This window comes from Paraburkholderia phosphatilytica, from assembly GCF_003443895.1.
Taxonomy (GTDB): Bacteria; Pseudomonadota; Gammaproteobacteria; order Burkholderiales; family Burkholderiaceae; genus Paraburkholderia; species Paraburkholderia phosphatilytica.
On the sequence record NZ_QQOA01000013.1, the window covers coordinates 113,868 to 171,538 of the forward strand.

The window sequence follows — 57,671 nt, forward strand, 5'->3', positions numbered from 1 at the left end:
GTTCACGGGCCAGTCGTCGCGCAGCGGCTCGCCGCGCGCGAGAATCTTTTCGACGACGATGTACGGCTCGCCTTCGCGCAGTTCGCGCAGCCGCTGCCGCAGCCGCTGGCAATACTCGCGCGGTTCCGCCAGGCCATCGACATGATCGACCCGCAGGCCGTCGATCACGCCTTCGGCATAGAGGCGAAACACCAGTGCATGCGCCGCTTCGAACACCTCGGGCCGCTCGACCCGCACGCCGGCAAGCGACGTGATGTCGAAGAAGCGCCGCCAGTTCACTTCGTCCGATGCCGTGCGCCACCACGCGAGGCGGAAGTGCTGCCGTTCGAGCAGCCGGTGCAGCCGGTCGCGCGTCACCGGTTCGTTCGGCGAATACGCTTCCAGCACGAATTCGATCGCGGACGCGCCTTGCTGCGCGACGAAGTCCCGCAGCTTCGTTTTCGCTTCGGCGGCGCGCGCGTGGTCGGCAGGCTGCGTCGTCAGCTCGCGGAAATGCGCGGCGAGCGCGCTCAGGTCGGCGCGATCCGCGGACATCAGGACTGCGTGATAGTCGGTCGGACAGATCGGGCACACGTGCTCGCCGTACTCGATCTGGAAGCGCCCGAGCGCGGCGTCGAACTTCAGGCCGATGCCGCCCGCTTCGAGCTCGTTGCCATACGGGCCGCCCAGCACCGGCACCAGCACCTTGCCGCGCATCGCCGGGTCGGGCGAATGCCAGTCCACGTCGAAATGCCGCGCATACGCGCTGTGACGCCCCCATTCGAGGATGTCGAGCCACCACGCGTTGTGCGCGCCGCCGACGCCCATGTGATTCGGCACGATGTCGACGACGAGACCCATGCCGAGCGCGTGCAGCTTGTCGGTGAGGCGCCGCAGTCCGGCTTCGCCGCCGCACTCGGCGCTGACCTGGCTGTAGTCGACCGTGTCGTAGCCGTGCAGCGAGCCGGGTTGCGCGGTCGTGACCGGCGATGCGTACAGGTGGCTGATGCCGAGCCGCGCGAAGTAGTCGGCGTGCCTGAGCGCGTCGTCGTAAGTGAAGCCCTTGTGGAACTGGAGCCGGAGCGTGGAGCGCGGGACATTCATGGCGTGTCGGGATGTGAGGAGGCCTCGCGCCAGGCCGGATGCGACGCGAGGCGCGCCTTGTCGACGGCCTGCAGGCGGCCGCGGAAGGCGTCGTCGGTGAACAGCGCGTCGACGGTGAGCGGCAGCCGGCGCCGCCAGTTCGGATGTTCGTCGATCGAGCCGGGCAGATTGGGCTGCTCGTCGAGCGCGAGCAGGTCTTCGAGCGGATAGGTGACGAGCGGCTCCGGCGTGGCCGCCACGTAGGCGAGCGCTTCGCGCACCGGCGGTTCGCTGGCCGCGGGCGGCGGCGCGTCGTGCGGCGCGATGCCCGCGTGCTGGAACGCCGACCACAGCGCGCGACGGTCCTCCGCGCGCTCCGCATGCGCGAGCGCGACCGGATCGCGGCCGTCGGCACGCGCCGAGGTCTGGCCGATGCGGTTGCGCCATTCGATGTCTTCGCCGCTCCACCAGCCGGCGATGGTCGGCAGATCGTGCGTCGTCGTCGTGCCGACCGCGTTCGGGTCCCAGCGCGACGGCGGCAGGAAGCCGCGCCCATGCGCGCCCCATTCCTGCTCGAACCACAGCACGCGGATGCCCGCGAGTCCGTGATCGGTCAGCTTCTCGCGAAAGCCATGCGGCACGGTGCCGAGGTCTTCGCCGATCACCACCGCCTTGTGCCGCCACGATTCGAGCGCGATCAGCCGCAGCTGGTCTTCGAGCGGATAGCGCAGATACGCGCCGTGTTTCGCGGGCTCGCCTTCGGGCACGAGCCACAGGCGGCGCAGCCCGAGAATGTGATCGATGCGGATGCCGCCTGCGTGCGCGAACGCGGCGCGCAGCATGTCGATGAACGCGACGAAGCCTTGCGTGCGCATCGCGCGCGGCGAGAACGTGGTGAGCCCCCACGACTGGCCCGCCTGGTTGAAGATGTCCGGCGGCGCGCCGACCGACACGCCTTGCAGCATGTCGTCCGGCCACGACCACGCGTGACTGCCCGCGCTGTCGCATCCCACCGCGAGATCGGCGATCAGGCCGATCGCCATGCCGGCGTCGCGCGCGGCGTGCTGCGCGTGCGCGAGCCCCTTCGCGGCGAGCCATTGCAGGAACAGATGGAAGTCCACCTCGTGCCGGTGCGTGGCGGCGAACGCATCGACTTCGGCGCCACGCGGATTGCGAAGCGCTTCGGGCCAGCGCCGCCAGTAGCCTTCGCCGGTCTGCGCGAGCTGCACCGCGTGCAGCGCTTCGAAGCGCGCGTGATCTTCGAGCGAACGGTTGCCGCGTGTGCAGAACGCATCGAAATCGCGCGCGAGCGGCGACTGCGACGGACGATCATGCGCGCAGAAGCGTTCGAACAGTTCGCGCAGCACCGCGAGCTTCAGCGGCACCGCTTGCGGGTAGTCGATCAGCGGCAGCGCTTCAAGGCGCTGCCACGCATCGTGCGCCTGCGCGTCATGAAGCGCGGCCTGCGCGACTTCGCTGCCGAACACTGCGGCCGGATCGATATGCGTGACGTTCAGCCATAAGCGCGACGACGGCCCGTACGGACTGAAGCGCTGCGGCTGCGCGCTGAACATCGCGTGCGTCGGGCTCACGGCCACCGCATGCGCGCCGCGCTTCGCGCTCTCGATCGCGAGCTCTGCAAGCGCGCTGTAGTCGCCAATGCCGCCATCACCGCGTCGGCGCAAACCGTACAGCTGCGCGGCGACGCCCCACATCGGCCGGGTGGTGCCGCCATGCATCGACTGCCACGCGTCCGCTGCCGTATGGCAGCGCGACGGCGCGACCGCGAGCGTCACGCTTTGATCGTTGATCGTGAGCGTGTGATAACCGGGCTCGCCGATCGGCGCGAGCAGCGCGGTCTCGCCCTTCGGCGCGGTGAAACGTCCGTCGATGATCTCGCCGTTTTCGAGTTCGATCCGATACCGGCTGCCCGACTTCACGGTGGTCGGCGGCAGCGCGATGCCGCGCTCGCATTCCGCGGTCATCAGCGGCGGCAGCTTGCGGCCCGACAGTTCGGCGTCGAGCGCGGCCGCGCTCTGGCGGATCTGCGCGGCGGTGCTGCACGGCAGACCGATGCGGTCGAGCAGCACCGCGAGCGTCTCGTCCGGCACGCGCTGCGTCGTGCCGTGCGCGTCCTGCCATTCGACTTCGAAGCCCGCGCGGGCCGCGAGGTGTTCGAGCGGTTCGCCGGATTTTCTGGTGGAGTTCACGCGAGCGGCTCCCGTTGAACGATCACGCGCGTGTCGTGATGCGCGGCGTAGTCATGGATGTCGCCTGTCAGCCAGGCGACGCACGACCGTGCCGGCAGCCGTCGCTCGCCGTCGATGCGATCGCGCGCGCGCGGCGGCGTCTCGAAAATCAGCTTGCCGTCCGGTGTGCTCGCGAACGGCACGTCGTCCTCGCCGAGGTTCAGCGCGATCGCGAGCGTCTCGCCGTCGCCCAGCCGCCAGCGCGCGAGTACGGCTTTCGACGCGTTTCCGGTGGCGTCTTCGATCACCTCGGCGCCGAGCGCTTTCGTGTGCTGCAGACGCGGGCCGATCAGCTTCGAGCGCACCGCGAGCGCGGCCTGATAGAAGTGGAACCACTCCACGCGCTCCGCCGTTTTCGCCGCGCCGTTGCGAGGCGGCATCGACGCGGCGAACGTCTGCGGATGGCTCGGGTCGGGAATGGTCGCGCGCTGGTTTGCGTCGGCGAACGCGGAGAACTTCGCGAACTCGCGGCGGCGTCCTTCGCGCACCGCTTTGGCGAGATCGCCCTCGTAGTCGGTGAAGAACATGAACGGCCGGTCGGAGCCGTATTCCTCGTCCATGAAGAGCAGCGGCACCTGCGGCGACAGCAGCAACAGCGCGGTGGCCGCGCGCAGCGCGTCGGCGTCGCAGAGCGTGCGCAGCCGTTCGCCGAATGCGCGGTTGCCGACCTGATCGTGGTTCTGCAGGAACATCACGAACGAAGCCGGCGGCAAGTGATCGCTCGGTTCGCCGCGCGGGTTGCCGTCATGGATCGGCGACGCTTCGCCCTGATACGCGAAGCCTTCGCCGAGCACGCGCGCGAGATGCTGGATCGGCTGATGCTCATACGCGTGGTAGTAGCCTTCGTGCTCGCCGGTGAGCAGCACGTGCAGCGCGTTGTGCGCGTCATCGTTCCATTGCGCATCGAAATGTTCGTCGAGCAGGCTCGCGCTGTTGTGCTCGTTCTCCAGCACGAGATGCACGTGCCGGCCATGCTGCACTTTCGCGCGGATGTGATCGGCGAGCTCCTTCAGCCACTCGTGATTGCCGATTGCGTGCACGGCGTCGAAACGCAGGCCGTCGAAGCGGTACTCGTTGAGCCAGAACAGCGCGTTGTCGGTGAAGAAGTCGCGCACTTCCGGACGATCGAAATCGATCGCCATGCCCCACGGCGTATGCGCATCGCGAAAGAACGGCTTCGCGTAGGTCGGCAGGTAGTTGCCCTCGGGGCCGAAGTGGTTGTACACGACATCGAGCATCACGGAGAGGCCGAGCCCATGCGCGGTATCGATCAGCGCTTTCAACTCGTCGGGGCGGCCGTACGACGAATCGGGCGCATACGGTAGCACGCCGTCATAGCCCCAATTGTGCTTACCGGAAAAATCGCTCAGTGGCATCAGCTCAATCGTCGTGACGCCAAGCTCCGCGAGTGTTTTTAGATGCGTAACGACTCCGGCATAGCCGCCCATCGCGCCCACGTGCAGCTCGTACAGCACGGTTTCTTCCCACGGCCGGCCATGCCAGTGCGTGTGGGTCCATTCGAATGCGCGCGGATCCACGACCTCGCTCGGACCTTCGACGTCGTCCGGCTGGAAGCGCGACGCGGGGTCCGGCACTTCGAGCTTGTCGTCGATCCGGTAGCGGTACAGCGTGCCCGCGCCGCAGTCTGCGGTCGCTTCGAACCAGCCGTTGCCGGTGGACTCCATCGGGACGATGCCGCGATCGGCGCCGGTGCCGAGCATCACCGAGACGGCCGATGCCGACGGCGCCCACAGCCGGAAGCGCGTGCGCGACGCATGGCCGGCGCCGCGCAGCAGATGCGCGCCGAACGGCAGGCAGTGCGCGTAGTGATGCGTATGAGGATCAATCGGGCTTATCGACATGATTCATCTCCAGCCGACCAGCGAACCGGTCGTGCAAACCGTGTGTCGCTGACGGCATATGCGTAGCGGATCACGGCGTCATGCATGTGGCAGACCGCCTGCGGGCAGCGACATCGTGTTGCCGTTGTCGGGCGACAGGGTGCCCGGGTCCGGCGGCAACGCGGTCAGGAGGCGCTTGCCATGCTGTGCGCCGGCCATCCAGCCGGTCTGCCAGTCGGTGTCGCCGACCGGCTGCGTGGCCAGCACGACGAGACCATGGGCGCCGATGTCCAGCTCCGGCGTGGTCAACGGCTGCGGCGGCGCTTCCGGCGCGGCGCTATCCACCAGCATGTGCCATTCCAGGTGCGGCGCGGGCGGTGCAAAGCGCACCGTTTCCGCGGAGCCGTTCAGCATCAACAACAATACTTCCGTTTCGCCATTGAGTCCCGGACCCGCGCGCCGCAGCGTGAACGCGCGCTTCTGCGGGTCCTGCCACGCTTCGATCGTCAGCGGGTCGCCGTGCTCGTCGAACCAGCCGACGTCGTAAAGCCCCGGCAGCACTTCGCGGTCGCCGAACAGGAAGCGGGTCTCGCGCAGCAGCGGATGCGCCTTGCGCAGCGCGATCATCCGCGCGAAGAAATCGGTCATGCGGCGGCCGCGGTCCGTGTCTTCCAGCGCCCAGTCGATCCACGAGATCTCGTTGTCCTGGCAGTACGCGTTGTTGTTGCCCTGCTGCGTGCGGCCGAGTTCGTCGCCGGCGGTGAGCATCGGCGTGCCGAGCGAGACCAGCATCGTCGCGATCATCGAGCGCGCGACGCGGTGCCTTGTCTCCAGGATCGCCGGGTCGTCGGACGAACCTTCGATGCCCCAGTTCGCGCTGCAGTTCTCGTTGTGGCCGTCGTTGTTGCCTTCGTTGTTCGCCTCGTTGTGCTTGCCTGCGTACGCGGTCAGGTCCGCGAGCGTGAAGCCGTCGTGCGACGTGACGAAGTTGATCGACGCCCACGGCCGCCGCGAACGGCGGTTGAACAGGTCCGCGGAACCGGTGAGGCGCGCGGCGAGGTCGGGGCGCATGCCTTCGTCGCCGCGCCAGTAGCGGCGCACGCAGTCGCGAAAGCGGTCGTTCCATTCGGCGAAGCCGGGCGGATGATTGCCGAGCTGATAGCCGCCCGGGCCGATGTCCCACGGCTCCGAGATCAGCTTGCGTTGAGCCAGCACCGGGTCCTGACGCAGCGCGTCGAAAAAGCCCGAACCCGGATCGAAGCCGTTCGGCTCGCGCCCGAGCGTGACGCCGAGATCGAAACGGAAGCCGTCGATGTTGAACGACGTCGCCCAGTAGCGCAGCGAATCCATCACCATCTGCAGCACGCGCGGATGCGACAGGTTCAGCGTGTTGCCGCAGCCGGTGTCGTTGATGTGATGGCGCGCGTCGCCGGGGATCAGCCGGTAGTAGCTCGCGTTGTCGAGACCGCGCCACGATACGGTCGGTCCGAGCTCGTTGCCTTCGCAGGTGTGGTTGTACACGACGTCGAGCAGCACCTCGATGCCGGCCGCATGCAGCGCGCGCACCGCGATGCGCACCTCGTCGAGCTGATGCGTCATCAGATACGACGGCTCCGGCGCGAAGTACGCGGCGGTGTTGTAGCCCCAGTAGTTGCGCAGCCCGCGCTCCACCAGAAAGCGGTCGTTCAGGAAGGCGTGCACCGGCAGCAGTTCCACCGCGGTCACGCCGAGCCGCTGCAGATGCTCGATGAAGCGCGGCGACGCGAGCGCGGCGAAGGTGCCGCGCTCGTTGCCGCGCAGATCGTCGCGCTGCATCGTCGCGCCGCGCAGGTGCGTTTCGTAGACGATGGTCTCGCCCCACGGCACGTCGGGCCGCACGTCGTGCGACCAGTCCACAGCCTCGTCGACCACGACGCACTTCGGCATGGCCGGCGCCGAGTCGCGACGATCGATCGACAGGTCGAGCCGGTTCGAATGCACGCGGTGCGCGAAGAGCGCATCGGACCAGCGGAAATGGCCGACGAGCCGCTTCGCATACGGATCGATCAGCAGCTTGTGCGGATTGAAGCGGTGGCCGTGATGCGGCTGATACGGCCCGTGCGCGCGATAGCCGTACACGGTGCCCGGGTGCGCATTCGGCAGATAGCCGTGCCACACCTCGTCGGTGCATTCGGGCAGGTCGAGCCGCGTGAGTTCCTTGCGGCCGGTCGCGTCGAAGAGGCACAGCTCGATACGCTGCGCGTGTCCGGAAAACACGGCGAAGTTGATGCCGAGTCCATCCCAGCTCGCGCCGAGCGGATACGGCGAGCCCGGCTGCAGCCGGGCGGGCCATGCGTTGGACATAATCCCCGTTCCCCTTTCTGGCGTATTGTCATCGTCGGTGCGGAGCGGCGCGCGGGCCATGACGAGACGGTGTCATCAGCGGTCGGCGCGCAGCACGATCGTCGCGAGCGGCGGCAGTACCAGCGAAACCGACTGCGGCTTGCCGTGGCTTTGCACGTCCTCGCTCACGACGAGTCCACCATTGCCCATGTTCGAGCCGCCATACACGCCGGCGTCGGTATTCAGGACTTCGAGCCATCGGCCGTGATGCGTGACGCCGAGCCGGTAGCCGCTGCGCGGCACCGGCGTCATGTTGCAGACCGTCACCACTTCGCGCCCCGCGCCGTCCATCCGGCGGTACGCGAACACGCTGTTGCCGCTGTCGTCGCCGACGAGCCATTCGAAGCCGCCCGGTTCGCTGTCCAGCCGGTAGAGCGCGGGTTCGTCGCGATACAGCGTGTTCAGGTCGTGCACGAGTTTCTGCACGCCGCGATGGAATGGTTCGTCGAGCAGATGCCAGTGCGGCGAGCCGTCGTGATTGAACTCCGCCATCTGACCGAACTCGCCGCCCATGAAGAGCAGCTTCTTGCCCGGGTGCGTCCACATGAAGCCGAAGTACGCGCGCAGGTTCGCGAAGCGTTGCCACGGGTCGCCCGGCATCTTGCCGAGCAGCGACCCCTTGCCGTGCACCACCTCGTCGTGCGAAAGCGGCAGCACGAAGCGCTCCGAGTACGCGTAGACCATCCCGAACGTCATGTTGTGATGGTGATACTGGCGGTAGACCGGGTCTTCATGCATGTAGTGCAGCGTGTCGTGCATCCAGCCCATGTTCCACTTGAACTGGAAGCCGAGCCCGCCGTTGTCCAATGGTGCCGTGACGCCGGGCCACGCGGTGGATTCCTCCGCGATGGTGATCGCGCCGTGCACGTCGGGCATGTGCTGGACTTCGTGATTCAGACGCTTCAGGAACGCGATCGATTCGAGATTCTCGCGGCCGCCGTAGATGTTCGGCACCCACTCGCCAGCCGCGCGCGAATAGTCGCGGTACAGCATCGATGCGACGGCGTCGACGCGCAGCGCGTCGACGTGATACCTCGACAGCCACGCGAGCGCCGACGCGACCAGGAACGCGCTGACCTCGTTGCGGCCGAGGTTGTAGATCATCGTGTTCCAGTCCTGGTGATAGCCCTCGCGCGGATCGGCGTGCTCGTAGAGCGGCGTGCCGTCGAACTGCACGAGCCCGTGCGCGTCGTTCGGAAAGTGCGCGGGCACCCAGTCGAGAATCACGCCGATGCCTTCCTCGTGCGCGCGGTTCACGAACGCCGCGAACTGCTGCGGCGTACCGAAACGCGCGGACGGCGCGAACTGCGACAGCGGTTGATAGCCCCACGAGCCGCCGAACGGATGTTCCGCGACCGGCAGAAATTCGACGTGCGTGAAGCCCATGTTCTTCACGTACGGAATCAGCCGCTCCGCGAGTTCTTCCCAGTCGAGCCCGCGCTGTCCTTCTTCGGCAACGCGCAGCCACGACTCCGCATGCACTTCGTAGATCGAGATCGGCGCCTGCGCGGTCTGCTTGTCTCCGCGCGATGTCATCCAGTCGGCGTCGCCCCAGCGGAAGCCCGCAATTGCATCGTAGTCCGCAACGATCGATGCGGTGGCGGGCGGCTTCTCCGTCTGGAACGCGCAGGGGTCGGCCTTCAGCGGAATCGGGTGGCCGTCGCGCGTCAGCATCTCGTACTTGTAGCGCGTGCCCGCGCCGATGCGCGGAATGAACAGCTCCCACACGCCCGCCTGATGGCGCAGCCGCATCGGATGCCGGCGGCCGTCCCACGCGTTGAAGTCGCCGACCACGGAAACGCGCCGCGCATTCGGCGCCCACACGGCGAAGCGCACGCCCGGAATGCCGTCGATCGTGACGGGCCGCGAGCCGAGCGCTTCATTCACCGCATACGGGTCGCCCCATGACAGGCGTTGCAGCACGTCGTCCGACAGGATCGGAGCGAATGAAAAGGTGTCCTCGATTTCCTGATCGACGCCGTGCCAGTCGATCACGAGCCGGTACGGCACGGCTTCGTCGACGCTGCCGGCGAACAGGCCGCCGTGCCGGATCTCGCTCAGCTGGCCCAGCACGCGGCCGTCATGACGCGCGACGACCTGCACGCCGCGCGCATTCGGCAGCAGCGCGCGTACGACGGTGCCGCTCGCGGTGTCATGCATGCCAAGCAGCGAGAACGGATCGGGATGGCGCGCTTCGGCGAGCGCGTCCATTTCGAGCGGATGCAGACCGATGGCTGGATCATGCTCACTCATAGTCGCCCTCGGAGGGATAGTCGGAAGGGGATTGCGGATTGCTCTCGCCGGTTTCGGCGGGCGCTCCTGTGTCGCCGAGCAGACGGCTCGCGAGCGCGGCGAGTCCGCGTACCGGCAGGCCGATCCACGTCGGCCGGTTGGCCGCTTCGTAGCGGACCTCGTACGCGGCCTTCTCGATCAGGAACAGATCGAGCAGCGCGGCTTCCGATTCCGGCGCGACGAGCGGCTGCGGCGAGCTTTCCGCGGCTGCGCGGTACTCGTTCAGGAAGCGGATCGCGCCATAGCCACGGAAGCGCTCGAACAGCGCGCGCTTGCGGTCCGCGGTCTGCTGCGGCGCCGATTCCGTGGTGGACTGCGCGGCCGCGCTCGCGTACGACAGCGAGCGCAGCAGCCCGGCCACGTCGCGCAGCGGGCTCTGCTTGCGGCGGCGCGCTTCGAGCGGCCGCGCGGGCTCGCCTTCGAAGTCGATCAGATACGCGTCGCCCTGCGCGACCAGCACCTGGCCCAGATGGAAGTCGCCATGGACGCGGATGCACAGCGCGCCCGCGCTGGTCGGCACGAGCTTCGCGACGGCTTCGGTCAACGCCGCGCGGCGGTCGAGCAGGCTCTGCGCGAGATCGCGCGTGTCGCCCGTGAGTTCGGCGATGTTGTTCGCGAGCACGTCGAGCGCGCTGGCGAGCATCGTCTGCGTATCGTCGATCCACGTCTGGATCTGCTCGGGCTTCGCCGCTTCAGGGGCGAACGCCGGGTCGTCGGTGGGTTGCGCGAGCGCGGCGTGCAGTTCGCCGAGCCGCCTGCCGATCGCGCCGATCAGCTGGCAGTAGCCTTCGTGCGCGTCCTCGGCGTCCTGCTCGCGGTGCGCGGTGGTTTCTTCGGTATCGAACGACAGCGCGAGTTCGTCCACCGCGCGGCGCAGGTAGTCGAGCGCCCAGTTCCAGGCGTCGCCCTGGTTGTCGATGAAGCCCTGCATGATCGCGAGCATGTGCGGCACGCCGTCCGGATCGACACGCACCACTTCGCCGAAGAGCGGCGCGGTGTTCGCGTAGCCGATCTTCGTCAGATAGCGGCTCATTTCCGCTTCCGGATGGATGCCGGGCAGCACGCGCCGCACCAGCTTCAGCACCGCGACGTCGGCGATCACGAGCGAGCTGTTGCTCTGCTCGGCCGCGAGCCAGCGGATCGGCGGACGGTCGCCGAGCTCCGCGAGTTCTTCGATGCGGCTGGTCGGGATGAACTTGATCTCGCTCTTCTGCACGGTTGGCACGCTGCTGCTCGCGCGCAACATGCGCAGCACGCCGTGGCCGAACTGCGGCAGCGCGAACGCGTCCGTCAGATGGCCGACCGTCCGGCCGCGCCGCACCCGTCCGAGCGCGAGCTGCATGTAGAGCGGCGTGGTCGTATCGGCGCCCCACGTGATGCCGAGCGGCAGTACGTAGCGCTCGGTGTGATCGCCCACATCGGCCTCGATCTCGGTGAACGCGAAGCCTGCGTCGGGCATCGTCGTCAACGCGGCGAGGCGCACCGCCTTCAGCTTCTGGTCCTTCGACGCGAACCAGCGGCGCCGCTTCAGATACGACGGCAGCACTTCGGATTCGAGCAGACGCACGTTGTCCGGCGTCGGCCCGACCTGGCCTTCGCGCATCACGAGCGTGATGAACTCCGGCAACTGCTGCGAAGTGGGCTGCGCCCACGCGGGGCGCTGATCGCCTTCGCACAGCAGAAACCACAGAAAGCCGTACGGCGGGAAGGTCAGCAGATACGGCAGCTGGCCGATCGCGGGGAATACGGAGTCCGCGGTCATCTCGATCGGCACCCAGCCGTTGAATTCGGACAGATCGAGCTCGACCGCCTGCGGCGCGCGCGACAGATTCGCGACGCACAGGATTGGCGCTTCGCCCGGCGCTTCGCGCACGTACGCGAGGATCTTGCGATTCTCCGGACGCAGGAAGCGGATGCTGCCGCGGCCGAACGCCTGGCGCGCGCGGCGCGTCGATAGCATGCGGCGGGTCCAGTTCAGCAGCGAATGCGGGTCGCGCGCCTGCGCTTCGACATTGATCGCATCGAAGCCGTACAGCGAGCCCATCACCGGCGGCGCGACGAGCTGTTCGGGATCGGCGCGCGAGAAGCCGCCGTTGCGGTCCGACGACCATTGCATCGGCGTGCGCACGCCGTCGCGGTCGCCGAGGTGAATGTTGTCGCCCATGCCGAGCTCGTCGCCGTAGTAGATCACCGGCGTGCCAGGCATCGACAGCAGCAGCGAGTTGATCAGCTCGATGCGCCGGCGGTCGCGCTCCATCAGCGGCGCGAGGCGGCGACGAATGCCCAGGTTCAGGCGCGCGCGACGGTCGCTCGCGTAGGTGTTCCACAGATAGTCGCGCTCGGAGTCCGTGACCATCTCGAGCGTCAGCTCGTCGTGATTGCGCAGGAAGATCGCCCACTGGCACGACGCCGCGAGATCCGGCGTCTGCTTCATGATGTCGAGAATCGGGAAGCGGTCCTCGCTCGCGATCGACATGTAGATGCGCGGCATCAGCGGGAAGTGGAACGCCATATGGCATTCGTCTTCGCTGCCGAAGTATTCCTGCACGTCTTCCGGCCACTGGTTCGCTTCGGCGAGCAGCATCCGGTTCGGGTATTCGGCGTCGATGGTCGCACGGATCTTCTTCAGGATCGCGTGCGTTTCGGGCAGGTTCTCGTTGTTCGTGCCTTCGCGTTCCACGAGGTACGGCACCGCGTCGAGCCGCAGCCCGTCGATGCCCATGTCGAGCCAGAAGCGCATCACCTGTAGCACTTCCTTCAGCACCGTCGGGTTGTCGAAGTTCAGGTCCGGCTGGTGCGAGTAGAAGCGGTGCCAGTAATACGCGCCGGCAACGGGATCGTGCGTCCAGTTGGACGGCTCGGAGTCGATGAAGATGATGCGGGTCTGCTCGTACTTCTTGTCCGTATCGGACCACACGTAGAAGTTGCGATGATTCGAGCCGGGCTTCGCGCGGCGCGCGCGCTGGAACCACGGGTGCTGGTCCGACGTGTGGTTGATCACCAGCTCGGTGATCACGCGGATACCGCGCGCGTGCGCCGCCTGGATGAGGCGCTTCACGTCGCTCAGGTTGCCGTAGTCCGGATGCACGTTGCGATAGTCGGCGATGTCGTAGCCGTCGTCGCGGCGCGGCGATGGATAGAACGGCAGCAGCCAGATCGCGTTGACGCCCAGCTCGGCGATGTAGTCGAGCTTCGCGAGCAGGCCGGGGAAGTCGCCGACGCCGTCGTTGTTCGCGTCGAAGAACGACTTCACGTGCACCTGGTAGATGATCGCGTCCTTGTACCAGAGCGGATCGTCGGGCAGCGGCGCGGGTTTGCGGCTGCGGCGGGGCCGCAGCTTGTGCATTGCACGGCCTTCGTCATCGATCACGTTCGCTTCCGAAGTTTCGTCTCGTTTCATTTCGCACCCTTCTTCGGTGGGTCGAAGCCGGCCTCGAAGTCGATGGCCGGATCCTGCTGCGTGTCAACCGCATCGGACGCCGCGTGCTCGTTCCAGTCCGGTTCCGGACGCGGCAGGCCGCCTGCGGGCGCAATGCGCCAGATCGCGAACGGCGTGCGGCCCGGATCGAGCCGCACGTGCTGCCAGCGGCCTTGCCATTCGAAACGCGTGCCGTTCATCTGGTCGATCACTTCGAGGTTCGCGTGATCGTGCAGATGCCAATGGTCGAATGTCGCGCGCGACAGTTCGATGTCCGCGCCCTGTTCGTTGTACGGATCGAGATTGATCGCGACGACGATCACGTTGTCGCGCGATGGCGTCGCCTTCTCGAACACCAGAATGCCGTCGTTGTGCGCCGGCAGGAAGGTGATCTCGAGATGCGTATGCAGCGCCGGATTCGCGCGGCGGATCCGGTTCAGCGCGGTGATGTCGGCGACGATGTTGCCGGGCCGGTGCCAGTCCCACGCGCGCAACTGGTACTTCTCGGAGTCGAGGTATTCCTCGCTGTTCGGCAGCGCGGCGGCTTCGCACAATTCGAAGCCGCTATACACGCCCCACAGGCCCGACAGCGTCGCGGCGAGCGCGGCGCGGATCAGGAAGCCGGTGCGTCCTTGCCGCTGCAGATGACGCGGGTTGATGTCCGGCGTGTTGACGAAGAAGTTCGGCCGGTAAGTGTCGCGGGCGTCGGTCTGCGTCAGCTCCGTCATGTACTCGATGAAGTCGCGCTTCGATTCGCGCCACGTGAAATACGTGTACGACTGCGAGAAGCCGATCTTGCCGAGCCGGTTCATCATGCGCGGCCGCGTGAACGCTTCGGCGAGGAAGATCACGTCGGGGAAGCGCGCGCGCACGTCGCCGATCATCCATTCCCAGAACGGCAGCGGCTTGGTGTGCGGATTGTCGACGCGGAAGATCTTCACGCCCGCGTCGATCCAGAACAGGATCACGTCGCGCAGCGCGAGCCACAGTTCGGGCTTTGCATCGTGCGCATAGAAGTCCGGGTTCACGATGTCCTGGTACTTCTTCGGCGGATTTTCCGCGTAGCGCAGCGTGCCGTCGGGACGCCACGCGAACCACGTCGGGTGCTGCTTGAGCCACGGGTGGTCGGGCGAGCACTGGATCGCGAAGTCGAGCGCGATTTCGAGGCCGTGCGCGTGTGCGGCGGCGAGCATCTGTTTGAAGTCGTCGAGCGTGCCGAGCTGCGGATGCGTCGCGTCATGGCCGCCTTCCGTGCCGCCGATCGCATACGGGCTGCCGACGTCACCCGGGTTCGCGGTCAGCGTGTTGTTGCGGCCTTTGCGGTTCGCAACGCCGATCGGGTGGATCGGCGGGAAGTACAGCACGTCGAAGCCCATCTCGCGAATGCGTGGCAGCTTGCCCGTGACATCGCGGAACGTGCCGTGGCGCGATTCGTCGTCGCTCATCGAGCGCGGGAAGATCTCGTACCAGCTCGCGAAGCGCGCGGCCGTACGGTCCGCGTCAATCTTGTAGATCACCGGATCGTGCACGAGGAACGGACGATGCCGCGCGGCGGCGATCGCTTTTTCCGTGGCGGGTGCGAACAGCAGTTCGCGTCGCGCGTCGTAGTCGCCTTTCTTGAAGTCGACAGCGATGCGCTCCAGCGCGGCCTTGTCGGGCCGATCGGCGTTGTCCGCGGTGCCGGCTTCCGCGAGGATCAGCGCGAACAGATGATTTGCTTCCTCGAACTCGAGCTCGACCGTCTGGCCGGCGTTCAGCTTCTTGTGCACGTGCTCCGCGAGCGACGCGAAATCGTCGCGCCACGCGATCACGGTGAATTCGTAGCGCCCGACGCGATCGAGCGGCACGCGCGCATGCCACAAATCGAGGCCTGCGGGCTGTGCGGGTCGCATCGGCACTTCGTGCCATGCGGTTTCGTCGGCGGCGCGCCAGATCACCGCGGCGGCGATCTTGTCGTGGCCTTCGGCGAAGATCGCGGCCGTCACGTCGACGCGTTCGCCCACCACGCGCTTCACCGCGAAGCGCCCATGGTCCGACTGAGGCGTCACGCTTTCGATGGCCACGCGCGGCGCGGCGATCGCGTCCATCACGCTCTTCGTGCCGCTGGTCTTGCTGTTGGGCTTGTCGATGGGCGGCGCGAGGCTGATCGGCGCTTCGGACGAGGCGTTGAAGAGCCGGCATTGGCCAGGCGCCAGCGAGAACGGCCGCAGGCCGCGCGGTCCGGTCTCGGACTTGCGGTCGAGCGGCACGAAGCGCGTGAAGTTGCCGGGCACCGCGTCGAGGAAGGCTTCCGGATCTACGCGCACCGGGCTCACGAGGTCGGGGTTGATCAGCGCGAGCACCGCCTGGTTCGAATCGCGCAGATCGCTCGCGTCGCCGCGCAGCAGCGCCGCGACGGCCGCGCCGGGAGCGCTCAGCGACCGCAGTTCGCCGACCGTGTTCAGCGTCCAGTTGTCGCGCGACAGCAGGTTCACGCGCGCGACGTCTTCGCCCAGGTCGAAGCGGCCCGCGTTCTTCAGCTCGGTGAGCGTGGTCTTCTGGCCTTGCGTGTGCGACAGCGCTTCGGGCACGCCGTATTCGAAGCCGAGCGGCATCAGCCAGCCGGTGCCGATCGCGGCGGACGCGAACAGCGCGCGCCGATACGCGCGTTCGACGGCGGCGGAATCGTGTGCGTTCGGCAGGTCCGCGACGAGACGCGTGCCGTACGGCGCTTCGGGAAACGCGAGCGGCGCGCCGATGCGGGTGAGGAGCGCGTACTCCTCGGTCATCCACGCCGAGCGGAAGTCCCACCAGCGCATCGACGTGAACACGTTGTCGAAGCCCGCATGTTCGAGCGACGCGATCGCGTCGCTCGTGAGACCGGGCGTGGCCGCGATGAAACGCACCGACGGGTGCGCGCCGCGTAGCGCCGCGCCGAGCTGGCGCCACGCGCTCGCGGGCACGCGGTGCGGCGAATCGAAACGAAAGCCGGCGATGCCCGCGTTCGCGAGACCGAGCAGCGTCTGCGTCCACCATTCGACGAGCGCGCCGCGCGACGCTTCGTCGGTGAAGTTCGCGTAGCCGACGTTGTCTTCGCGATGCACGTGGCGCGGATCGAGCCGCGCCTCTTCCGATTCGAACGGATGGAACCACTCGGGATGCGACGTGAAGAGCGTGCCGTCGGCCGCGACGCGGTCGATCGCGTTGTCGAGCAGCAGCGACAGGCCCTGCGCGCGCGCCCTGGCGGCCAGCGCGTGCAGCGCCTCGTTGGCGGACTGGCCGGTATCGAACGCGGGATGCAGGAGGCCGTGGTCGGCGACGAGCTGTGCATGCCCGACGTGGCCGGGCTGGAACGCGTCGCCGATCAGCACGTGGTCGAAGCCGAGCGAGGCGGCGTGCTCGAACCAGGGTTCCCAGGCTGCGAGCGGCCCGGCGACAGGCGCGTGAATGAAATAGATCCGCGGCGCGTATGCGTGGGGAGGTTCCATCGGTCGTTTCCAGATAGGTCCTGCTGCGAGGTGGATGCACGTCTGTGCGATCACATCGCCCGTTGGGCTTCCAGAGCCGGGGGTGCCGCCGCTCATGCTCACGGCACGCGCGTACTGGTCAATGTAGTGCAAAGATCGACCGTCCGCGCGGTCGGGTGTTGCGGACTGACGGCGAACGGAAGCGGCGCCGGCCGGTGACGGGATCGCTGTGAACCGGTGGAGGCGCGCGCAGATAGAGTGCGGTGGGAGCAAACCCTATGCCAAGGTGCAGGCAGCTGAACGTTTGCGACGCGGGCGGGCGGCGCACCGGGGGCGTCGGCTGCCGTCCGCGGAAACGGAGATCGCAACGCGTGTAAATCGGCGACGCGACGACGCGGATTTACACGGGCAGCGGCCGCGCGGTGGGTGAGCAGAGGCGTGGCGCGTGCATCACCGCATCGCCCATCGTCATGCGCGCGTCATGAAAATCGCTCGACGTGGAAGCGCCGACGCGCGGCAAGCATCATGACGATAAGGGGTTCACGAACCCAGCAACCCCGCCGCGATGTTCACGCACAGGCCGAGCACGGTCGCGTTGAAGTAGAACGACAGCACCGACTGCGCGAGTGCCGCGCGCCGGATCGGCGACGAGCGCAGTTCGACGTCGGACGTCTGCGAGGCGACCGCGATCGTGAACGAGAAGTACAGGAAGTCCCAGTAGTCGGGATCGAGATCCTGGTCCGGGAACACCAGCGCTGGCGGGTTGGTGTTGAAGTACAGCCGCGCGTAGTGCAGCGTGAAGATGGTCGGAATCAGGAACCACGCACCGAACAGCGTCGCGCCCGTCAACAGATAGTGCAGCAGCAGCGTCGTGCCGTGCGCGTTCTTGACCTGCGCGAGCTCGAGCACGATCGCGGCGACGCTCGCCACCGTCGCCATGCAGATCACGAACAGCACGACGCCCGCGTTCTCGTCGTCGCGCACCGCGATCTCGCGCACGCGCTGATGATGCGCGCGCGCCATGTGCAGCCACAGCAGCACGAGGTAACTCCACACCGCGCAGTCCCACGCGACGAGACCGCGCGCGACCAGCGAGAGATGCGCTTCGATCAGCAGACCGGCGACGATGCCGATCACGAGCGCCACGATCATGCGTGGCCGGTTGCGCAGAGCCTGAGGAAGAAGCGTCATCGGTATGTGTTAGAAGTGTGATTGAGCTATAGTCTTTCGCATCGGCCTTCCACCGGGCTTTCAGCCGAAAGCCGGATGGCAGGTTGGCAGGTTGACCGCCGCTCACGATAACGGCTGAGCGCCGACAGACACAACCACAGCGACAACCATAGATCGCCTTCAAAGGCGGCACAGACCAGGTTTGGGGCGGACAGCCGGCACGCGCGAGGGCGCGGCCGCTGGACCGTAGCCGGTAGAACACGATCACACCATCTGGAGTCCCCATGACAGATGTTCCCGAACAGGGGCCGCGCGACGCGGTCACGCTTTCGGTCTCTCGCAGGGCGATGCTCGTCGGCGCATGTGCTTCCGCCGCCGCGCTCGCGTTCACTTCGGCCGGCCGTTCCGGCTCACCGTTTGCTCTTCCGCTCGCGTTCGGCGATACGCCTGCTCCCGGCAACTACGACGCGTTCGTCGTGCTGTCGCAGCATCTGACCGGCCGCGCGAGATTCGATCCGGTGCTCGGCAAGCGCATCTTCGCGGCGCTCTCGAAGGCGGACAGCCAGTTCACGCAGAACATCGTCGCGCTCAACGGCTGGATCCAGAGCCACGGCGGCGTGCCGTCCGATACGGTCACGCAGGCCTTGCAGACCGATCAGCCCAATCTCGTACCGACGGTCGTCGCGGTGATGCGCGCGTGGTATCTCGGCCTGGTCGGTGCGTCGCCGAAGATCGAGGTGCTCGCCTACGAACGCGCGCTGATGTTCGACCCGGTGAAAGACGTGCTGACGATTCCGTCGTACTGCCGCGACGTGCCGTTCTACTGGACGCAGAAGCCCGCTTCCTGAACGCGCGCGCGGCCCGGCGCTTCTCGCGGCGCCGGTTGCGTTTCGGCCGCGGCGCACGCGCCCGGCCACCCACAACACACGAATAAGCCAGCAGTACAAGAGGGCATGCAATCATGGCAAATGCAACTTCTGCCGACATCGTCGTCGTCGGTTCGGGCGTGGCGGGCGGTCTCGTCGCGCACCAGATGGCGCTTGCCGGCGCATCGGTGATCCTGCTCGAAGCCGGGCCGCGCATTCCGCGCTGGCAGATCGTCGAAAACTTCCGCAACTCGCCCGCGAAGGCCGACTTCGCGACGCCGTACCCGTCCACGCCGTACGCGCCGCATCCCGAATACGCGCCGCCGAACGGCTACCTGATCCAGAAGGGCGACTACCCGTACAACTCGCAGTATGTGCGGCTCGTGGGCGGCACCACGTGGCATTGGGCTGCGGCCGCGTGGCGTCTGCTGCCGTCGGACTTCAAGCTGCACACGACGTACGGCGTGGGCCGCGACTGGCCTTACCCGTACGAGGCGCTCGAGCCGTGGTATTACGCGGCCGAGGTGCAGCTCGGCGTGTCGGGCCCGGACAGCGCAGTCGATCTCGGCTCGCCGCGCTCGAAGGCTTATCCGATGAGCCAGCTGCCGCTGTCCTATATGGACCAGCGCTTCAGCGACGTGCTCAACGGCCAGGGCTTCAAGGTGGTGCCCGAGCCCGTCGCGCGCAACAGCCGTCCATACGATGCGCGCCCCACGTGTTGCGGCAACAACAATTGCATGCCGATCTGCCCGATCGCAGCGATGTACAACGGCGTCGTGCACGCGGAGAAAGCGGAGCAGGCGGGCGCGAAGCTGATCGCGCAGGCGGTGGTGTACAGGATCGAGGCGGACGACAAAGGCCTCATCACCGCGGTTCACTACAAGGACCCGAACGGCAACAGCACGCGCGTGACGGGCAAGCTGTTCGTGCTCGCGGCGAACGGCATCGAAACGCCGAAGCTGATGCTGATGTCGACGAGCGACAAGTTTCCGCATGGCGTAGGCAATCGCTCCGATCAGGTGGGCCGCAACCTGATGGACCATCCGGGCACCGGCGTGACCTTCCTCGCGAACGAAACGCTGTGGCCGGGACGCGGGCCGATGGAGATGACGTCGATCGTGAATTTCCGCGACGGCGCATTCCGTTCCGACTACGCGGCGAAGAAGCTGCACCTGAACAACGGCGTGCCGACGATGTCGGTCACCGCGGCGCTGCTGAAGAACGGCGTGACGGGCGCGGAACTCGACCGGCAGATCCGCGACCGCGCGTCGCGCTACGTCAACATCAACAGCTTCCACGAGCATCTGCCCGAGCCGCAGAACCGCGTCGTGCCGTCGGCGGATCATAAGGATTCGCTCGGCATTCCGCAGCCGGAAATCTACTACTCGATCAACGACTACGTGAAGAAGAGCGCCGCCAACACGCGCGAGCTGTATGCGCAGATCGCGAACCTGCTGGGCGGCACCGAAGTCGCGTTCGACGATACGTTCGCGCCCAACAACCACATCATGGGCACGACGATCATGGGCAGCGATGCGTCGAGCTCGGTCGTCGATCCGGATTGCCGCACGCACGATCACCAGAACCTGTTCATCGCGAGCAGCGGCGTGATGCCGACCGCCGCGTCGGTGAACTGCACGCTGACGATCGCCGCGCTGTCGCTGAAGCTGGCCGACAAGCTGAAGCGCGAAATCTGACCCACCGACGGAGAGCCACCATGACGAAACAGACGTCTCGCGTGCACCCGTCCGGACTGGGCGGCACCTTGCCATCGGGCACGCGGCGCAGGATCCGCATCGCGACGCTCGCTGCGATGTTCTCGCTGTTCGCGCTGTATCTGGCGTGGCACGAGGCGCACGACATCCGCATCGATCGCGACGATGCGCCGTTTGCCACGTCGGCGCTCGCGGAGAATGCGACGGGCGGGAACGGCGACGGTAGCGGCGACAACCTGACCGTGCTGCCGCCCGCTGCGGCGGTGAGCAGCAGCGACCTCGTGAAGCGCGGCGAGTATCTCGCGCGCGCCGGCGATTGCGTGGCCTGCCACACCGCCGACAAGAGCCGGCCATTCGCGGGCGGCCTGCCGATCAACACGCCGTTCGGCACGATCTACACGCCGAACATCACGCCCGATCCCGACACCGGCATCGGCCAGTGGAGCGACAGCGACTTCATGCGCGCGATGCACGAGGGCGTCGGCAAGAGCGGCGAGCGTCTCTATCCGGCGTTTCCGTACACCGAGTACACGCGCGTGACGGACCAGGATGTGCTCGCGATCCGCGCGTATCTGAACACGCTTGCGCCGATCCACTACACGCCGCCGCGCAACGAGCTGCGCTTTCCGTTCAACCTGCGCTGGCTGATGGGCATCTGGAATCTGTTCAACTTCACCGAAGGGCGCTTCGTGCCCGACCCGAAGCAGAGCGCGCAATGGAATCGCGGCGCGTACCTCGTGCAGGGTCTCGCGCACTGCGAGGAGTGCCATACGCCGCGCAACCTGCTGCAGGGGTTGAAGACGAGCGACCGCTTCTCCGGCGCGGTGCAGGCCGGCTGGCACGCGTTCAACATCACGCCGGACCGTAACAGCGGCATCGGCAGCTGGAGCCAGGACGACATCGAGCGTTATCTGTCGACGGGCGCGGTGGCGGGGCGCGCGAACGCGGCCGGGCCGATGGGGCAGGTCGTCGAGGACAGCACGCAGTACCTGACGGGCGAGGACCTGCAGTCGATCGCGATCTATCTGCGCTCGGTGCCGCCCGTTGCCGGCGGCGAGCAGCGTCCGCGCGACCAGTACGGCGCGCCCGCGGCCGACGTGACCACGCTGCGCGGCACCGAGGTGACCGGCGTCAACGGCGCGCAGCTGTTCTCCGGCAACTGCGCGAGCTGCCATAACTGGACCGGCGCGGGCGTCGGCGCGAGCGCGCCGGGCGCCTATCCCTCGCTGATTCACAACAGCGTGACCGGCGCGAACGACGCGAGCAATCTCACGATGGTGATCCTGCACGGCGTGGAGCGGAAAACGAAGGATGCCGACGTGATGATGCCGTCGTTCGCGGACGAACTCACCGACGACCAGATCGCCGCGATCGCGAACTACGTGACGAAGCAGTTCGGCAATCCGGGCTCGACGGTGACGGTCGATGAGGTCGCGAAGCTGCGCGCGACGAAGCAGTGATCGCGCCGCGTTCGTGAAGCGCGTGACGCTCGTGCGTCGATCGCGATGCTGGCGCGTGAGCAAAGTGCGCGCCGTGCACGGCCGCGGTGCGCTCGGTGTTCGCGTGAGTGTTGTTTTGATCGCGAGTGCATGAAAAAACGTCGGTAGCGCACATACGGGTTTTCACCAACGCACTATGATGGAGGCATGGATCCTGTCTCCGTCCCGCTCGTCCAGCACTTTCCGGTGAACACGCAAGGTCGCGACTTCGTTGTCGGCGACCTGCATGGTTGCGTCGATGCGCTGCGCTACCTGCTGCGCACCGTCTCGTTCGACGGTACGCGCGACCGGCTGTTCTCGGTCGGCGACCTGGTGGATCGCGGCACGCAGTCGGTCGAGGCCATCGGCCTGCTCGACAAGCCGTGGTTCCACGCGGTGCTCGGCAATCACGAAGACTCGCTGTGCGCGGTCGTCGAAGGGCGGCTCAAGCGGCACTGGTGGTACAGCATTGGCGGCGCGTGGTCGTCGGCGGTGCCGGAGCGGCAGCTGCAGTTGTACGCGCAGCGGCTGCAGCGCATCCCGCTCGTGATCGTGGTGGGCAGCGGCGGCTCGCGCTTCAACGTGCTGCATGCGGAGTTCTTCGGCGACGACCGCGAGCTGGATAGCGGCAAGTTCTCCGAGGAAGTGCTGCACCGTCTGCTGTGGGGCCGCGATCTCGCCACCGGCGCCGCGGCGCCCGCGCGGCAAAGCGGTCTCTCCACCACCTACTGCGGCCATACGCCGATGCGCGAGATCCGGCACATCGGCGCGCAGGTCTTCATCGATACCGGAGCGTTCGCGCCGGGCGGCAAGCTCACACTGATCGAAGCGCTCACGGCGCGGCACTGGCAGGTGTCGGTCGAGATGGCGCGCGAGCAGGGCGCCGCGAGCATCGTGCTGCCTTGACGTTGCCTTGACGATGTAACGCGGCCGGCAGCATGCACTGCCGCCGCGTTTTCAACCCACCTGATTCAGCTCGAACACCACGTCGATGGTGCTGCCGTTCCAGTTGTATTCCAGATACGCCGCGTGACGGCAGTCGCGCAGCAGCGCCGTTCTGAATGCCGCCAGGCATTCGCCGCCCCTGTCCCGCACCGACGGATACACGATGCCCGGCGCGCCCGCGCCGCGCACGTCGCGCCCGAGCGCCTGGCCGGCGCTGTAGTCGGTGGGCGAGAGCACGGTCGGGTCGAGCGACGCGTCGCCGCGCAGATCGACCACCTCGCCTTCGGCCTGCACCGTATAGAGCCGCATCTGCTGGCGCAGCGGTTTTTCGTTCGTGGCCGCGAGAAAAAGCCCGGTGTGATAGCGCGTTTCCGCGATCGCGGTGGCGCGCGAGCGCGCGCAGTAGAACACGCCGTAGGTGCCGTCCGAGAAGCGGCTGCCATTCACGTTCAGATGCGTGAAGGCCGCCATGATCGGCCCGTAGCCCGGACCGAAGCGGCGTTCCTCCGGCGGTACGAGATCGAGTTCGCCGATCTCGGTGCGCAGGCGGTCGTTGGTCAACGCCTCGAGCGCGTAAAGCGCCTCGAAGTCGTCGGGCGACGCGACGCGATCGAACAGGTTGACGGCCGGAAAGCGCGTGGGAATCACGCGAAACGCGGGCGACCAGTCGAGCGGCGTGGCCCGCCAGCAGTTCTGCCAGTTCGGTTCAGTCACGCCCAGCCGCCTCGCATTGCGTCGAGATACTGGCGCACCGCGACCAGGTCGCTGATATTGCCGGCCAGCATGCGGTCGAGCGCGCTGCGGCCGCCGAACGGCGGCGCGCTGTTGGGGCGCTTGACCCAGCCATCCGCGGCGGCGGGTTGCGGCAGCAGGATCTGCAGCGCCTTGTAGATGCCGAGCAGCAGCGACAGGCGTTCGAGCGTGTCGCGGCCCAGTCGCGCGCTCGCGGGCGTGCGCTTCCAGTTGAAGAAGGTGGAGCGGCCGGGCGAGCCTAGCAGCGTGATCTGCTCTTCAGTGGTGAGATCCCAGTCTGTTGCGATCCGGAAGAACGCACGCAGGCCGGCCGCCGACATGTCGGCGGCGGTGGGCGCTTTCGATCGCGGTGCCGGGACCGCCTGGGCAGCGTTCGCCATGATGGGCATCCTCGAGTCTTGAATTGAACTTGAATCACATATTAGTCCATTAATGGATTAAAGCAAGTTCATCAATCTGTTTGTCTGATGATTCCCTTTCACATTGCAAGGGTTTCACTGGACAAAACTTTTGCCGGAAGCCGCCGATATTGCAGGCAGGAACCGCTTTGCCGCCGGTCAGCCCGCCAGCGGACACCCGCCGCGCCGGTTCCGCGCCGCCACCCGTGGCGATGCGGTGCGATCTCAATTTGCCTCCCAGAGGGCTCAGGATGCCTAAACTCAGTTTTACGCAGAAGCTGTGGCTGCCGCTCATCATCAGTCTCGTTGCACTGTTCGCCGTGTCGGTGTCGGCTGCGTGGCAGTCGCGCGAGACGCGCATCGAAGAACGCAAGCACGACCTCACGAACGTCGCGCAGGTCGGGCTCAGCATCGTGAAGGAGTACGCAGCGCTCGCGCAAAGCGGCGCGCTCCCTGAAGCGGACGCCCGCAAGCAGGCGCTGGCGCGGCTGCGCGCGGTCCGCTACGGCGAAGACGGCTACTTCCTCGTGATCAATTCGAAGCCGCAGATGGTGATGCACCCCATCAAGCCGGCGCTCGAAGGCAAGGACCTGGCAGGCAGCGCGGATGCCGACGGCCGTCACCACTACGTGACCTTCGCATCGGTGGCGCAGGCGCCGGAAGGCGGCTTCGTCGACTACGTGTTCCCGCATCCGGGCGCGACTTCGGCCCAGGCGGTCGGCAAGATCGGCTACGTGGTGCGCTACGCGCCGTGGGACTGGATCATCGCAACGGGCGCCTATGTCGACGACATCGACGCCGCCTTCATGCAATCGGTGTGGGTGCTGGGCGCGATCTTCCTGGGCGTGGCGGCGCTGCTCATCATGCTGGTCACGCTGACGAACCGCAGCATCCAGCACACGATCGGCGGCGATCCGGCGTATGCCGCGGGTGTCGCGGAGGCGATCGCTTCCGGCGATCTGACGGTCGCGATCCGCACGCGTAACGACGACACATCGAGCCTGCTGCACGTAATGCAGCGGATGCGCGAGGCGCTGACCGGCACGATCCGCCAGATCAAGCACGCGTCGGACAACGTGGCGTGCGGCGCGAACGAGATCGCGAACGGCAACGCGGACCTGTCGTCGCGCACGGAGAACCAGGCGGCGTCGCTGCAGGAAACGGCGTCGAGCATGGAGCAGATGACGGCGATGGTGCGCCAGACCGCGGACCACGCGCGCACCGCGAGCGAACTCGCGGCCGGCGCCGCGGACATCGCGAATCGCGGCGGCGCGATGATCACCGATGCAGTGGCGGCGATGAAGGACATCTCGACCGAGTCGGGCCGCATGGTCGAGATCATCGCGACGATCGAAGGCATCGCGTTCCAGACCAATATCCTGGCGCTGAACGCGGCGGTCGAAGCGGCACGCGCGGGCGAGCAGGGCCGTGGCTTCGCGGTGGTCGCGGGCGAAGTGCGCAGCCTCGCGCAACGCAGCGCGACGGCGGCGAAGGAAATTCGCGAGCTGATCAGCCACGCGGTGGATCGCGTCGGCAGCGGCGCGTCGATCGTCGAGAAGACTGGTTCGACCATCGATCAGGCTCGCGATGCGATCGTTCGCGTGACCGGCGTCGTGCAGGAGATCGCGGCCGCGGCGGCGGAGCAGAGCTCGGGCATCGACCAGGTGAACCTCGCGGTCACGCAGATGGACGGCATGACGCAGCAGAACGCGGCGCTCGTCGAACAGGCGGCGGCCGCGGCGCAGTCGCTGAAAGAGCAGGCGCTGAATCTGCAGCGCGCGGCCGCGGCGTTCCAGGTCGACGACGATGCCGCGGCTAGTGCCGCCGGGTCGTCTGCTTCGGCGGCGCGCTCAAGGACGCCTGGCCAGCGGCGACCCGCGTTCGCGTAAGCCGTGCCCGTTTGACAGCGGGCGCCGCGATCTCGCCGTGCAGCCATGCGCGGAGCGCGTCGATCGCGGCGAGCTTCGCGCTGTCGGCGCGCCACACCAGGTAGTGCGCGTGCACGTCGACGATGCTGCGTTTCCACAGCCGCACGAGCCTGCCGTCCGCAAGCTCGGCTTCGATCAGCGAGCGGCGCGCGAGCGCGATGCCCGCGCCCTTGACGGCCGCTTCGAGCAGGCGGTTCGCTTCATCGAACGACGGCGCATCGGGCGGCACGCTCAGGTCGAGCCCCGCCGCCTGAAACCACGGTTCCCACGGCTGCGTCGTATGCACGAGCAGCTTGCAGCCCGCGAGATCGGCGAAACGGCGCGGCAGTTTGCCGCCACGAAACGCGGGACTCGCGACCGGGAACACTTCTTCGTCCATCAGCTTGTCGCTGCTGAGACCCGGCCATGTGCCGGGACCGTAGCGCAACGCGACATCGATGCGGTCGCGACCATCGAGCCTTGCGAGATGCGTCGAAGGCTTGATGTCGAGCGCAATCTCCGGATGCCGCGCATGAAAGCGCGGCAGGCGCGGCGCGAGCCAGCGTGTTGCAACCGACGGCAGCACGCTGACCATGAGCCTCGTTTCGCGCGCCGCGTGTGACGTGGCGTTCGCGTGTTTGCGCCGGCTCGCGGACGTCGCGCCGAATGCGCGTTCCAGCACGCTCAAACCCTGACGGATCTGCAACGCGAGCGCGTGCGCCTGCGCGGTCGGTTCCGCGCCGGTGCGTTCGCGCGCAAACAGTTCGATGCCGAGTTGCGCTTCCAGCGCGCGAACGTGCTGGCTGACGGCACCTTGCGTGAGCGCGAGTTCGTCGGCGGCGCGCGTGAAGCTGCGCAGGCGGACCGCGGCTTCGAAAGCGCGCAGCGTCTGAAGCGGTGGGATGCGGGCGAGGGTCATCGGGCATTAGTAGCACTAATGCCTGAACCGCACAATCTATCGTTTGAGCCGCGCGCCGAGGGTCCCTACACTCGCCGCATGAATACCTGTCGACTCTACTACTCCCCTGGCTCGTGCTCGCTCGCCGCGCACGTCGTGCTCGAAGAGACCGGCGCGCCATACGTGCTCGATGCCGTTCCCGTTGCCGAAGGCGCGACGCAGTCGCCGCGCTATCTCGCGATCAACCCGAAGGGCCGTGTGCCCGCGCTGGAGCTGCCGGGCGAGCCGCGCGTGCTGACCGAACTGCCTGCGATCGTCACGCTGATCGCGCGGCGGCATCGCGCGGTGCTCGATATGCTGCCCGCCGATCCGCTCGACGAGGCCCGCTGCAACGAATGGTTCGCGTGGCTCACAGGCTGGGTGCACGGCGTGGGCTTCGGCGGCTTGTGGCGGCCGGCGCGCTTCATTGCGGCCCCGGCGTTGCACGCGGCGGTGTCGGCGCATGCGCGCGGCACGATCGAAGCGTCGTACGCGACGATCGAACAGCGCCTGGCCGATGGCCGCGAGTATGCGGTGCCGTGCGGCTACACCGTCGTCGATCCGTTTCTGCTCGTGCTGTACCGCTGGGGCGTGCGTATCGGTCTGCCGATGCGCGACACGTGCCCAGCGTGGTCCGCGTTGACGTCGCGACTGCTCGAACGGCCCGCGGTGCAACGGGTGCTGCGCGACGAAGGGATCGAGTTCGCGGTGTAAGCGCGAGCATCACCGTCCGCCGCGCGCCATGCTGGACAGCACGCCGTCACGCCGGATCAGCCCGTGAAAAAGCGCGGCCGCGAGATGCAGCAGCACCGTTGCGAACAGCAGCAGGCCGAATACCGTGTGCAAGGTGCGCAACGTCGCGTAGAGCTCGACGTTGCGCGGCACGATCGGCGGCAGATGAAGCGGCCCGTATAGCGTGACGGGGAAGCCGCCCGCGGACAGCATCGACCAGCCGATCAGCGGCATCGCGAGCATCAGGCCATAGAGCGCGAGATGCGACGCATACGCGCCCGCTCGCTGCCACGCAGGCAGATCGCGCGGCAGAGGGGGACTGCCGCGCGTCAGCCGCACGCCGATCCGCACGATCACGAGAATCAGCAGCGCGATGCCGAGCGGCCGGTGAATCGCGATCAGCGTCTGATGCAGATGCGAGACGGTCGCGACCATGCCGACGCCCACGAACAGCATCGTGAGGATCAGCACGGCCATGGTCCAGTGCAGGAGCCGCTGCAGCGGCGTGAAGTGCGTATGCGGCGCGGGCGCTGCATCGCGCTTGCGCTGCGGATTCGTGGCGTGAATCGTGCTCATGGGTGGTTCCCGGTGGATGAGTGAACCGTTGCGACACCGTGCGCGGCCTCTTCGCGCTCGCGTCGATTGTACGAGACCGAGTACGCGGCCGACCGCGCGGCGAGCAGCGGATCGTCGGAGGGTGCGATGCCGTCGGGCAGGATGGTCGGATCGAAGTTGACGTCGCGGCACACGCCTTCGGCCTGCGGCGTTGCGCGCTGGATCACGAGCGTGCCCGCATCGATCTGCTGGCGGCCGGATGGCCACGCGATGGTGGCATCGTTGGTGACGTCGCCGGGCGCGGCGACCGTCAGGATCAGATGCCAGCGCACGTCGCCCTGTTGCAGCCTGTGGTCGAGCTCGTTCTGCAGGAAGTCCGGATCGCGCGTTGCCTGCGGGTCGACCGATGCATAGGGCAGCTCGGGCACCACGGACCAGCGGACCGCATGCGTGTCGCCGGCGGCGTTCGTGAAGCGGAACGCGTTGATGCTGTAGTACGCCTCGTTCGCGAGACTCGACGACGGCTGATGCGAAGCGAGCCAGTCGCGCAGCGGCTTCGTTTCCGGATGGCTCGCGAAGAACGCTTTCAGCTTCGCCGGGTTCGGCTTGCCGGTTGCTGGGTCGGGCGCCGCGGCCTGCAGCTGCGCGTAGAACTGCTCAGGCGTATGCACCGCGAAAACCGGCGTCGAGTTCATGCCGGTGCGCCATTGCTGGCCGTTCGCGAGCGAGAACAGCAGCGCCATGCTGCGGATCGGGATGCTCGCGTCGGGCGCGGACGGGTTAGAGCCCGGAATCGCGAAACGCCCGACCACCGGCGTGCGTCCCACTGCGAATACTTCGGCCTTCGAAATAGCGGCGCCGTTGCCGTTGCTGTCGAAGTAGCCGCTGACGCATAGCCCCTTCGCGTGATTGCGACGAAAGCCCGGATGCACGCCGCCGTTCGCTTCGAACTGGTTGACGATGCGCGGCGCGGTGAGCCGCTTCGGCGTGAGCCAGCCGGCGGTCCACGCGAAGCCGGCCGCGAGCGCGGCGACGGCGGCACCGATGGCCGCGAGCCTGCACGGCATGCAGGCGGGCGGGGGAGGAGAATGCGATGGTCGGTGCACGATAGCCTCGATCGGTCGGATGGTCGATGCTTTCGCGAACGCGCATTGTGCGAATCTATTCCCGCGTGTGCCGCAAAGAATATTCTTGCGATATCAGGCTGCTTTCACGGCGCGCTGCCACGGCCGGCGGGCGTGGCGTGCGCGTTTGCGCTACGATCGCTAGCGCTGTGAGACCGATTTCTCGTTGACCCGCGAAACCGCGCGACGTGCTGGAATAAAACCGCGCCGGGCGTTGTTTGCGGCGGTGACGAGACTCTTTCCATACGCAACGGCGACACGATCATGGCCCCGGTTCAACCCCCGCTCGAACCTTCGAAGCTGTCTGAAGCGGACGTGCAGGCATTCGCCGACGGCCGGCTGTCGCCCGAGCGCGCGGCCGAGGTCGAGCGCTATCTGCGCGGCCGCCCGGACGAAGCGCGTCGCGTTGCGTTCTACGGCCGGCTCAACGGGATGATGCAATCGAGCTTCGATCGTCGCGCCGACGCGGCTCATGCCGCGGTGCCGCCGCGCCTGCGGCGGCGGGCGGCGCTGATGGCCGTGCTGCACCGCTGGCTGCGGCCGGGGCTCGTCGCGCTGGCGGTGGTGCTGATCGCACTCTGCGCGACGGTGTTCGCGGTGCGCGTGCCGCAGCAACGCGTCGACGATGCGGCGCTCGCCGCTCTGACTGCTGTGACACAAGGCGGCGGCGGTGGTCCGACGGATAGCGCGGAGATCGCCGCGCCGGATCTGTCGCGCGCGGGTATGCGTGTGCAGTCGACCTTCCAGGCGCGCGTCGGACCGCTGCGCCATGCCGACGGCGTCGTCTATCGCAACACGTACGGTCAGCCGGTGGTGCTGCTGCGCGTCGAAGATCCGACTTCGCGAGCGAATCCGCAATGGCGTGCATTGCGGGCCGGCGACGATCGTCTGCTGATGTGGACGAGCGGCCATACGCGCTACGTGCTGGCCGGCCGGGCGAACACGCACGGACTGATGCAGGCGGCGGATCTGCTGACGCTCGGTTCATCGCTGATGTCGCGTGTGCCGCACGCCGATGCGGCGTCGGGAAGCAAGCCATGAGCGCAACCTCGGGGCAGGCTCGAAGAGGGAAGCACGATGGCCGTCCGTGACGAGATGATGGAGCACGTGCCGCGGCTGCGCCGCTATGCACGCGCGCTGATCAACAACCGCGATCTGGCCGACGATCTGGTGCAGGACACGCTCGAGCGCGGCCTGCGTAACGCCGCGCAGTTCAGGCCCGGCACCGATCTGCGCGCGTGGCTCTTCACGATCATGCACAACGTGTTCGTGAATCAGGTGCGCAAGCCGTCGGGGCATGCGGTGCACGTGTCGGTCGACGACGATAGCGTGGCTGAGAGCGAATTCGCGGTGAGCGGCAACCAGGCGCAATCGCTGGAAGTGCGGGATCTCGACTACGCGTTGCAGCGGTTGCCGGCCGAGCAGCGCGAAGTCGTGCTGCTGGTGGGACTGGAAGAGATGAGTTATGCGGAAGTGGCCATCGCGCTCGATGTGCCGATCGGCACCGTGATGTCGCGGCTGTCGCGTGGACGGGAGCGGCTGCGCGCGCTGATGGCGGGCTCGCAGCCGAGCGCGAAACTGAAGGTGGTGCGATGAACGAGCAACCCACGCCGATCACCGACGAAGAACTGCACGCGTATGTCGACGGCCTGCTCGACGGGCCGCGCCGCGACGAGATCGAACGTCAGCTCGAGCGCAACGAGGAACTGGCCGCGCGCGTCAGCGATTATTTTTCGCTGAACAACATGCTGCACGAGCGCTATGACCGCGTGCTGAGCGACCCGTTGCCGGCACGCCTGAAGCTGCCGGCGAAGCGGCGCTGGCTCGACGCGGCGAACTGGCCGCAGTTCGCGGGGCTGGCCGCGGCGCTGGTGCTCGGCATTGGCATCGGCGTCGGGACCAACATGGGGCGCGGCTTGGTCGACGACTTGCAGGGCGGCGCGGTATCGTCGGATGGATCGGCGACGCGGCCGGTCAGCTTCGATCCGACCATGCAGTTCGCGCGGCAGTCCGCGATCGCGCACGTGATGTACGCGCCGGACGTGATCCGCCCGGCCGAGATCACGGTGGACCAGGAGCAAGACCTCGTGCGCTGGGTGTCGCAGAAACTCGGCACCGACGTGCATCCGCCGCTGTTATCGCGCGTGGGCTTCGAACTGATTGGCGGACGCCTGTTGCCCGGCGACGACGGGCCGGTCGCGCAGTTCATGTACAACGACGCGCACGGCCAGCGCGTGACGCTGTGCATCTCGCATCGCAAGATCAGCACCGACGTGACCGCGTTCAAGCTGTACATGGACGGGCCGGTGAACGTGTTCTACTGGATCGACGGCGACTTCGGCTATGCGGTGTCGGGCGCGATCGACCGCAAGGAACTGCTCGAGCTTTCGCACGACATCTATGCGCAGCTGACGATGGAAGGTGGACCGGTAGCAGCTGGCGCCGCGTCTTCCGCGTCGCCGGCTTCACCGGCGAAGGATGCGACTGACTGACGCGTGTTGCCTGCCTGTTTCGAGAGGCTGACGGCGGCTGGCGGCTGCGTATAATTGCGGCCCTGGCAGCCGGCAGTCGACGAACGGGAGAGGGTCTTGCGAGCAGTAGTTCTGGCAGTAGCAGTGGTGATGACGTGTAGTTCCGGCGCCGCATTCGCGGCGTATCAGGAAGTGTGGAATCCGCCTGAAGCGATGGCGAAGAAGCCGGTTGTGCGGTCGCATGCGAAGGTTGCGGCGGCGCATGGGCCCGCGCATGCGCATGCGGTTGCCAAGGCGCCTGTGCATGCTTCCGCGAAGACGCGGGCGCATGCTTCTGCTTCTTCTCATTCGTTGGCCAAAGCGCCGCACGGCGCGAAAAATACGCACGTCGCGGCGACTGCACGGGAGTCGCATGCGAAGGCTTCATTGGCGCAGACGTCAGCGCCAACGCATCACGCAGTCGGAAAGCCGCGCCCGGGTGTGGCTGCAGCGAAGCCTGCGCGCGCCGAGCCGCCGATCATCAGCTGACGTTGACGTCGCGTGTTCTGAGGCTGCTTAAGCCCGAATAAAAGATTTCAGATCGTGGAGTGCGACGCGGGCGGGAGCGCTGGCGCGCTGTCTTCGTCGTGGGTCTGAGTCTGAGGGAAGGGCGCCGGCACCGACGGCGCATGCACCGGCGCGTAGCCATAGCCGGCTTTCCAGCGCGCGCGGATATACGGCCGTTCGTGCCCCGACATCTTCAGCGCGATGTGCGTGACCCAGCGCTGCGTCGGCACCTGCACGCCGTGTAGCGTGAAGGCCAGCATCGCGAGGCTCGCGGCCACCGGCCACGCCGGCATGTCGCCCGGTTGCGCGTGCCAGTGCCAGCACACGAACAGCAGCGCCGTCAGCCCGCCCACCACACAGCCCGCCACGGCTTCAGACGGCGAATGGGCCGCGAGCACTACTCGCGACAAGCCCACCGCAACGCCAATCCCCAGTCCAAGCAGGACGCCCAGGATCCGCACGCTACGGCGTGCCGGCAACAGCACGAGAAACAGCGCGACCGGATACACCGTGGTGGACAGCGCCGCGTGCCCGCTGACGCCGGTGAAGTCGAGCGAACGCACGCCGACGCCCCAGCCGAGGAACGCGATTTTCGTGACCGTCACGAGGCTCACGGCGATGCACAGCATCAGCAGCCAGCCGAACGCCATCCGCCACGTGTGGCCGAACCCCAGCCAGAACGCGATGGCGAGCGCCAGCGGCAGCGTCAGACCGGGGCCGCCGAAGCTGGTGATCGAGTACCACTGATGAAGGGAGAGACCTGACATAACCGTGATAACGACGCGAACGGCGCCACGAAACAGGGCGCGCGGCCTGGCGTTTGCCATGAGGCGGGCGCGCTTCCTCCGGTTCAACGCATCGGCCCGGTGCCGGGACGACAGTTGCAACGCAATACTTTGACAGTATAGTCGGCGCGCTCACGGCTCAGGTGAACCGGGTGGGACACTTTGATCAACGCTGCCCCGCGGCATGCCGGATCTGCGTGCAACCGCCGCCCGGCGGGACTTTGCCGGCCTGCACGATGGACCTCCAGCGCCTATCCTTGAATCCTGCCGACGCCGGACCGGGATTGATGTTATGGTGCAATGCACAACTCATCTCACAGGCTGCTTTTCCGGGCAGCTATCGGTCCCCTTTTAGGAGGTGCTCGGATGACCAAAAGTCTGACGAAACTCTGGCTAGGCGGCCTGAAACGGCTGGTCGCCGCGCAGACGAAACCGCTGCGCACCACGACGAAACGCACTGACCGGCCGACGAAGGCGGTCGCCAAACCTTCCGCGAAGCTGCGCCGCGCAACTCGCGAGAAGGCCGCGCCTGCAACGCGCGAATCGCGGGTTCGGCCGCGCGCCGCTGCGTGGGCGGCGGGCTCGTGGGTCCGGTCGTTCCATTCGGCGCCGCCGGCGCCCGGGCGGCTCGTCAACCAGCTTTCGTACGCGCTCTACACGCCCGCGGCGAGCATCGGCAACGACATGCCGCTCGTCGTGATGCTGCATGGCTGTCAGCAGGATGCCGACCGGTTCGCCGAAGGTACGCGGATGAACCTGCTGGCCGACCGCTACGGATTCGCCGTCGTCTACCCGGAGCAGTCGAAGCACGCGCACGCGCACCGCTGCTGGCACTGGTACGACGCCACGGATCACGCGGGCGGCTCGGAGGCGCGCGCGGTCGCGTCGCTCGTCGAGGCGCTGGTGGAGCGATATGGCTTCGATGGCGAGCGGGTCTACCTGGCGGGCATTTCCGCCGGCGCCGGCCTCGCGATGCTGCTCGCCGTGCAGTACCCGGAGCAGTTCGCGGCGGTCGCGCTGCATTCCGGACCCGCATTCGGCGAGGCGCATTCCGGCATCACCGCGATGGACGTGATGCGGCGTGGCGTGCGGCAATCGCCGGTGGCGCTGATCGATCAAGCCGTCGATATCGACGACTACCCGGGCATGCCGGCGGTGATCCTCACGGGCGATGTGGACCGGGTGGTGTCGCCGGCCAATAGCGAGCAGCTGACCGAGCAGTTTCTGCGTCTCAACGGATTCGTCGATGCGAAGGGCGCCAAACGCAACGGCGAAGCTCGCGAAGAGCGCAAGGCGGGCGTCATTACCCGCGACTATCTGCGGGGCGGCCGTCGGGTGGTCCGGCTGTGCCGCGTCCAGGGGCTCGGCCACGCCTGGGCGGGTGGCGACGAAGCGGTGCCGTTCCACTCGGCCAAAGGGCCGGATGCCAGTGCGTTGATCTGGGAATTTCTTCACTATCAGCGCCGCCCAGCCGAAGAAGTCGCGACGCGCCATGCCAAAAAGACGGCCGCCAGCGCGGCCTAGTTCATCGCTGCGCCGCAGCGCGCAGTTCCGTCTGCCCCAGCGGGCATGAGGGTATGGCCAATTGACGCATTGCAGCAACACTCTATTTTGATGACTAGCTATCGCCTAGGGTTTTCCCTATAATTCGGGTTATCCCTTAGTCGTAGCACCACACCAGATTAGAGGTTGACCATGTACCTGCTGAGCCGCCTGTTCCTGTTCCTGACGAAAACCGCTGACGAACGCGCCAAGGAGCGCGCTGACGCCTACCTGGCCGAAGCCAGCGACCTGTACGACCTCGAATTCCGCATGCGCAAGATCGATCGCGAGTCGTCGCGTCGTCAGCCGGCGTGGATGGGCCCGTACTAAGCCCTTCCGGCCAGTCGATCTGGCCATCACCGGACCCTGTCCTGCCGTCCGGTCTGTTTTTCTGTTCCGCTGTTCTGCTTCAAACTTTCGCAGTTCATCTGACGATGCGGATTCGCCGCATCGTTCGGGGTTTGCGGGAGCGTGTTACTGAAGCACGTTACTGACCGTAGCGGGCAAGCGTTTTCTCACGTGCCGCTGCGTGATCCACCATCGGTTCCGGGTAGTTGTCGCCCAGCCTGACGCTCCATTGCGCCAGTTGCTCCGCGCTCGCCAGCCATGGCGCGTGGACGTACTTCGGCGGCACGTCGGCAAGCTGCGGCAGGAACTGCTTGATGAAGCGGCCCTGCGCGTCGAATTTTTCCGACTGCGTCACCGGATTGAAAATCCGGAACCACGGTTGCGCGTCGCATCCCGTCGAAGCGGCCCATTGCCAGCCGCCGTTGTTGTTCGAAAAATCGAAGTCGTTCAATTGCAGCGCGAAATAGCGCTCGCCCAGATGCCAGTCGATGCCAAGGTCCTTCGTGAGGAAGCTCGCGGTGACCATACGCAGCCGGTTGTGCATGAAACCCGTCCGGTTCAGCTGCAGCATCGCCGCATCCACCAGCGGATAGCCGGTGCGTCCCTCGCACCATGCCGTAAACGCCGCATCGGCTTTCGCGCCGGTTTCCCAGCGTAGTCCGTCGTATTCCGGCTTGAATGCCGCGCCTTCCGCGAGCCGCGGGTTGTAGTGCAGCACCATCGAGTAGAAGTCTCGCCAGATCAACTCGGACAGCCACGTCGCGGCGCCTTGTCCGTGCGGCTGCAACGACATCTCGTGCGCCATCCGCGCGAGCGTGCGGATCGATACCGTGCCGAAACGCAGATGCATCGACAGATGGCTCGTCGCGTTCATCGCCGGGAAATCGCGCTGTTCCGCGTAGCTTTCGATGCGCGTCTCGAACGCGTCGAACAGATGCTGTGCGCCGGTCATCCCCGTCTTCAGTCCCAACTCCTTCAGGTCGCTGCGCGCGAAGCCCAGCTTCTCGAGTGTCGGCAATGGATGCTGATGCGACTTCGGCGGTCGCGCGAGATGCGCGTGGTACTTCTCGACCGGATGGGGCTTGAGGTCGAACGCGCTCACGGCCTTGAGCCAGGCCGTCTTGTACGGTGTGAAAACCGTGTACGGCTTGTTCTGCCCGGTCAGAATTTCGTCGCGCTCGAAAATGACCTGATCCTTGAACGTCAGCCACTCGCGCTGCTGTTCGTGCAGTCGTTCACGCACGGCATCGTCGCGTTCGATCGCCTGCGGCTCGTAGTCGTGATTCGCGAACACGGCTTCGACGCCGAGACGATCCGCGAGATTGGGAATCTCATCGCGTGGGTCGCCGTGCTGCACGATCAGTCCGCCGCCCGCGTCGTGCAGCGCGTGGCCGAGCTCGTCGATCGTGTCCAGCAGGAAGTCGACGCGACGGTCGCGCGCTTTGCCATCCGCATCTCGGCGGATCTCGATCAGCGGCTGCAGGATCGTCGTGTCGAACACGAACGCGCACCAGACTCGCTCGCAGTGCTTCAGCGCGTAGTACAGCGCCGCGTTATCTGTGTTGCGCAGGTCGCGGCGAAACCATACGAGTCCGGTTTCATACGATCGATCCAGGCGTCTCGGGAGAGTCATCGCGATTCGGGGTAGAGGTTGACCAGGGAGGGTGCGCTCGAAGATATCACTTGTAGCTGGAAATCTGTGTCATCAGTTGGCTCGTCGCGCAATAAAAGACGGCATTGCGTGACAGCAGGCGCCATGCCTCGCTGAAAACAGATCGAAAGTGACTCAATATGTCGACTCACTAGCGCGTTCCGGCGAGATCAATCGTCGCCACACCAAAGAAAACGCGGGCGTCGCCGTGTCGGCTACGCCCGCGCATTTCGTTCGCTCAATTCGGCGGCTGGTGCACCCGGCCACCTCCGCGCTCGGCCCGTCAGTCGATCACAAGCCGAACATCGACGTTGTCACGCGTCGCGTTCGAGTACGGGCACACCTGATGCGCAGTGTCGACGAGCGTCTGGGCCGCTTCCGCCGACAGACCCGGCAGCGACACGCGCAGATCGATGTCGAGTGCAAAGCCGCCCTTGTCGTTCGGACCAATGCCCACTTCCGCCGTCACTGTCGTATCGGCCGGCAGCGTTTCCTTGCGCTGGCCCGCGACGAACTTCATCGCGCTCAGAAAGCACGCCGAGTAACCGGCGGCGAACAGCTGTTCGGGGTTGGTGCCCGCCGCGCCGGTACCGCCGAGCTCGCGCGGTGCGGCGAGCTTCACGTCGAGCGCGTTATCCGACGAAACGGCACGGCCGTCGCGGCCGCCGGTAGAGGTTGCAGAGGCCTTGTACAGAATGTTCATTGCGTGGCTCCGAGGTGGGTTCGACCGATACGCTCGCTAAAGATGAGCGCGTTCTTGACGCTGTGGCCGGGTTACCGGCAGGACTGCGTCGATTCGACAATTAAGATAGTACACAATTCATTAGTGTGCAAACGAATTGTTGCCGCGAACGGTTAGGCCCAGGCGAAGTCGATCGCAGGCTTACGATGCGTCTTGCTGTTCGTTCGATTCGTTGAGCGATGCGCGTAGCGTGTTCAGGTCTTCGCGCAGTCGGGTGAGGAAGTCGAGTTGCTGCCGGGTCGCGCAGAACATGGTGCCGGGCACATCGCGGGCGGAACGCTTGAGCGCACTGCCGGCCTTCGTCAGGCGGATGAACACGAGGCGTTCATCTTCGGTACCGCGTACGCGTTCCACGTAGCCTTGCGCTTCGAGGCGCTTCAACAACGGCGTGACGGTTGCGGAATCGAGGTTCAGGCGCGCGGCGATCTCTTTGACCGTCACGTTGTCGCTCTCCCACAGCACCAGCATCGCCAGATACTGCGGATAGGTCAGGCCAAGCCGATCGAGCAGCGGCTTGTAGGCCTTCGTCATGGAGAGCGAGGTGGAGTAGAGCGCGAAGCAGAGCTGGTCGTCGAGCGTCAGCGGAAGGACGGGTGTGCGCTGGGTCATGGAGCGTCCCTGTTGAGTGTCACGCGAATCGATCGCGTGCAAATCATCGTGCGAACATTGTCCCACAACGCCACACGCGTTGCCGCTCGACGGAAAACGAAGTCAGCGCTCCGGCGGCGTAACAGGTGGCTCGGGCGTCGCGTTGGGCGTCTGCACGCCGAAGCAGCCGCGGTAAGTCGCGTACACCGAGCAGTACAGCATCGTCATGAAGATGATCCACGCCGGCATCACGATCGCGAACGAGTAGTCGCCCGCGCCGAGCAGTTCCATCACGACCGGCAACCCGAGCAGGATCACCACCGCGAGCGAGCACCACAGCGCGCCGTAGACGAGAAACGCGCCGCGGTTGCGCCAGCAGCTCACGACGCTGAAGAACATTGCTTTCACAGGCGGCACGTCGTGCCACGCGGTGACGATCGGCGCGAACCAGAACAGCATCGCAACGGGCAGGTAGCACGCGAACATCGCGAGGAACGCGTACAACAGGTCGCCGACCGGAATTGTTTCCGGGTCGATCGTTTCGCTACCGACGAACAGATGCAGCAGCTTGCCGCCGTCGCCGATCGCGGAGCACGCAACGACTGCCGCGAACGCGACCAGATACACCGCGCCGAGCACGATCAGCCGGCGCGCGGCCACGCCGCCATACGAGCGGAAGCCGTCGACGAGCGCGGTCGGGAACACCGGCTTGCCCGCGATCGTATCGCGGCATGCGGCCATGAAACCGACCGCGACGCCCGGCACGAAGAGCAGCGGCAGCACGCTGCCGATCAAGGGCACCTGGGCGATCAGCATCGTCGCGAGCAGGTACGCGAAGAACAGCGTCAGGAATGCGAGCGGGTTCTTGCGGAACAGCCAGATGCCTTGACGAAACCAGACATAACCGGTCTTCGCGGGAACTTCAATCAGTTGCATGAGCGGTGAATGCCTGGAAGTGCAACGCCTTCGAGGCGTTTGCGCAGGATGCGTTCGAAATGACCTGGGTCGTGCGGCGTCAGCATTTCGGCCGCGCGCGGCAGATGAAAATCATACAGGCGCGAGACCCAGAAACGGTACGCACCCGCACGGAGCATGTCGCCCCAGTGGCGATTTTCGGCATCGGTAAAGGGCCGCACCGTTTGATACGCGCGCAGCATGGCCTCGACGCGCGCCATGTCGAGCTCGCCGGTGGCGAGGTCGACGCACCAGTCGTTGACGGTGACCGCGACGTCGAACAACCACTTGTCGCAGCCGGCGAAATAGAAATCGAAGAAGCCGCCCAGCCGCACCTCGTGACCGCTGTCGGGCGCCGCGTGCGCGAACAGCACGTTATCGCGGAACAGGTCGCAATGACATGGGCCTTCCGGCAGTTCGGCGTAATCGGCCGATGCGAAGAACGCCTGCTGATGCGCGAGCTCGGACGTGAGCAACGTACGCTGCGCATCGTCGAGATACGGCACGATGGCCGGCACGGTGTCCTGCCACCAGGGCAGGCTGCGCAGGTTCGGCTGATGATGCGCGAAGTCGCGCCCGGCGAGATGCATGCGCGCGAGCATCTGGCCCACCTCGATGCAGTGCTCTTCGTTCGGTTGCAACTGCGGCGCGCCTTCGAGCTTCGTCACGATCGCGGCCGGCTTGCCGTTCAGCATGCCGAACAGCGCGCCGTCGTCGCGCGGCATCGGGTCCGGCACCGGCACCCGGTGCGACGCGAAATGACGCATCAGGTCGAGATAGAACGGTAGCTGCGCTGCAGTCAGTTTTTCGAAAATGGTGAGAACGTATTCGCCGCGCGTGGTCGTCAGAAAGAAGTTGCTGTTCTCGATGCCGGACTGGATGCCGCGCAGCTCGACGACATCGCCGAGATCGTAATGGCGCATCCATTGCGCGAGTTGGTGGTCGGTGACAGCGGTGAAGACGGCCATGCGGGAAACGTCGGGTCGGGTTGATCGAAACGCGCCGGATTGAGCTGCGAGGAGAGCCGTCGCGGTGTGCGGGCCCGGCGGCTTGCGGGTAGAAACGGATGGGCGGTCGAGGCGCCCATCCGGTGGATTATATGGGCCCGACAGCCGTTGCAGGACGGGTCGTGGCCGCGAGGATCAATTTTTCAGTACGTGAGGCTGACCGAAGGCAAACGTGTGCTCGTGTGGCCGCTGTCATGCACCGCGGGCGACGTATCCAGCGGCGCGCTCATCTGGTAGTGGGTGCCGAAATTCGAATGCACGTCGACCTCGACGGGCTTGCCCTTGTCGCGGTACTCGGTGATGGTGGTGCCGTTCGGGCTGCGTTCGTAGAAGCTCGGCGTGCGCGGCACATTGATGTCCACTTTCGACGACACTTCGGCCGCCGGACGGTTGATCGCTTTCAGGTCGGGCAGGCCGGCCGCTTCGTTGGCCGACTGGCTGCTCTGGGTGCGGGCCGCGTCAGCCGTATTGGCGGCGTCAGCGGCGGACTGCGGCTGCGCGGCCTGCGCGACACCGCCGAGGGCAAGCGTCAGCGCAACGGCGACGGGAAGGAGCGGCTTCATGGTGGTTCTCCAGTGATATGCCGGAATTCTACCAGCGTAGCGCTTTGCGTAACGCCTGGCATGCCGTGACGCATTGCTGCACGCCGGGCAGCGAGACGCGCTTCGCGGCCTTGGAGAACATTGTGGCGCGGGGCTGTTGCCGTGATGTGGTGGTGATGCGGATCGCGCCTGCAGGCGCTGGGCCACCGCGCTCGCGGTGGCTTTCAAGGTTGTCAGCGAAAGGTTAGCGGCGGAAGCGTCCGCCGCCGCCCGCGCCGCTGCCGCGAGCGGCCGCCGTGTTGCCCGTGCCACCGCCATTCCAGCGGTTTTCAGTCTGGCTGAGGCGCTGGTCGCCGTTGCTGCGCGCCTGCCGCTGCTGTTCGAGATTGCTGCTGGTGGCGGCGTTCGGCTGAACCGGCTGCCAGCCGTTCGACGTGTGCTGTTGCCAGCCGCCGCCCTGGTCGTGCTGATACACGTTGCCGTCGTGGCCGACGTACACGTCGCCGTTATTCCATGCGACCGCGTTGCCCTTCGACTGGTTGGTCACGATCCCCTTGCTGTTCACCGACGCCGTACCGTTGTAGACGTTACCGGTGACGCCAACTTCTGCGGCGCCCGCGCGGCCGGTCTGCGCGTTGTAGCCGGCCACCTGCCGCCCGGCCGCGTAGTCGCCGGTGTACCGGTTGCCCTCCGCGCCGCCGCGTCCCGCGCCACTGATGCCCGTGGACGGATTGGAGAACGAGCCCTGGCGGCCGGCCGCGAAGTTGCCTGAGTACGGGTTGAATGCGGCGCCACGGCTGCCCTGGTAGTTCGCGCCGGTCCTCGGGTTGTATCCGGTGCCTGCGGTGCCGCGCCACTGCGTGCCGGTCCACGCGTTCCAGCCGGCGGCGTGCGTGACGGTGCCCTGGCCCCAGCGCCCGTAGAAGTTCGCCTGATTGATGTTGACATTCGAGTAGTGCCAGCCGCCGCCCCAGTACGGGCCCCAGTACGGTGCAGCCGCCCCCCAGATTGCGCCGACGGCGAAGCCGAACGCGAAGCCTTCGGCCGCGCTCAACGCGAAGCCCGCGCCATAGCCATAGGTGGCGGGATAGGGGTAGTACGCCGTACCGACGTAAGGCACATACGTGTAGCCGGTGCCATACACGACCGTGCCGTCCGCGCCGACCACCACGCCCATGTACCCTGGCGTGTAACCGACGACGACCGTGTCGGGCGTAACCGAATAGATGCGGACGTAAGTCACGTAGTGCAGCGGCGAGCTGACCGGGATCGTGTAGATGACGCCCGGCACTTCGGCCGCGACGTGCCACGCGCCGGTCGGCGCCGACGCAACGAACCAGACGCCGTCGTACACCGCGTAGTAGTGCGCGCTGTCCACCTCGATCACCGGCGTGCCGGTATTGACGGCGTAGTTGAGCGACGTGCCCTGGACCGGCTTGAACTGCGGCGCGCCGTCATAGCTGACCGCCATCGATGCCTTCGCGCGCGAGACAGCGGCTGTCTGCGGGATGGTCGATGCGATCGCCGCTTCCTTCGCTTGCGGCGTGCCGGGCACCGAGACGAGCACGTTCGCTTTCGGATCGTGCGGCGAGATTTTCGCGAAGTCCGGCGGAAGCTGGTCGCCCGCGACGTACTCCCACGGACCGCTTTCCGATTTCGCGCGGAACCAGCGGCCCGATATCAGCACGTAGGTTTCGTTTCCTTTCGGATCGACGAACACCGCGTGGTCGCTATTCGCGACGGTGAGCAGGCTGACGCCATCGACCGGCGTGAGTTTCTGCGGGCCGTCGGTGAGGACGAGTTCCGTGGGTTCGGTTGCGATCAGGATGGCGGGCGCTTTCGCCGCACGCTTGCCGTCGGCGGGCAGCATCGGATCGGCCTTGCCGCTGCCCGCTTCGGCCTTCGACGCGGCCGCCAGCAGCGCCTGCGGCGGCGCCGAGAGTTCGAGCCACGGACCATTCGCCGAACCGGCTGCGTACCAGAAGCCGGCCGCACGCAGATAGAGTCTGCCGCTCGCATCCTGCAGCAGCAACGCGCGCGTGTTCATCACGCGCTGGAACGACGTGCCGCCAACCGGCCGCGTGACCGGCGCGCCATCGACGAGAACGAGCAAGGTGGCCGACGACGCGAATACGATGCGCGGCACGTCGTTCTTCACGTCGACGTGCTGGACCGCGGAAAGCTGCTGCGAGGCTGCGTAGCTCGTCTGCAGCTGGTCCAGCGATACCGTGAGACCCTTCGATGGAATATCGGCGAGCACGGCCTGGCGAACCTGCTCCGACGCAGCCGGATTCGTCGGCACGTCGACGCTGTCAAGATGGATCTGCGTGAGCTGCACGAGACCGGATGCCTTGTCGATATCGGCCATGGCCGAGAAGCGCACGACACCGTACGTTGGCGTGCCGTCTTTCGCGCCGATCGCGACGGCGGCGCGACCCGCGATCCGGTTGCCGTTCCATGTCTCGATCTGCGGTTGATACATTTCGAGCTGCCCGGAGGGCAGCGTGAAGTCGCGCGGCCAGGTGAGCCGCGTGGGCGCGGGCGGCGTGGCTGCGTACGATTCAGGCAGGCTCATCGCAAGACAGGCGGCGGCGAGCAGAATGGTCACCTTCCGGTTGAAGCGGTTCATCACGCTGCTCCTCTGTTTGAGTCAGTGATATCAGTATTGCTAAACGATTGCAACGAGAGATGTTAGCGTCGCGCGGCTGGGCAGGAAAAGCCCGTTCGGTCGGAATCGCGGGCGGTATTTTTCTGGATTGAACGATGCCTGTTCGCCGTGCGCGTTCAGCGAATAGCCACGACGCATGCAGACTGTGCTTCGTGCGCGTTCGTACACGATTCGTGACCGGTTTCGCCACGTCGTTTCGAGTCGCGCTACTATCGAGGTCAGGCCGCAGCGTTTCGCGACCGGTGACTTCGGCATCAGATTCAATCCACGACCCGATACGATATGAACGACACCCAGTCACGCGGGGTTCAGCAGCCCGCCAACGCATTTCCCGACGAGGCGTTCGACGACGCCGCCGATGCCGTCGCGCGCCTGTCCGCGATCTACGAGGCCAACACGTCGTTCCTGCGCGATGCGTTCGCACGCTATCGCCGCAACGAGCCGTTCGATCGCCGCGTGCGCGCGTGCTATCCGTTCGTGCGCGTGCGGACGGACGTCAACACGCACGTCGACTCGCGCCGCTCGTATGGTTTCGTCGCCGGTCCCGGCATATTTGAAACCACGGTGACACGGCCCGACCTGTTCGGCGATTACTACCGCGAGCAGTTGCGCCTGCTCACCAAGAATCACCATGTGGCGATCGAAGTCGGCGTATCGGACCAGCCGATTCCGATCCACTTCGCGTTCGCCGAAGGCATCCATCTGGAAGGCGATCTGGACCGCGACCGCCTGATCGCGATGCGCGACGTGTTCGATACGCCCGACCTCGCCACGCTCGACGACCGCATCGTCAACGGCACGTACGAGCCGGCCAACGGCGAGCCGTCTCCGCTCGCGTTGTTCAAGGCCGCGCGTGTGGATTTTTCGTTGCACCGGCTGAAGCACTACACGGCAACCGCGCCCACGCACTTCCAGAACTACGTGCTGTACACGAACTATCAGTTTTATATCGACGAATTCGTAAAGCTCGGCCGCACGATGATGGCCGAGACCGACGACGCGGATCTGCGCGCGTATCGCAGCGAGTACACGTCGTTCGTCGAGCCGGGCGATGTGGTCACGTACAACGCGAATCTGTCCGAGCAGTCCGACGAAGGCACGCCGGCCGCGCGGCTGCCGCAGATGCCCGCGTATCACCTGAAGCGCGCGGATGGCAGCGGGATCACGATGGTCAACATCGGCGTGGGTCCGTCGAACGCGAAGACGATCACCGATCACATCGCGGTGCTGCGTCCACATGCGTGGATCATGCTTGGTCACTGCGCGGGGCTGCGCAATACGCAGCGCCTCGGCGACTACGTGCTCGCGCACGGCTATGTGCGCGAGGATCACGTGCTCGACGACGATCTGCCGCTGTGGGTGCCGATCCCGGCGCTCGCTGAAGTGCAGGTTGCGCTCGAGCAGGCGGTCGCGCAGGTTACGCAGCTCGAAGGCGTCGAACTGAAGCGCGTGATGCGCACGGGCACCGTCGCGAGCGTGGATAACCGCAACTGGGAGCTGCGCGATCATCGCGAGCCGGTGCAGCGGTTGTCGCAAAGCCGCGCGATTGCGCTCGATATGGAAAGCGCGACGATTGCCGCGAACGGATTCCGTTTCCGCGTGCCGTACGGCACGTTGCTATGTGTTTCGGACAAGCCGCTGCATGGCGAACTGAAACTGCCGGGCATGGCTGACCAGTTCTATCGCGCTCAGGTCGATCAGCATCTGCAGATCGGCGTGAAAGCGATGGAGATTCTGCGCACTAACGGCTTGCACAGGTTGCATAGCCGGAAGCTGCGGAGTTTTGCGGAGGTGGCGTTTCAGTAACGCCATCGAATGCGACGGCAGCGCACAGTGCGCTGCCGTTTGCAACGTTCTCTACCGCAACACCACCAACCCCACCACACTCCCCGCCGCGAGCAGCACCAGCGGATGCACCCTCGTCCTCAACGAAAGCACCGCACAGACCCCGGTGATACCCCACGCAATCCACGACGCGTCAGAAGCCTTGGCGATCAGCATCGCACTAGCCGCAACGAGCCCCGCCGTCACCGGCACGAGCCCACGCTGAGCGATCTTGCGCCACGGGCGATCCTTGAAACGGTTCCACGCGTGCAGCGCGAGCACGGTCACCACTGAAGAAGGACCGAACTTCGCGATCGACGTCACCAGCATGCCCGCCCAGCCGGCCACGTGCCAGCCCACCAGCGTCACCACCATCAGATTCGGTCCGGGCGCAGCCTGCGCGAGCGCGAAGAGCGCGCTGAACTCGCTCGCGGGCATCCAGTGATGCACATCGACGACCTGGCGCTGCATCTCCGGCAGGATCGTGTTGCCGCCGCCGAACGCCAGCAGCGAGAGCTGCGAAAAGATCAGCGCGAGCGCGATCAGCGTCGATGTCATTGAGCGCTCCTCGACGCGAGATAGATCGAGATGGGCGTCAGCACGAGCATCGTCGGCAGCAGTGGAAAGCGGACGATTGCGATCGCAATGAAACCGGCCACGACGATCGCGAGCGCGCGCCAGTCGCGCCACAGCGGCACCAGGACCTTCACGGCCATCGCGATCAGCAGACCCGCGGCCGCTGCCGCGAGCCCGGCGAACAGATGCTTCACATGCGGGTCGTTCTGCGTGTGTTCGTACAGCACGCCAAGCGCGATCACGACGAGCGACGGTCCGGCGATCAATCCGAAGATCGCCGCGAACGCACCGCGTATGCCGCGAAAGTGCATGCCGATCGCCACGGACAGGTTGATCACGTTGCCGCCCGGCAAAAACTGGCAGAGGCCCAGCAGATCGGTGAACTCGGGGCCGGTGAGCCAGCGCCGCTGTTCGACGATCGCGCGGTGCGCGAGCGGCAGCGCACCGCCGAACGACATGAAGCCGAGGCCGAGGAAGCCGGTGAAGAGCTCGCGCGAGGTGGGCCGCACGGCCGGTTGTTCGTGCGTGAGGTCGTAATTCATGACGGTTTGAAAGCAGCGTCGAACGAAGATGCACAGGTAAGGCCCCGAGCGTAACGCCGATGCCCGCCGTGGTAAAACGATTTCTGCGCGCCCGCCTTGTGATCTAGAATCACAAGCATGGCTCGCAATCTCCCTCCCTTTCCGGCGCTACGCGCCTTCGTGGCCGCTGCGCGGCACGAGAGCTTCAGTGCGGCCGGCGATGAGCTGCATGTGACGCACGGTGCCATTAGCCGGCAGGTGGCCGCGTTCGAATCGTGGGTCGGCCTGCAGGTGTTCGAGCGCGTCGGAAAACGGGTGCGGCTGACCGAAGACGGCCGCCGCTATCTCGCGAAAATCGAGGCCGCGTTCGATGCCATCGCGCTCGCAACGGATCAACTGCGCGACACGGGCGTCGTGCATGTGCTGCGGGTCAACGCGCTGCCCACCTTCGCAATGAAGTGGCTGCTGCCGCGTCTGAGCCAGTTTCAGCGACTCGCGCCGAACGTCGAGTTGCGTCTCGCGACGTCGAACGCACCGGTCGAGCAGATCGATGGCTTCGACGTCGCGGTGCGGCGCGGTCCCGCGCACTGGCCGAACTGCGCGAGCGGTCACTTCCTCGAGGAAAGCGAATTGCCGGTGTGCAGCCCGGCGCTGTTGCAGCGCTCGCCGATCCGCACGCCGGACGACCTCGCGCGTCACACGCTGCTGCATTCGGACACGCGGCCCGATGCGTGGCGCGCGTGGCTCGCCGCGGCGGGCGTGACTGCGCGTTGCCGCAAGAAGCAGTCGTTCGATCACTTCTATCTGGCGCTGCAGGCGGCGGTGGATGGTCTGGGTGTCGCGCTCGGGCCGCTGCCGTTGCTGGCCGACGAACTCGCGTCAGGCCGGCTCGTTACGCCGTTCGACGGGCCGCGTCTCGCGGCGCGTGGCTACTGGTGGGTCGCACGGCGGGAAGTCGCGCATGCGCCGCTCGTCGAGCAGTTCTGCAACTGGCTCGAAGCGCAGAGCGGCGAGGCTTGAGGGAAAGCGATGAAGCGGGCGCGCGAACGCCCGCTGATGCGGTGACGCGGACGCTCGCGCGCCCGCCGGGAATCACAGATAGAACATCCGGTCTTCGTCGGACTTCGACTGATACGGCTCTTCGCTTTCTTCGCGGTCTTCGTAGAACGCGAGCACCGCTTCGAGCACCTGGTCCGGATCGTCGGTCACCTTCATCAGGTCCATGTCCGTCGCGTTGATGAGACCCATCGTGACGAGCCGATCCTGGAACCACGCAAGCAGGCCCTTCCAGAACTCCGCGCCGACGAGAATGATCGGCACGTGGCGCGACTTTTTCGTCTGGATCAGCGTGAGCACTTCGGCGAGTTCATCCAGCGTGCCGAAGCCACCCGGCATCACGATCACCGCGTCGGAGTTCTTCACGAACGTGACCTTGCGCGTGAAGAAGTGACGGAAGCGCAGCGAAATGTCCTGCCACTGGTTGCCCGATTGTTCGTGCGGCAGTTCGATGTTCAGGCCCACCGAAGGCGACTTGCCCGCATGCGCGCCCTTGTTCGCCGCTTCCATGATGCCGGGGCCGCCGCCGGAGATCACCGCGAAGCCCGCGTCCGAGAATTTTCGGGCGATGTCCGTAGCGAGCTGGTAGTAAGGCGAGTCCGGTTTGAGGCGTGCGGAACCATAGATGCTGACAGCCGGGCGGATCTCCGAGAGGTACTCGGTCGCCTCGATAAACTCTGCCATAATCGTGAACATCTGCCACGAAGCGCGGGCCTTCTTTGCCGTAGCGCGCTCTTGATCTGCGAGCGATCGCAGACTCGGAATCACTTTTCTCTTGTTCATAATGCCTGAAGAACAGAACCTGGAAACCCAGCCGGAAAACGTCAAGCTGGAAGGTAAGACCCTGCTACTGGTCGACGGTTCGAGTTATCTGTACCGGGCCTATCATGCGATGCCGGACCTTCGCGGTCCGGACGGACAGCCGACGGGCGCGCTGTATGGAATCATCAACATGCTGCGCCGCATGCGCAAGGAAGTCAGTGCAGAGTATAGCGCGTGCGTGTTCGATGCAAAGGGCAAGACGTTTCGCGACGACTGGTACCCGGAGTACAAGGCCAATCGCCCGCCGATGCCGGACGATCTCTCGAAGCAGATCGAACCGATTCACGTCGCCGTGCGCGCGCTCGGCTGGCCGCTGCTGATGATCGACGGCGTCGAAGCCGACGACGTGATCGGCACGCTGAGCCGCGCGGCGGAAGCGCGCGGCATGAACGTGATCGTGTCGACCGGCGACAAGGATCTGGCGCAGCTCGTGACGGATCATGTCACCCTCATCAACACGATGACGAACGAGACGCTCGATCGCGCGGGCGTCGTCAACAAGTTCGGCGTGCCGCCGGAGCGCATCGTCGACTACCTGTCGCTGATCGGCGATACGGTCGACAACGTGCCCGGCGTCGATAAATGCGGCCCCAAGACGGCCATCAAATGGCTCACGCAATACGGCACGCTCGATGACATCGTCGCACACGCCGGCGAGATCAAAGGTGCGGTAGGAGACAATCTGCGCCGCGCGCTGGATTTCCTGCCGATGGCGAAAAAACTCGTCACCGTCGAAACCGCGTGCGACCTCACCGCGCACGTGAGTTCGATCGAAGCGTCGCTAGCTTCGCGGCCCGAAGCGCGCGACGAACTGCGCGACGTCTTCACGCGCCACGGTTTCAAGACGTGGCTGCGCGAAGTGGAGATCGCCGATGCGGTGGAAGGACCGCAGACCGACGTGCAGCCGGCGCCGGAAATCGACGGGGGCGAACGCGAGTACGACACGGTGCAGACCGTCGAGCAGCTCGATGCATGGCTCGCGAAACTCGATTCGGCGGAACTGACGTCGTTCGATACGGAAACCACGTCGCTCGACCCGATGGTCGCGAAGCTGGTCGGGCTGTCGGTATCGGTCGAAGCAGGCCGCGCCGCGTATATTCCGGTCGGCCATCGCGGGCCGGATGCGCCGGTGCAGCTGCCGATCGACGACGTGCTCGCGAAGCTCCGACCATGGCTCGAGAATTCCGCGAAGAAGAAGGTCGGCCAGCATCTGAAGTACGACGAGCAGGTGCTCGCGAACTACGGCATCGAACTCGCAGGCGTCGAGCACGACACGCTGCTGCAGTCGTACGTGCTGGAGTCGCACCGGCCGCACGACATGGACAACCTCGCGCTGCGCCATCTCGGGCTGAAGACGATCAAGTACGAAGACGTCGCGGGCAAGGGCGCCTCGCAGATCGGCTTCGACGAAGTACCGCTCGATCAGGCGTCCGAATACGCAGCGGAAGACGCGGACATCACGTTGCGTCTGCATCAGGCGCTCTATCCGCAGGTCAAGGCGGAAGCCGGCATCGAGCACGTGTATCGCACCATCGAGATGCCCACGTCGCGCGTGCTGCGCAAGATCGAGCGCAACGGCGTGCTGATCGACGCGGAAAAGCTGCGCGTGCAGAGCGACGAGATCGCGAAGCGGCTCATCGAACTGCAGGACGAGGCGTACACACTCGCGGGCGGCGAATTCAATCTCGGTTCCCCGAAGCAGATCGGCCAGATCTTCTTCGAGAAGCTGGAGCTGCCGGTCATCAAGAAGACGCCGAGCGGCGCGCCGTCCACCGACGAAGAAGTGCTGCAGAAGCTCGCCGAAGACTATCCGCTGCCGAAGGTGCTGCTCGAGCATCGCGGCCTGTCGAAGCTCAAGTCCACGTACACCGACAAGTTGCCGCGCATGGTCAATGCGCAGACCGGCCGCGTGCATACCAACTATGCGCAGGCGGTGGCGGTCACCGGGCGTCTTGCCTCGAACGATCCGAACCTGCAGAACATCCCTGTGCGCACGGCCGAAGGGCGGCGTATTCGTGAGGCGTTCATCGCGCCGCCGGGACGCAAGCTCGTATCGGCGGACTACTCGCAGATCGAGCTGCGCATCATGGCGCACATCTCCGGCGACGAATCGCTGCTGCGCGCATTCGCGGGCGGCGAAGACATCCACCGCGCCACCGCGTCCGAAGTGTTCGGCGTGACGCCGCTCGAAGTCTCGAATGATCAGCGACGCATCGCGAAGGTGATCAACTTCGGGCTGATCTACGGCATGAGCTCGTTCGGGCTCGCATCGAATCTCGGCATCACGCGCGATGCGGCGAAGCTCTATATCGATCGCTACTTCGCGCGCTATCCGGGCGTCGCGAACTACATGAGCGAAACGCGCGAGAGCGCGAAGGCGAAGGGTTACGTCGAAACCGTGTTCGGCCGCCGCCTGTGGCTGCCCGAGATCAACGGCGGCAACGGGCCGCGCCGCCAGGCCGCCGAACGTGCGGCTATCAACGCGCCGATGCAGGGCACCGCGGCGGACCTGATCAAGATGTCGATGATCGCGGTGCAGGACTGGATCGAGCAGTCGAACAGCAAGACGCTGATGATCATGCAGGTGCACGACGAACTGATTCTCGAAGTGCCCGACGAAGAGCTGTCCGACGTGCGTAAGCGCTTACCGGAACTGATGTGCGGCGTCGCGAAGCTCAAGGTGCCGCTCGTCGCCGAGGTGGGCGCCGGCTCCAGCTGGGAAGAGGCGCACTGATCCACCGGGCGGCGAACCCGCCGCCCGCCTGGTTCTCCAGACGAATTCCCGCCGTGCTCGTGTCCAGCACACATTCATGGCAGCATCAATGCAAGACTTCGATACAGCCGTGCGCATGCCACACATGTGCCGCGACGGCTTGTGACAATCCGCGTTGCTCGCGGACAATCTGTGCGATACCCGCTGCGCCGCGCTCGCTGAGCCGCCGGCGCGCGTGCAACGATTTTTCGGCAAACACGGAGAGTCTTGATGCATCGTTTCATTGTCGTTGGCGGAGGCGCGGGAGGGCTGGAACTTGCGACGCGGCTGGGCGATCGCTATGGCACGCGCCGGCGGGGGAGCGACTTTCGCGCGCTCGTGACACTGGTCGACCGGTATCCGACCCACATCTGGAAGCCGCTGTTGCACGAGGTCGCGGCGGGCAGCATGGATCCGTTCACGCAGGAGCTCGAATACGCGGCGCAGGCGCGCTGGCATGGCTTCGAGTTTCAGCAGGGCGAACTCGCGGGCCTCGACCGCAAGGCGAAGCGCATCACGCTGGCGCCCGTGATGGACGAAGACGGCGCGGAGCTGCTGCCGCAACGCGAGCTGGAGTACGACACGCTCGTGCTCGCGATCGGCAGTACCACTCACTTTTTCGGCGTCAAGGGCGCGCCCGATTACTCGCTCGCGCTGGACACCGTGCATCAGGCCGAACGCTTTCGCAAGCGTTTGATCGCTGCGTGCATGCGGGCGGAGCATCAGGCGCACGAGCGTGTCGAGACCGATTCGGATGCCTCGACAGAGCCGCGCATCCAGGTGGCGATCGTCGGTGGCGGGGCGACGGGCGTCGAACTGTCGGCGGAACTGCGCAACACCGCGCAGGTGCTGTCGGCGTACGGGCTGCACAAGCTCGATCCGCGTCACGACGTCGGCATCGTGCTGATCGAGGCGGGGCCGCGCATTCTGCCGGCACTGGCGGAGCGCGTGTCGAGCGCAACGTCCGAGCTGCTGACGAAGCTCGGCGTAAAGCTGATGACGGGCGAAACCGTCGCCGAGGTCGCGCCGGGGCTCGTACGCACGGCGAGCGGACGCACGATCCGCGCGGACCTCACCGTGTGGGCGGCGGGCATCAAGGCGCCGGCGGTGCTTGGGCGGCTCGACGGCCTGACGGTGAACCGCCTCGGCCAGCTGCCGGTGCGCCGCACACTGCAAACGGTCGACGACAACGATATCTTCGCGCTCGGCGACTGCGCGGCCTGTCCGTGGCCCGGCAATGAGCGCGACGTGCCGCCGCGCGCGCAAGCCGCGCACCAGCAGGCGAGCTTTCTGTTGCGCGCGCTCGGCAACCGGCTCGAAAGCCGGCCGCTGCCGGAGTTCACGTATCGCGACTTCGGTTCGCTGGTGTCGCTCGGGCACTTCAGCGCGGTCGGCAATCTGATGGGCGGGTTGATCGGCGGAAACATGCTGGTTGAAGGGCTCTTCGCGCGCTTCATGTACATGTCGTTGTACCGGCTGCATATCGCGGCGCTGCACGGCTATTCGCGGATGGTGCTGGATACATTCGCGCACTGGCTGCGCCGTTCTACGCTACCGCGCGTGAAACTGCACTGAGGCTGCACTGAGTGGACTGAGTGGACTGAACCGGCATGCCTGCCTCGATGTCGAGTGTCGACAGCGAAGGGTATGCTGGCGCTTTCATCCTGTCGTCCACTCGAGGAGCCTCGCATGCTGACGCCCGAAGTCGATAGCCTTGTTCCGCACGTTCCTTTCAACCGGCGTACGTTCATCAAGGCGGCGCTCGGCACCGGCTTCGCCGCCGCGGTGCTGCCGGTGTCCGCGCAGACCATCCACACCGACAGCGAAGGCCTCGAGGCCGGCGAGATCGGCTTCCAGTCCGGCGGCACGCTGGTGCCGGCGTACCGCGCGCAACCGAAAGGCAAGACGCATCTGCCGGTAATCATCGTCGTGCACGAGATCTTCGGCGTGCACGAGCACATCGCGGACGTCTGCCGCCGCTTCGCGAAGCTCGGCTACCTGGCGATCGCGCCGGATCTGTTCGTGCGGCAGGGCGATGCGTCGGTCTATCCGACGATCCAGCAGATCAACGACAACATCGCGAGCAAGGTGCCCGACGCGCAGGTGATGGGCGACCTCGACGCGACCGTCGCGTGGGCCGGCGAGAACGGCGGCGATCTGAAGCGTGTGGGCATCAACGGTTTCTGCTGGGGCGGACGCTTCGTGTGGCTGTACGCGGAGCACAATCCGAAGCTGAAGGCGGCGGTGGCCTGGTACGGACGGGTGGCGGGCAACCATACGGCGAACTCGCCGCAAAACCCGATCGATCTCGTGTCCGATCTGCGCGTGCCGGTACTAGGTCTGTACGGACGCCAGGACCCGAGCATCCCGCAAGATACCCTCGAACAGATGAAGGCGAAGATCGCACAGGGGCCGCAGTCGGCACGCGGCTCGCAGTTCGTCGTGTACGACGATGCGGGCCACGCGTTCTTCGCGGACTACCGGCCGAGCTACCGGAAGGCGGACGCCGAAGACGGCTGGCGTCGCGCGATTGCGTGGTTCAGGGAGCATGGCGTCGCGTGATGCGATGCGCGTGAACGCGAACGAGCGATGAGCGCGGCGGTCGGGGCCGCGCTCATCGCGCTTCGTCACGTGCGACGGATCAGGGGTTGGGTCCGGTCGCCATCGGCCGGGACGCGTCCGCGCTCCATTCGCTCCACGATCCCGGGTACAGCGCCGAGCCGTGCAGGCCGGCCACTTCCATCGCCAGCACGTTGTGGCACGCAGTGACGCCCGAGCCGCACTGGTTGACGACCTGCTCCGGCGCGACCGCGCCAAGGATCGCGCCGAACTCCTCGCGCAGCGTGTGAGCCGACTTGAAGCGGCCGTCGGCGGTGAGGTTGTCCTTGAAGAAGCGGTTCAGCGCGCCGGGAATATGGCCGCCGATCGGGTCGAGCGTCTCGTTCTCGCCGCGGTAGCGGTCGGGCGCGCGCCCATCCACCACCACGTGTTCGCGCGTGCCGATATTGCGCTGCACGGCGGGCTGGTCGATCGTGACCGCGAGCGGCGCGGCGGCCTTGAAATCGCCGCGCGCTTCCTTCGGTGTGTCTTGCGTCAGTTGCAGGTTCGCCGCCTGCCAGGCCGGCAGGCCGCCATCGAGCAGCGCCACGGCGTCGTGGCCGAGCCAGCGCAGCAGCCACCACAGGCGCGCGGCGTACATGCCGCCCTGCGCGTCATAAGCGACGACCTGCTGGCCCCGCTTCAGCCCGCGCGCGGCCAGTGTGTCGACGAGCTTCGCGCGGTCCGGCAACGGGTGACGTCCGTTGCTGCCGGTCTTCGCGCCGGACAGGTCGCGATCCAGATGCAGATAGTGCGCTCCGGGCAGATGGCCGGCCGCATAGGCCTTTTCTCCAGCCGACGTATCGGCGAGATCGAACCGGCAGTCGCAGACGAAGACGGAGTCCGGCGCGGCGTTGAGCCGCTCCGCGAGATTCGTGGCGGAGATCAGCGTGGTGTAGTGGGTATGCGGCATGGCGGCTCCTGTTCAGACTGGCTTCCTTACTGACAGTCTAAACAAAAAAGACGGGCCGAAACCCGTCTTTTCCGCTGCTGGATGCGCCGCGCTCAGATCTTGCCGAGCTCGCGCCGCAGGAACTCGTGGAAGTGCTGCATGCCGTCTTCCATCGGGCTTTGATAGGGGCCCACCTGCGATTCGCCGCGGTCCATCAGCGCGCGGCGGCCGGCGTCCATGCGCTCGGCGATCTCGTCGTCTTCGCGCGCCGTTTCCATGTAGGCGGCGCGTTCGGCTTCGACGAACTCCCGCTCGAACAGCGCGATTTCCTCGGGATAGTAGAACTCGACGACGTTCGTCGTTTTCTGCGGGCCGCGCGGAATCAGCCACGACACGACCAGCACGTGCGGGTACCACTCGATCATGATGCCCGGGTAGTACACCATCCAGATCGCGCCGAACTCGGGCACTTCGCCGTCGCGGAAGCGCAGCACCTCGTCGTGCCACTTGCGATACGTCGGGCTGCCCGGACGCGCGAGATTGCTATGCACGCCAACCGTCTGCACGCTGTACCAGTCGCCGAACTCCCACTGCAGGTCGTCGCAGTTGACGAAGCTGCCGAGGCCCGGATGGAACGGTACGACGTGGTAGTCCTCCAGATAGACCTCGATGAAGGTCTTCCAGTTGTAGTTGCACTCGTGCACTTCGACATAATCGAACATGAAGTTCGAAAAGTCGAAGTGGCGCTTCGTGCCGAGCCTTTCGAGATCTTTCGCGACGTTACGGCCGCCCGCCTCGAACAGCAGCCCCTGCCAGTTCTGCAACTTCGTGGCGCCGAGGTTCAGGCACGGGTTGTCGGCGAAGTGCGGCGCGCCGAGCAGTTCGCCCTTGAGGTCGTACGTCCAGCGGTGCAGCGGGCAGACGATGTTCTCCGTCTGGCCGCGGCCGTTCAGCATGATCGCCTGGCGGTGGCGGCACACGTTGGACAGCAGTTCGACCTGCGACTGCTGGTTACGGACGAGCACGCGCCCTTCGCGTTCGCTGGGCAACGCGAAATAGCTTCCGGCCTCGGGGACCATGAGGTCGTGCCCGATGTAACGGGGGCCTTGCCTGAAAAGTGTTTCGAGTTCGCGCTGGAGAAGCGCTTCGTCAAAGTAAGCCGTGACTGGCAGCTGACTGTGGATAGCCTTGAGCTGCAATGCATTGCTCAGATTGGACATTCCCACTCCCGATGAAGACGTGAAAGCAGTGAACAACCCAACCATCGAAAATTCGATTTAGGGGAACCTGCGATTATACCCGTTTCTGTCATCGAGGGCCAACTAAGTCCCTGATTTCGGTATAAATTGTTGTGAAAAGGACCGCATTTCGCGTGCCCCGCCATTTTTTGTCCGGTACCCTGAACCGGGGACTGTAAGACGCCACGTGGGGCCTGAGAATCGAACGAGTCGCTTTTGCCGTAGAATGTCCGACTTGTTTTAATTTTGCGACCGCACATGGCGAAGACCGCATCCACCGACACTCCCTCAGGCCCGGCGCAAGCCGCGGAAGCCGCGTTGCCCGACACGTACGAGGCGGCGCTGGCGGAGCTCGAAGGGCTGGTCGCGCGCATGGAGGGCGGCAGTCTGAGTCTCGAGGAGTCGCTTGCGGCATATCGCCGCGGCGCGGCGCTCGTGGCGTTCTGCCAGCAGCAGCTCGAAAAGGTGGAGCAGCAGGTTCGCGTGCTCGACGGCGAGACGTTGAAGCCGTTGCCCACCGCCGCTGGGGAGAGCGGAGACGACCTATGAACTTCGAACAATGGATGCGCTCGGTGCTTGAGCGCGTCGAGCGCGCGCTCGAACACTATCTGCCGGCCACGAACATCGAGCCGGCAAAGCTGCACGACGCGATGCGCTATGCCGTGCTGGGCGGTGGCAAACGTGTGCGTCCGCTGCTGTGTCACGCGGCGGGTGAGCTGACCGGCGCGCGCGCCGAATGTCTCGACGCCGCGGCGGCCGCGCTGGAAATGATCCACGTCTACTCGCTCGTGCACGACGACATGCCGTGCATGGACGACGACGATCTGCGTCGCGGCAAGCCCACGGTACACGTGCAGTACGACGAGGCCACCGCGCTGCTGGTCGGCGATGCGCTGCAGTCGCAGGCTTTCGTCACGCTGACGGCGGACGTGCTGGGGCCGGCGCAGCAGGCTTCGCTCGTGAAGGAACTGGCGCTGGCAAGCGGCTCGATCGGCATGGCCGGCGGCCAGGCGATCGATCTGGACAGCGTGGGCGTGATGCTGACGCGCCCGCAGCTCGAAACGATGCACCGCATGAAGACGGGCGCGCTGCTGCGCGCCGCGGTCCGCATGGGCGCGCTGGCTGGCGACACGCCGGACGCGTCGCTGATGCAATCGCTCGATACCTACGCGGCGGCCGTCGGCCTCGCGTTTCAGGTGGTCGACGACATTCTCGACGTCACGACGGATTCCGCCACGCTCGGCAAGACGGCGGGCAAGGACGCGGCGGCGAACAAGCCGACTTACGTGTCGATCATGGGGCTCGACGCATCGCGCGCGCTGGCTACGCAACTGCGTGCCGAAGCCCATGCTGCAATCGAGCCGTTCGGCGCACGGGCGCAACGCCTTGCCGAACTGGCCGACCTGGTGGTGAACCGGGTCAGTTGAACGCGACGGCCCGCAGCGCGCTCCGCCGCATGACCGGAGCGTGCATGAGAACCGGGCGCGCAAGATTTCCTACAATGGAACGACGATGTACGACCTGCTGAAAACTATCGACGACCCGGCCGATCTGCGCCGCCTCGATCGCCGCCAACTGCAACCGCTCGCGGACGAACTGCGCGCCTTCGTGCTCGACAGCGTGTCTCAGACGGGTGGCCATCTGTCGTCCAATCTCGGTACCGTCGAACTGACGATCGCGCTGCACTATGTGTTCGAGACGCCGGCGGACCGCATCGTGTGGGACGTGGGCCATCAGACCTACCCGCACAAGATCCTGACGGGCCGCCGCGACCAGATGCACACGCTGCGTCAGCTCGACGGCATTTCGGGCTTCCCGCGCCGCACCGAATCGGAGTACGACACGTTCGGCACCGCGCACTCCAGCACGTCGATCTCGGCCGCGCTCGGCATGGCGGTGGGCAGCAAGCTCGCCGGCGACAACCGCTTCTCGATCGCAGTGATCGGCGATGGCGCGATGACGGCCGGCATGGCGTTCGAAGCGATGAACAACGCGGGCGTCGAAGACGACCTGCCGCTGCTCGTCATCCTGAACGACAACGACATGTCGATTTCGCCGCCGGTCGGCGCGCTGAACCGCCACCTCGCGCGGCTGATGTCGGGCCGCTTCTACGCGGCGGCACGCGCCGGCGTGGAGCGCGTGCTGCGCGTCGCGCCGCCCATGCTGGATCTCGCGCGCAAGCTCGAAGAGCACGCGAAGGGCATGATCGTGCCGGCCACGCTGTTCGAGGAATTCGGCTTCAACTACATCGGCCCGATCGACGGTCACGATCTCGACT

The 57,671-nt window shown here is 66.2% G+C and carries 45 protein-coding genes (2 of these 45 cut by a window edge); 19 read left to right on the forward strand and 26 right to left on the reverse strand.

Going from position 1 to position 57,671, the window contains the following annotated elements; genetic code table 11:
• The 8 genes from treY to DVS29_RS16425 all read right to left on the reverse strand — a co-directional run.
• Nucleotides 1–1,083, reverse strand: partial view of a malto-oligosyltrehalose synthase gene (gene treY, locus DVS29_RS16390; protein WP_118181517.1) — the beginning only. The gene continues 1,767 nt to the left of window position 1, outside the view; 1,083 of the gene's 2,850 nt are visible here — the first part of the coding sequence; the start codon lies at nt 1,081–1,083; its stop codon lies off the left edge, out of view.
• Nucleotides 1,080–3,272: a 4-alpha-glucanotransferase gene (gene malQ, locus DVS29_RS16395; RefSeq protein WP_118181518.1), complete on the reverse strand. Its 2,193-nt coding sequence runs from the start codon at nt 3,270–3,272 to the stop codon at nt 1,080–1,082. The genes treY and malQ overlap by 4 nt, the downstream gene beginning before the upstream one ends.
• Nucleotides 3,269–5,173: a malto-oligosyltrehalose trehalohydrolase gene (gene treZ, locus DVS29_RS16400; protein ID WP_118181519.1), complete on the reverse strand. Its 1,905-nt coding sequence runs from the start codon at nt 5,171–5,173 to the stop codon at nt 3,269–3,271. The genes malQ and treZ overlap by 4 nt, the downstream gene beginning before the upstream one ends.
• A gap of 78 nt (nt 5,174–5,251) precedes the next feature.
• Nucleotides 5,252–7,495, reverse strand: a complete 2,244-nt coding sequence (gene glgX / locus DVS29_RS16405; RefSeq protein ID WP_118181520.1) for a glycogen debranching protein GlgX — start codon at nt 7,493–7,495, stop codon at nt 5,252–5,254.
• Nucleotides 7,496–7,570: 75 nt separating this feature from the next.
• Nucleotides 7,571–9,787 (reverse strand): 1,4-alpha-glucan branching protein GlgB, encoded by a 2,217-nt coding sequence (gene glgB / locus DVS29_RS16410; RefSeq protein WP_118181521.1) that lies wholly within the window; start codon nt 9,785–9,787, stop codon nt 7,571–7,573.
• A complete protein-coding gene (gene treS / locus DVS29_RS16415; RefSeq protein WP_118181522.1) occupies nt 9,780–13,226 on the reverse strand; it encodes a maltose alpha-D-glucosyltransferase in 3,447 nt (1,148 codons plus the stop codon). Before treS ends, glgB begins: the two co-directional genes overlap by 8 nt.
• Complete coding sequence (locus tag DVS29_RS16420) at nt 13,223–16,711, reverse strand: maltotransferase domain-containing protein (protein ID WP_118181523.1); 3,489 nt, start codon at nt 16,709–16,711, stop codon at nt 13,223–13,225. The genes treS and DVS29_RS16420 overlap by 4 nt, the downstream gene beginning before the upstream one ends.
• A gap of 519 nt (nt 16,712–17,230) precedes the next feature.
• Complete coding sequence (locus tag DVS29_RS16425; protein WP_118181524.1) at nt 17,231–17,881, reverse strand: DUF1345 domain-containing protein; 651 nt, start codon at nt 17,879–17,881, stop codon at nt 17,231–17,233.
• Between the two features lie 263 nt (nt 17,882–18,144).
• Here DVS29_RS16425 and DVS29_RS16430 point away from each other — a divergent pair, with 263 nt between their 5' ends.
• From DVS29_RS16430 to DVS29_RS16445, 4 genes are all read left to right on the forward strand, one after another.
• The gene (locus tag DVS29_RS16430) at nt 18,145–18,708 is read left to right on the forward strand and encodes a sugar dehydrogenase complex small subunit (RefSeq protein WP_118181525.1); all 564 of its coding nucleotides are present in this window, start codon (nt 18,145–18,147) and stop codon (nt 18,706–18,708) included.
• A gap of 113 nt (nt 18,709–18,821) precedes the next feature.
• The gene (locus DVS29_RS16435; RefSeq protein ID WP_118181526.1) at nt 18,822–20,423 is read left to right on the forward strand and encodes a GMC family oxidoreductase; all 1,602 of its coding nucleotides are present in this window, start codon (nt 18,822–18,824) and stop codon (nt 20,421–20,423) included.
• 20 nt (nt 20,424–20,443) lie between these two features.
• The gene (locus DVS29_RS16440; RefSeq protein WP_118181527.1) at nt 20,444–21,901 is read left to right on the forward strand and encodes a c-type cytochrome; all 1,458 of its coding nucleotides are present in this window, start codon (nt 20,444–20,446) and stop codon (nt 21,899–21,901) included.
• Between the two features lie 186 nt (nt 21,902–22,087).
• Complete coding sequence (locus DVS29_RS16445; RefSeq protein WP_118181528.1) at nt 22,088–22,825, forward strand: metallophosphoesterase; 738 nt, start codon at nt 22,088–22,090, stop codon at nt 22,823–22,825.
• Nucleotides 22,826–22,876: 51 nt separating this feature from the next.
• On the opposite strand, the gene DVS29_RS16450 is transcribed toward DVS29_RS16445, so the two are convergent.
• Nucleotides 22,877–23,578 (reverse strand): RES family NAD+ phosphorylase, encoded by a 702-nt coding sequence (locus DVS29_RS16450; protein WP_118181529.1) that lies wholly within the window; start codon nt 23,576–23,578, stop codon nt 22,877–22,879.
• Nucleotides 23,575–23,997 carry an MbcA/ParS/Xre antitoxin family protein gene (locus DVS29_RS16455; RefSeq protein ID WP_118181530.1) on the reverse strand — a complete coding sequence of 141 codons (423 nt, stop codon included), beginning with the start codon at nt 23,995–23,997 and terminating at the stop codon, nt 23,575–23,577. The genes DVS29_RS16450 and DVS29_RS16455 overlap by 4 nt, the downstream gene beginning before the upstream one ends.
• A 269-nt stretch (nt 23,998–24,266) precedes the next feature.
• On the opposite strand from DVS29_RS16455, the gene DVS29_RS16460 reads away from it, so the two are divergent.
• Nucleotides 24,267–25,904: a methyl-accepting chemotaxis protein gene (locus DVS29_RS16460; protein ID WP_118181531.1), complete on the forward strand. Its 1,638-nt coding sequence runs from the start codon at nt 24,267–24,269 to the stop codon at nt 25,902–25,904.
• Here the strand turns inward: DVS29_RS16460 and DVS29_RS16465 are convergent.
• Nucleotides 25,831–26,841, reverse strand: a complete 1,011-nt coding sequence (locus tag DVS29_RS16465) for a LysR substrate-binding domain-containing protein (protein ID WP_118181532.1) — start codon at nt 26,839–26,841, stop codon at nt 25,831–25,833. The genes DVS29_RS16460 and DVS29_RS16465 overlap by 74 nt on opposite strands.
• 78 nt (nt 26,842–26,919) lie before the next feature.
• Between DVS29_RS16465 and DVS29_RS16470 the strand changes: the two genes are divergently transcribed.
• The gene (locus tag DVS29_RS16470) at nt 26,920–27,573 is read left to right on the forward strand and encodes a glutathione S-transferase family protein (RefSeq protein WP_118181533.1); all 654 of its coding nucleotides are present in this window, start codon (nt 26,920–26,922) and stop codon (nt 27,571–27,573) included.
• 9 nt (nt 27,574–27,582) lie between these two features.
• Here the strand turns inward: DVS29_RS16470 and DVS29_RS16475 are convergent, their stop codons facing one another.
• Complete coding sequence (locus DVS29_RS16475; RefSeq protein ID WP_118181534.1) at nt 27,583–28,167, reverse strand: cytochrome b; 585 nt, start codon at nt 28,165–28,167, stop codon at nt 27,583–27,585.
• The gene (locus DVS29_RS16480) at nt 28,164–29,213 is read right to left on the reverse strand and encodes a catalase family peroxidase (RefSeq protein WP_118181535.1); all 1,050 of its coding nucleotides are present in this window, start codon (nt 29,211–29,213) and stop codon (nt 28,164–28,166) included. Before DVS29_RS16480 ends, DVS29_RS16475 begins: the two co-directional genes overlap by 4 nt.
• 321 nt (nt 29,214–29,534) lie before the next feature.
• On the opposite strand from DVS29_RS16480, the gene DVS29_RS16485 reads away from it, so the two are divergent.
• The 3 genes from DVS29_RS16485 to DVS29_RS16495 are packed head-to-tail and all read left to right on the forward strand — an operon-like array spanning nt 29,535 to nt 31,762.
• A complete protein-coding gene (locus DVS29_RS16485; protein ID WP_118181536.1) occupies nt 29,535–30,311 on the forward strand; it encodes an anti-sigma factor family protein in 777 nt (258 codons plus the stop codon).
• Between the two features lie 36 nt (nt 30,312–30,347).
• A complete protein-coding gene (locus DVS29_RS16490) occupies nt 30,348–30,866 on the forward strand; it encodes an RNA polymerase sigma factor (RefSeq protein ID WP_118181537.1) in 519 nt (172 codons plus the stop codon).
• Nucleotides 30,863–31,762 (forward strand): anti-sigma factor family protein, encoded by a 900-nt coding sequence (locus tag DVS29_RS16495; protein ID WP_118181538.1) that lies wholly within the window; start codon nt 30,863–30,865, stop codon nt 31,760–31,762. Before DVS29_RS16490 ends, DVS29_RS16495 begins: the two co-directional genes overlap by 4 nt.
• 554 nt (nt 31,763–32,316) lie before the next feature.
• On the opposite strand, the gene DVS29_RS16505 is transcribed toward DVS29_RS16495, so the two are convergent.
• The gene (locus DVS29_RS16505) at nt 32,317–33,054 is read right to left on the reverse strand and encodes a phosphatase PAP2 family protein (RefSeq protein ID WP_118181540.1); all 738 of its coding nucleotides are present in this window, start codon (nt 33,052–33,054) and stop codon (nt 32,317–32,319) included.
• 384 nt (nt 33,055–33,438) lie between these two features.
• Here DVS29_RS16505 and DVS29_RS16510 point away from each other — a divergent pair, with 384 nt between their 5' ends.
• Together DVS29_RS16510 and DVS29_RS16515 are read left to right on the forward strand one after the other, a co-directional pair.
• Nucleotides 33,439–34,596 (forward strand): extracellular catalytic domain type 1 short-chain-length polyhydroxyalkanoate depolymerase, encoded by a 1,158-nt coding sequence (locus DVS29_RS16510; RefSeq protein WP_118181541.1) that lies wholly within the window; start codon nt 33,439–33,441, stop codon nt 34,594–34,596.
• 171 nt (nt 34,597–34,767) lie between these two features.
• The gene (locus DVS29_RS16515) at nt 34,768–34,944 is read left to right on the forward strand and encodes a DUF3563 family protein (protein ID WP_118181542.1); all 177 of its coding nucleotides are present in this window, start codon (nt 34,768–34,770) and stop codon (nt 34,942–34,944) included.
• 157 nt (nt 34,945–35,101) lie between these two features.
• On the opposite strand, the gene DVS29_RS16520 is transcribed toward DVS29_RS16515, so the two are convergent.
• The 7 genes from DVS29_RS16520 to DVS29_RS16550 all read right to left on the reverse strand — a co-directional run bounded on the left by DVS29_RS16520 (nt 35,102) and on the right by DVS29_RS16550 (nt 43,075).
• Nucleotides 35,102–36,595 (reverse strand): cryptochrome/photolyase family protein, encoded by a 1,494-nt coding sequence (locus DVS29_RS16520; protein ID WP_118181543.1) that lies wholly within the window; start codon nt 36,593–36,595, stop codon nt 35,102–35,104.
• 301 nt (nt 36,596–36,896) lie between these two features.
• Nucleotides 36,897–37,316 carry an organic hydroperoxide resistance protein gene (locus DVS29_RS16525; RefSeq protein WP_118181544.1) on the reverse strand — a complete coding sequence of 140 codons (420 nt, stop codon included), beginning with the start codon at nt 37,314–37,316 and terminating at the stop codon, nt 36,897–36,899.
• Between the two features lie 180 nt (nt 37,317–37,496).
• Nucleotides 37,497–37,964 (reverse strand): MarR family winged helix-turn-helix transcriptional regulator, encoded by a 468-nt coding sequence (locus DVS29_RS16530; protein WP_118181545.1) that lies wholly within the window; start codon nt 37,962–37,964, stop codon nt 37,497–37,499.
• A 102-nt stretch (nt 37,965–38,066) separates the two neighbouring features.
• The gene (locus DVS29_RS16535) at nt 38,067–38,879 is read right to left on the reverse strand and encodes a BPSS1780 family membrane protein (RefSeq protein ID WP_118181546.1); all 813 of its coding nucleotides are present in this window, start codon (nt 38,877–38,879) and stop codon (nt 38,067–38,069) included.
• The gene (locus tag DVS29_RS16540) at nt 38,870–39,865 is read right to left on the reverse strand and encodes a homoserine kinase (RefSeq protein WP_118181547.1); all 996 of its coding nucleotides are present in this window, start codon (nt 39,863–39,865) and stop codon (nt 38,870–38,872) included. The genes DVS29_RS16535 and DVS29_RS16540 overlap by 10 nt, the downstream gene beginning before the upstream one ends.
• A 182-nt stretch (nt 39,866–40,047) precedes the next feature.
• The gene (locus DVS29_RS16545; protein WP_118181548.1) at nt 40,048–40,467 is read right to left on the reverse strand and encodes a hypothetical protein; all 420 of its coding nucleotides are present in this window, start codon (nt 40,465–40,467) and stop codon (nt 40,048–40,050) included.
• A 223-nt stretch (nt 40,468–40,690) separates the two neighbouring features.
• Nucleotides 40,691–43,075, reverse strand: coding sequence for a carbohydrate-binding family V/XII (locus tag DVS29_RS16550; protein ID WP_118181549.1), 2,385 nt, complete (start codon nt 43,073–43,075; stop codon nt 40,691–40,693).
• A gap of 321 nt (nt 43,076–43,396) precedes the next feature.
• Here DVS29_RS16550 and DVS29_RS16555 point away from each other — a divergent pair, with 321 nt between their 5' ends.
• Nucleotides 43,397–44,920, forward strand: a complete 1,524-nt coding sequence (locus DVS29_RS16555; protein WP_118181550.1) for an AMP nucleosidase — start codon at nt 43,397–43,399, stop codon at nt 44,918–44,920.
• Between the two features lie 51 nt (nt 44,921–44,971).
• On the opposite strand, the gene DVS29_RS16560 is transcribed toward DVS29_RS16555, so the two are convergent.
• Together DVS29_RS16560 and DVS29_RS16565 are read right to left on the reverse strand one after the other, a co-directional pair.
• A complete protein-coding gene (locus DVS29_RS16560) occupies nt 44,972–45,496 on the reverse strand; it encodes a chromate transporter (RefSeq protein WP_118181551.1) in 525 nt (174 codons plus the stop codon).
• Nucleotides 45,493–46,056 carry a chromate transporter gene (locus tag DVS29_RS16565; protein WP_118181552.1) on the reverse strand — a complete coding sequence of 188 codons (564 nt, stop codon included), beginning with the start codon at nt 46,054–46,056 and terminating at the stop codon, nt 45,493–45,495. Before DVS29_RS16565 ends, DVS29_RS16560 begins: the two co-directional genes overlap by 4 nt.
• Before the next feature lie 117 nt (nt 46,057–46,173).
• On the opposite strand from DVS29_RS16565, the gene DVS29_RS16570 reads away from it, so the two are divergent.
• Nucleotides 46,174–47,055, forward strand: coding sequence for a transcriptional regulator GcvA (locus DVS29_RS16570; RefSeq protein WP_118181553.1), 882 nt, complete (start codon nt 46,174–46,176; stop codon nt 47,053–47,055).
• Nucleotides 47,056–47,127: 72 nt separating this feature from the next.
• Here DVS29_RS16570 and DVS29_RS16575 read toward each other — a convergent pair whose 3' ends face one another.
• Entirely contained in the window at nt 47,128–47,874 is a 747-nt protein-coding gene (locus DVS29_RS16575; protein ID WP_118181554.1) for an LOG family protein, read from the reverse strand.
• A 1-nt stretch (nt 47,875) separates the two neighbouring features.
• Here DVS29_RS16575 and polA point away from each other — a divergent pair, with 1 nt between their 5' ends.
• The 3 genes from polA to DVS29_RS16590 all read left to right on the forward strand — a co-directional run bounded on the left by polA (nt 47,876) and on the right by DVS29_RS16590 (nt 53,227).
• Nucleotides 47,876–50,647 (forward strand): DNA polymerase I, encoded by a 2,772-nt coding sequence (gene polA / locus DVS29_RS16580; protein WP_118181555.1) that lies wholly within the window; start codon nt 47,876–47,878, stop codon nt 50,645–50,647.
• 249 nt (nt 50,648–50,896) lie between these two features.
• Nucleotides 50,897–52,240 (forward strand): NAD(P)/FAD-dependent oxidoreductase, encoded by a 1,344-nt coding sequence (locus DVS29_RS16585; protein WP_118181556.1) that lies wholly within the window; start codon nt 50,897–50,899, stop codon nt 52,238–52,240.
• A gap of 114 nt (nt 52,241–52,354) precedes the next feature.
• Nucleotides 52,355–53,227 carry a dienelactone hydrolase family protein gene (locus DVS29_RS16590; RefSeq protein WP_118181557.1) on the forward strand — a complete coding sequence of 291 codons (873 nt, stop codon included), beginning with the start codon at nt 52,355–52,357 and terminating at the stop codon, nt 53,225–53,227.
• 79 nt (nt 53,228–53,306) lie between these two features.
• Here the strand turns inward: DVS29_RS16590 and DVS29_RS16595 are convergent, their stop codons facing one another.
• Together DVS29_RS16595 and DVS29_RS16600 are read right to left on the reverse strand one after the other, a co-directional pair.
• Entirely contained in the window at nt 53,307–54,176 is an 870-nt protein-coding gene (locus tag DVS29_RS16595; RefSeq protein WP_118181558.1) for a sulfurtransferase, read from the reverse strand.
• 92 nt (nt 54,177–54,268) lie between these two features.
• Nucleotides 54,269–55,375: an aromatic ring-hydroxylating oxygenase subunit alpha gene (locus tag DVS29_RS16600; RefSeq protein ID WP_118181559.1), complete on the reverse strand. Its 1,107-nt coding sequence runs from the start codon at nt 55,373–55,375 to the stop codon at nt 54,269–54,271.
• 276 nt (nt 55,376–55,651) lie between these two features.
• On the opposite strand from DVS29_RS16600, the gene DVS29_RS16605 reads away from it, so the two are divergent.
• The 3 genes from DVS29_RS16605 to dxs form a co-directional block, all read left to right on the forward strand.
• The gene (locus DVS29_RS16605) at nt 55,652–55,942 is read left to right on the forward strand and encodes an exodeoxyribonuclease VII small subunit (RefSeq protein ID WP_118181560.1); all 291 of its coding nucleotides are present in this window, start codon (nt 55,652–55,654) and stop codon (nt 55,940–55,942) included.
• Nucleotides 55,939–56,820: a polyprenyl synthetase family protein gene (locus DVS29_RS16610; protein ID WP_118181561.1), complete on the forward strand. Its 882-nt coding sequence runs from the start codon at nt 55,939–55,941 to the stop codon at nt 56,818–56,820. The genes DVS29_RS16605 and DVS29_RS16610 overlap by 4 nt, the downstream gene beginning before the upstream one ends.
• An 85-nt stretch (nt 56,821–56,905) precedes the next feature.
• Nucleotides 56,906–57,671 carry the start of a 1-deoxy-D-xylulose-5-phosphate synthase gene (gene dxs / locus DVS29_RS16615; protein ID WP_118181562.1) on the forward strand. 1,130 nt of this gene lie beyond the right edge of the window, so the window shows 766 of its 1,896 coding nt (coding positions 1–766); its start codon is at nt 56,906–56,908; the stop codon falls past the right edge of the window.

Excerpts from the sequence above, each read along its gene's own strand:
- treZ (WP_118181519.1), bottom strand. The coding sequence starts at position 5,173 with ATGTCGATAAGCCCGATTGATCCTCATACGCATCACTACGCGCACTGC.
- glgX (WP_118181520.1), bottom strand. The coding sequence starts at position 7,495 with ATGTCCAACGCATGGCCCGCCCGGCTGCAGCCGGGCTCGCCGTATCCG.
- glgB (WP_118181521.1), bottom strand. The coding sequence starts at position 9,787 with ATGAGTGAGCATGATCCAGCCATCGGTCTGCATCCGCTCGAAATGGAC.
- treS (WP_118181522.1), bottom strand. The coding sequence starts at position 13,226 with ATGAAACGAGACGAAACTTCGGAAGCGAACGTGATCGATGACGAAGGC.
- DVS29_RS16420 (WP_118181523.1), bottom strand. The coding sequence starts at position 16,711 with ATGGAACCTCCCCACGCATACGCGCCGCGGATCTATTTCATTCACGCG.
- DVS29_RS16425 (WP_118181524.1), bottom strand. The coding sequence starts at position 17,881 with ATGACGCTTCTTCCTCAGGCTCTGCGCAACCGGCCACGCATGATCGTG.
- DVS29_RS16430 (WP_118181525.1), top strand. The coding sequence starts at position 18,145 with ATGACAGATGTTCCCGAACAGGGGCCGCGCGACGCGGTCACGCTTTCG.
- DVS29_RS16435 (WP_118181526.1), top strand. The coding sequence starts at position 18,822 with ATGGCAAATGCAACTTCTGCCGACATCGTCGTCGTCGGTTCGGGCGTG.
- DVS29_RS16440 (WP_118181527.1), top strand. The coding sequence starts at position 20,444 with ATGACGAAACAGACGTCTCGCGTGCACCCGTCCGGACTGGGCGGCACC.
- DVS29_RS16445 (WP_118181528.1), top strand. The coding sequence starts at position 22,088 with ATGGATCCTGTCTCCGTCCCGCTCGTCCAGCACTTTCCGGTGAACACG.
- DVS29_RS16455 (WP_118181530.1), bottom strand. The coding sequence starts at position 23,997 with ATGGCGAACGCTGCCCAGGCGGTCCCGGCACCGCGATCGAAAGCGCCC.
- DVS29_RS16460 (WP_118181531.1), top strand. The coding sequence starts at position 24,267 with ATGCCTAAACTCAGTTTTACGCAGAAGCTGTGGCTGCCGCTCATCATC.
- DVS29_RS16465 (WP_118181532.1), bottom strand. The coding sequence starts at position 26,841 with ATGACCCTCGCCCGCATCCCACCGCTTCAGACGCTGCGCGCTTTCGAA.
- DVS29_RS16470 (WP_118181533.1), top strand. The coding sequence starts at position 26,920 with ATGAATACCTGTCGACTCTACTACTCCCCTGGCTCGTGCTCGCTCGCC.
- DVS29_RS16475 (WP_118181534.1), bottom strand. The coding sequence starts at position 28,167 with ATGAGCACGATTCACGCCACGAATCCGCAGCGCAAGCGCGATGCAGCG.
- DVS29_RS16480 (WP_118181535.1), bottom strand. The coding sequence starts at position 29,213 with ATGCCGTGCAGGCTCGCGGCCATCGGTGCCGCCGTCGCCGCGCTCGCG.
- DVS29_RS16485 (WP_118181536.1), top strand. The coding sequence starts at position 29,535 with ATGGCCCCGGTTCAACCCCCGCTCGAACCTTCGAAGCTGTCTGAAGCG.
- DVS29_RS16490 (WP_118181537.1), top strand. The coding sequence starts at position 30,348 with ATGGCCGTCCGTGACGAGATGATGGAGCACGTGCCGCGGCTGCGCCGC.
- DVS29_RS16495 (WP_118181538.1), top strand. The coding sequence starts at position 30,863 with ATGAACGAGCAACCCACGCCGATCACCGACGAAGAACTGCACGCGTAT.
- DVS29_RS16505 (WP_118181540.1), bottom strand. The coding sequence starts at position 33,054 with ATGTCAGGTCTCTCCCTTCATCAGTGGTACTCGATCACCAGCTTCGGC.
- DVS29_RS16510 (WP_118181541.1), top strand. The coding sequence starts at position 33,439 with ATGACCAAAAGTCTGACGAAACTCTGGCTAGGCGGCCTGAAACGGCTG.
- DVS29_RS16515 (WP_118181542.1), top strand. The coding sequence starts at position 34,768 with ATGTACCTGCTGAGCCGCCTGTTCCTGTTCCTGACGAAAACCGCTGAC.
- DVS29_RS16520 (WP_118181543.1), bottom strand. The coding sequence starts at position 36,595 with ATGACTCTCCCGAGACGCCTGGATCGATCGTATGAAACCGGACTCGTA.
- DVS29_RS16525 (WP_118181544.1), bottom strand. The coding sequence starts at position 37,316 with ATGAACATTCTGTACAAGGCCTCTGCAACCTCTACCGGCGGCCGCGAC.
- DVS29_RS16530 (WP_118181545.1), bottom strand. The coding sequence starts at position 37,964 with ATGACCCAGCGCACACCCGTCCTTCCGCTGACGCTCGACGACCAGCTC.
- DVS29_RS16535 (WP_118181546.1), bottom strand. The coding sequence starts at position 38,879 with ATGCAACTGATTGAAGTTCCCGCGAAGACCGGTTATGTCTGGTTTCGT.
- DVS29_RS16540 (WP_118181547.1), bottom strand. The coding sequence starts at position 39,865 with ATGGCCGTCTTCACCGCTGTCACCGACCACCAACTCGCGCAATGGATG.
- DVS29_RS16545 (WP_118181548.1), bottom strand. The coding sequence starts at position 40,467 with ATGAAGCCGCTCCTTCCCGTCGCCGTTGCGCTGACGCTTGCCCTCGGC.
- DVS29_RS16550 (WP_118181549.1), bottom strand. The coding sequence starts at position 43,075 with ATGAACCGCTTCAACCGGAAGGTGACCATTCTGCTCGCCGCCGCCTGT.
- DVS29_RS16555 (WP_118181550.1), top strand. The coding sequence starts at position 43,397 with ATGAACGACACCCAGTCACGCGGGGTTCAGCAGCCCGCCAACGCATTT.
- DVS29_RS16560 (WP_118181551.1), bottom strand. The coding sequence starts at position 45,496 with ATGACATCGACGCTGATCGCGCTCGCGCTGATCTTTTCGCAGCTCTCG.
- DVS29_RS16565 (WP_118181552.1), bottom strand. The coding sequence starts at position 46,056 with ATGAATTACGACCTCACGCACGAACAACCGGCCGTGCGGCCCACCTCG.
- DVS29_RS16570 (WP_118181553.1), top strand. The coding sequence starts at position 46,174 with ATGGCTCGCAATCTCCCTCCCTTTCCGGCGCTACGCGCCTTCGTGGCC.
- DVS29_RS16575 (WP_118181554.1), bottom strand. The coding sequence starts at position 47,874 with ATGAACAAGAGAAAAGTGATTCCGAGTCTGCGATCGCTCGCAGATCAA.
- polA (WP_118181555.1), top strand. The coding sequence starts at position 47,876 with ATGCCTGAAGAACAGAACCTGGAAACCCAGCCGGAAAACGTCAAGCTG.
- DVS29_RS16585 (WP_118181556.1), top strand. The coding sequence starts at position 50,897 with ATGCATCGTTTCATTGTCGTTGGCGGAGGCGCGGGAGGGCTGGAACTT.
- DVS29_RS16590 (WP_118181557.1), top strand. The coding sequence starts at position 52,355 with ATGCTGACGCCCGAAGTCGATAGCCTTGTTCCGCACGTTCCTTTCAAC.
- DVS29_RS16595 (WP_118181558.1), bottom strand. The coding sequence starts at position 54,176 with ATGCCGCATACCCACTACACCACGCTGATCTCCGCCACGAATCTCGCG.
- DVS29_RS16600 (WP_118181559.1), bottom strand. The coding sequence starts at position 55,375 with ATGTCCAATCTGAGCAATGCATTGCAGCTCAAGGCTATCCACAGTCAG.
- DVS29_RS16605 (WP_118181560.1), top strand. The coding sequence starts at position 55,652 with ATGGCGAAGACCGCATCCACCGACACTCCCTCAGGCCCGGCGCAAGCC.
- DVS29_RS16610 (WP_118181561.1), top strand. The coding sequence starts at position 55,939 with ATGAACTTCGAACAATGGATGCGCTCGGTGCTTGAGCGCGTCGAGCGC.